We start from the raw sequence: 57,671 nt of genomic DNA, 5'->3' as shown, positions 1-57,671 counted from the left end.
GGATGATTTGCCGTTTAAAAATGCCGTGAAAAGCCAGAACAAAACCCTGGCAACGTTTTTGGTTACAGAACTGGCTGTAAAATACCTGAAAATAATCGCTGAATAAGTTGTTGCCCGCCGGATTTTTTCCCTGATACTCAATATGAAAAGAATATTTCCTTTGTTTTTGTTGCTATTTTCTGTAACTTCATGGTCGCAGAGCCAAACCGTTCTGAAAGGTAAGATCATGGCGAATTCTACCGATCTCGATGGGGTGCATGTGATTAATAAAAATACGGAAAAGGCAGTAGTAACAGAGAATGGAGGATATTTTGCCATTCATGCCCAGCCTAACGATACCCTGATAATTTCTGCCGTTCAGTTTAAAGGGAAAAAGATTAAACTGGAAGAAAAAGATTTTAAGGAAACCGTTTTTTATATCAAACTGGAAGTAATGGTGCGGCAGCTGAGTGAAGTGGTAATTAATCCTTATGGAAAAATTACTTCCGAAAGTCTGGGACTGGTTCCCAGAGGACAAAAAAAATATACTCCGGCAGAAAGAAAGCTAAAAACCGCTTCCGGTGTGGATGCCCAGCTGGGATTAAGCAGTTCGGCTTCCCTGGATCCGCTGCTTAACTGGTTTTCCGGCAGAACAGCAATGCTGAAGAAAGAACTGGAAGTAGAGAAAAAAGAAGTATTCCGGAGCAGGCTGGAAGGCATGTATGAAGAAGATTATTTTGTGAATACCTTGAAAATTCCGGAAGAATATGTACAGGGATTTATTTTTTATGCCGTAGAAAACGAACGATTTACAGCGGCCATAAAAGCAAAGAATAAAACATTGGCCACCTTTTTATTAAACGAATTAGCTGTGCAATACAAAAAAATAATCACCGATGAAAAATAAGCTGCTTCTGATTTTATTGTTCTGCTCCTTTTTAGGATTCTCCCAGAATACCGACAGAGAATTGCTAAGAGGGAAAATTTTTATTGACAGTCTGGATGTGGATAACATCACGGTCTTAAATACAGCAACGAAGAACAAGGCAGTGACCGACAAAGCCGGTGCCTTTCAAATTTATGCCAGGGCAAAAGACACACTGGTTTTTACCAGTCTGTCGTTTAGTCCGCTGCTCATAGTACTGGAAAAGCGGGATTTCGATCTGGAAGAACTGAAACTGAAACTACAGGTGGAAGTTAACCAGCTGAATGAAGTGATTGTAAAACGGCTTTCGGGCGATCTGGAGCGCGATACCCAGAAACTGAAAGACCGGAATGTGAAGGTTGCTGTAACCCAGAAAATGCTGTTTGATACCGATTTTAAACCCGATTATCTTTCCAAGCCGGCAGAAGCTCCGTTAATTACACACCTGAGCCCGCTAACGGGAGTCGACTTTATAAAAGTGGGCGCTTTAATAGGTAAACTGTTTAAGAGTACCCGGAAAGAAGGCAAAAAAGAAACACAGTTTATTACCGATAAGATTTTTGCGGATGCCGTCAGGGAAAAGCTGTCTGATAGTTTTTTTACCAATGTCCTGAAACTTAAAAAAGAGCAGATCGGGCCATTCCTGACCTACTGTGATGCAGGCGACGCGAACAGGGCACTTTTAGCCCCTCAGAAAGAGTTTGAACTTATCGACTTTTTAATCAGTAAGAGTAATGAGTATCGTTTGTTGCAGAAAAAGAATTAATTCTATCTTTGAAGCATGATAAAAATGCTGCGATACGGACTTTTGATAGTACTTTTTACAGGACTCAGCGCTATGGGCCTGCATAAATTCTATGTTTCTATTTTCCAGATGAACTATGTCCCGGAGAAAAAGACCATGCAGATTACGGCAAGGATTTTTACAGATGATTTAGAAAAAGCGCTGGAGAAAAAAAGCAAAAAGAAAATTTACCTGGCAACGCCTAAAGAAGCCCCGGAAACAGAAGAATTACTAAAAAAATACCTGGCTGAAAAGGTGCGCATCAAAATCAACAACACCGAAAAAACAATCCGGTTTTTGGGAAGAGAAACAGAAGACGATGTGGTGATCTGTTACCTTACGGTGCCGGTATCTGAAAAAATAAACACCCTGGAAGTTTACAATACAGTGCTGACGGAAATTTTTCCGGATCAGCAAAATATAATTCATACCAGTGTTAACAGTAACAAAAAGAGTCTTTTGCTTACTAATAGTAAACCAAAAGAATTTATCGAATATTAGAACTTAATAAAGTGATTCAGATTATGAAAAAATCGACCTCTATTTTTTCAATATTGGCATTAGCAATTCCGTTAATTACTATTGCTCAGGAAACAAAAAATACAGACAAGAAACGGGAGCCGGGGCATTATGACACGAATAAGTTCAGTCAGATGTACACACAAATGGCAACCCCTAATATGTTCCGAACGGCATCCGGTGCACCCGGACCGGCTTACTATCAGCAGCAGGCAGATTATAAAATGAACATTGAGCTGGATGATAAGAATACCAGGCTAAGCGGTGAAGAAACCATCACGTATTATAACAATTCTCCCGATCCGTTAACGTATTTATGGGTGCAATTGGATCAGAACGAAAAGAAACCGGATTCCAAATCCCCGTTAGTGGCCGATCAGCGAATGAACGGTGCGCTGACTCCTGACGGTTTTGCCAAGAATTTTTTACAGGAGCCTTTCCAGGGCGGTCATAACATCGAGTTTGTTAAGGATGCCAAAGGAAATCCGATGAAATACATCATCAACCAGACGATGATGCGTATTGATCTGGACAAGCCTCTTAATAAGGGAGAAAAGATCTCATTTTCCATCAAATGGTGGTACAACATTAATAACTACCGTGTTGACGGTGGTCGTTCCGGATATGAACATTTCGAAAAAGACGGGAATAATCTGTATGTAATTGCACAGTTTTACCCGAGAATGGCGGTTTATAATGATGTGGAAGGATGGCAGAACATGCAGTTTTGGGGAGAAGGGGAATTTGCATTGCCTTTCGGGAATTTTGAAGTGAATATTACAGTACCGGCCGATCATGTCATGGAAGGAACCGGTGATCTGATGAACAGAAAAGAGGTTTTAACGGCAGAACAGCTGCGCAGGTATGAACTGGCGGAGAAATCGTATGACAACCCAGTTGTAGTAGTAACCCAGTCGGAGGCCGAACAGCGTTCCAAAACCTTTTCGGATAAAAAGAAAACCTGGAAATTTAAAGCGACGAACGTAAGGGATTTTGCTTTTTCGACTTCGAGAAAGTTTATCTATGATGCGATGGCCGTTAAAATAGGCGGAAAAAATGTAATGGCAATTTCCTTATATCCGCCGGAATCCAATCCGTTGTGGGAACAGTATTCGACCAGAGTGGTAGCCCATACGCTAAAAAGCTATTCCAGTTATACTTTCGATTATCCGTATCCGAAAGCCGTGTCTATCTCGGCAGAAGACCAGGGAATGGAATATCCGATGATTTGCTGGAACTACGGACGTCCGGATGAAAAAGGTTATGTGAGTGAGCGTATCAAATATGGTATGATGGGTGTTATTATCCATGAAGTAGGACACAATTTCTTTCCGATGATTGTCAATTCCGATGAGCGGCAATGGACCTGGATGGACGAAGGGTTAAATACCTTCCTGGAATATTTAACAGAACAAAGCTGGGATAAAAATTTCCCTTCCAGCAGAGGTCCGGCAGCGAAGATTGTACCGTATATGAGCGGCGACCAGAAGTTCCTGGAGCCGATTATGTCTAACTCGGAAACGATCCATCAGTTTGGCGCTAACGCCTATGCCAAACCGGCTACAGGCTTAAACATACTGCGGGAAACGATTATGGGAAGAGAATTGTTTGACCATGCTTTCAGAACGTATGCCAACCGCTGGAAATTCAAACATCCAACGCCGGAAGATTTCTTCAGAACCATGGAAGATGCCTCGGCAGTAGACCTGGATTGGTTCTGGAAAGGATGGTTTTATTCGACCGATTATGTGGATATCGGAATCAAAGAAGTAAAACAATTCTATGTTTCGGATGTGCCAACGAAAGAGATGAAGGATTTTGCAGCAAAAAGAGGACGTTTCCTTCAGGACAACGGACCGTTTGTATATATGGTTTCGGATAAGAGCGAAGACTTTAAAGCCGATATGAAAAAACCTTTTGCAATACAGGATGTGAAACCTTTAAGCGATTATGTTGATGGCTTGTCGGCAGACGAGCGAAAAGCATTAAAAGCCCCGAAATATTTCTATGAGGTAGAATTTGACAAACCGGGCGGAATGATGATGCCAATCATTGTTGAATTACAGTTTGAAGACGGAACAAAGGAGCTGCACCATTTCCCGGTTCAGATCTGGAGAAAAGGAAATCAGACAGCAAAACGTGTTTTTGCAACCGGAAAACCCGTTAAAAAAATACAGCTGGATCCGAAGCTGGAAACAGCAGATATTGACGTTAGCAACAATGTCTGGCCAAAAGAAGAAGTCAAATCGAAGTTTGATGAATTTGAAAAAAAATAAAAAAAGCACTCGTCAGAGTGCTTTTTTGTGTTAATAAAAATCAAAAACAGGGGAGTTAAACTAATCTAACTTTGTAAATTTGCTACTTTATAACTTTCAAACCGGAAAAAAATGTTTGGTATAGGAGGCGGAGAAATTTTCTTCATAATATTAGTGGTCTTGATGTTGTTTGGTTCTGATAAGGTTCCTGAAATTGCGCGTACGCTTGGAAAAGGTATGGCACAGATAAAGAATGCTACCAACGATATTAAAAACGAAATTCAGAAAAGTGCGGAAGAGAACGGTATAACGAAGGATTTGGATTTTACGAAAGACCTGGATTTTACAAGCGGCATTACAAAAGAAATTGAAAAAGCCAAAGAAGATATTGAAGATATTTCCGGACCTATCAAAAGACAAATGTAATCTTGGAGCATATAATTGAGCTGGACAAGCAACTTCTCGTTTTTTTAAATAGCCTTGGCTCCGAAAACTTTGACGGACTCTGGCTGATCATTACCAAACAATTGTACTGGACACCCATCTTCCTGTATGTGTTTTACCTGCTGCAAAAAAAACTGGGATGGAAGCACTTACTATTGGTAATCGTGTTTTTAGCTTTGCTGATCGCTTTTACAGATCAGGTTACCAATCTGGTGAAGAATAGCGTACAGCGTTTGCGTCCTTGCAATGACCCGGAAATTAAAGACATTATCAGAGCGGTAAAACCAAGCTCGTCATTCAGCTACTTTTCAGGGCATGCTGCTAACTCTATAGCGTCGACAACCTTTATTGTGTTAATCCTGAGAAAGTACTATAAATATGCCTTTTTGTTCTTCCTGTTCCCGCTGATATTTGCATACAGCAGAATTTACCTGGGACTGCATTTTCCGGGTGATATCCTTTCCGGATATATTTTCGGAATCTGTACCGGGTATTTGTTTTCAAAAGGGTATGAAGCCTATAGAAAGAAATATTTTCCGGATATTTGATATGAGATACAATATCGTAAATCAAACTTCAAATTTAAGGGGCAATTAGCAAGGGGTAAAAGGCAAGCCTTGTATTGCGGAAGCTGATAGCTGTAAATTATATGTATGATATAAGATATATGAAGTATGGATGTCGTATATCAAACTTCAAACCTCAACTTTAAGGGGCAATTAGCAAGGGGTAAAAGGCAAATCTTGATTGCGGAAGCTGATTGCTGTAAATTAGCTATAACGGCATTATTTTTCCATCTACCATTTCAATAATTCGATCACAGTTGGCAGCAAATTCCTCATCGTGGGTGACGGCTATAATTGTCTGCCCTCGCTCTTTTGCCAATTGTCGGAAGATATCAAAAACAATCGCTGTATTTTTTGAATCCAGATTGCCGGTGGGCTCATCCCCCATAATGATAGCCGGTTCATTGATCAACGCTCTGGCGATAGCCACTCTTTGTTGCTGACCACCGGATATTTTAGAAGCTTTCTTTGTTTCGTGTCCTTTGACATCCAATAAGGTTAAGAGTTCCATTGCCTTTGCTTCTATTTCTTCCTTTGATTTTTTCCCGAGCTTCAATGCCGGTAACATTACATTGTCCAGTACAGAGAACTCCGGTAACAGATAATGAAACTGGAACACAAAACCGATATGTTCGTTTCTGAACCTTGAGAGTTGATTTTGTGTAAGCCCCGTTACTGTTGTTCCATTAATGGCAATGTTGCCCTCATAATCGGTATCCATTGTGGAAAGCAGGTAAAGCAGGGTGGATTTACCAGAACCGGATTTTCCAACAATGGCAACAAACTCACCCCGGTCTATTTCAAAACTCACGTCCTTTAATACCTGAAATGTTTCAGGTTCGTGGAAATATTTGTTTATTCCTTTTGCTGACAAAGCTATATTCATTTCCTTAAGATATTGGTGTTAAGCATTAACCTCTGAGTATTTCCACAGGATCTACTTTCGAAGCTTTTTTGGCAGGGATATATCCTGCGATAAATGTAATGATCATCCCAAAGACCATCGCCATTATATAATCAATCGGACGATAAGAAACCGGTAGTGTATCAAATGACGCTATGCTGAAAGGGATGTGGTCAACAATGAAAGTAATACTAAACCCTAATAACAAACCAACAAAGCCTCCTATAAAACCGATAACAATGGATTGCATCAGGAAAATCCGCACAATGTCTTTGCCATCGAACCCTATGGCTTTTAGTATTGCTATTTCACGCATTTTCTCGTTGACGGTCATACTCATAATATTATAAATTCCAAAACCGGCTACGATTAATATGGTGAGTGAAACAGTAATTGCCATGGTATCCCGCAGAATATTGGCTGATTCCAATTGTTCGTTACCTTCCTGCCAGGCTTCCGTTTTATAACTGATATAAGGACGAAGCGTATTGGCAACAATTTGGGCATCATTGTAATTCTTTATATTGGCTAATACTTCTGTTGCGTAACTTTTATTCTTTGACAACAACTGCCTTGCGGTGTTGATGGATATCATTGCCCGGCTTTTATCTACATTGCCCGAGCCGGTCTGTATCAGGCCAATCACTTTAAGTATTTTGTTAACTCCGTCCGATGTTGAAAGCATAACATTGTCTCCTACCGCTGCATTAAGCTTTTCTGCCAACCCGGTTCCCAATACTACAGCATCAGAACGTCTGTCCAGTTCGTACAAATCCCCCTCAGTCATATACTGTACACTATTGAACATCTGAATTTCATTAGTCACATCTATACCCGAAAGGGTACTGCTTATTTTGGTTACCCCATTTCTGAAAAACACATTCTGGTTCACCTGTTCGGTAACAGCAACAATTTCCGTGTTTTTCTGCAGTAACTGTTTTACCTCATCCGCATTCCTTATTCCTTCAGTATAATTGATGTGTTTTACATTACTTACATTACGGATGGTGTCATCGCTGCTATTCAATAGAAAAGCTTTTGAAGGAGATCCCCCCAGATCATTATACACCTTTATATGGGCCATTGACGTAAACGTAATTTCAGTTTGTGCGCTGTTTACACCGTTCATGAAACTATTCATAAAAATGTACATTGAAATGCCAAATGTGACGCTTAGTACTGCAACAATCAGCTGTCTTACTTTTGAGGTAAGATGCACCCAGGATATTTTTGTATTTACGCTCATCATTTCTTTTCTTTTTAATAAGCTTTCGCTACTGTTAGAAGTATCCGTACCCTTTATTTTGTCTTTTTTCCCTTAGGTAAAAGAATAATATCCTGTTCGGTTAGCCCTGATTTTACCTCTACCCAACTTCCTAAATTTTGTCCGGTTTTAATGGCTCTTTCTGTTCCGTCCTTTAGCTTTACAAAACGGCCTCTCACCAGAGCTGATGATGGAATGACCAAAACATTTCTGATAGTTGCCTGATTAATATTTGCCTGCAACTGTGTTCCCGAGAGCAGCAGTTTCGGTGGATTCACAAATACAGCTTCTGCAATATAGGATTGCTCTGTCTGGTTGAATTCGGGAAGTATTCTGATAATGGAAGCCGTGAACGTGGTGTCCGGGTAATTATTCATTTGCACGATGACCTGTTGCCCGATACTGATCTTGGTAATATCATCTTCTGCAACAAAGAGCTTCAGGATATGTTTACCGCTGCCAATCTTGGCGATCACCTCGCCTTTACCTACCAATTCCCCTTTCTTTTTAAGAACATCTAATACAATACCCGGTTTGTCTGCTTTGACCACATACTCGCTTAACATCGCCTGTTGTGTTTTGACCTGTTGCAAACCTCTGTTAGCATTTAATCGAAGAGCATTCTGTATCTGAATATAATTCTTCTCCAATATCTGAAGGTTAGCTTGCGAAGTTTTGTATTGTAGTTCGGCCTTTTCAAGATCAAGCGGTGACACTGAATTTTTCTTTCTTAAAGCAGCATAGCGCTCGTAATTCAGTTTGTCCTGATTAAGCTGCTTTCTGGCGATATCGATCTGTGACTGAATCTGTAATAACTGTGGTGCATCCGGAGTTGCATTTTGCAGGGCATCATTGTATGCAATCTGTGCATCCCGCAATTGCGCATCCTGTGCGTCGCTTTTTATGCGCACCAGTATCTGGTCTGCCGTCACATTATCCCCTTCATGAATATTCAGCTCCTTAATAATCCCATCCGCCGTACTCGCAATAACGTATTCATTTTCCTGTTCCAGGTGTCCACTCGCAAATACAGCTTGTTGCAGGCTTTTTCTTAAAGGATGCATTTCCTCTTGCTTGTTACATGCCGTAAAGCTGAGGCATATTAACAGCAACGGTATAATGGTTATGATGCTATTTGCTTTCATTGTTTATGGTTAAAATTTAAAGTTAGAACAGCTTTCGGATGTAAAGCGTATAATAATTGATGTAATAATTACTGAGATTCTGCATATACTGGTTTTGCTCCTGAAGTAAATCCTTGAATTTATCCAACCGTTCATCCAGCCCGATAATGCCACTTTCGTATCTGTTTTTTGAATGGTTGTCATTCCTGTATTGGAGTTTCAGAATTTCCTCCTGCTTCTTTAAATCTTCAGTACTCTGCCTGAATTGTATCTTAAGGTTGTCGTCTTCCTTTTGGGCTGTAAGTTTCTTGTTGTCCAGCACTTGCTGCTGCTGACGATATTGTATCCGGGATTGAACAACTTTTTCTCTTGTGGACAGACCATTGAAAACAGGAATATCCAGTTTGACATTCCAGAAATGCTGGGGTAGATTATTAGCGCTGGAAAGGTCAAACATTTTATCCATGGCCCAATTCCGGTTGAATTGATAACCTATTGTAAATGTAGGATATTGCATTGATCTTGCTCCTTCCAGCTGCCGTCTGTTCAGTTCCAATTGGGCTTGCTCTATCTGCACATCCGGAGCGACAGTACTAATAACTTCTTCCTGCTCTAAATCGGGCTGGACAGCAGAAAGCTCATCCGTTAGAATAAGACTATCTGTAGAATTCAACTGGGACTGCAATTGATTATACAATTGCCCTAAAGAGGAAGAAAGACTGCTAACCAGCTGTTCCGTCTGCATTTGCTGGATTTTGCTGCGATTAAGGTTTTCTTCAGTAAAGATTCCCGCCTCATATTTATCTTCTGCAATTTTATAGATACTGTCTGATGCTGTAATATTGCTTTCGCATATTTTTATATACTTCTTGGTAAGCAAAATAGAATAGTAGGTTTGCGCAAGCTGGTTATACGTCTGGTATCTTGCCTTGATGGTATTGGCCTCATTTAGCTTTTGTGTCGCTTCCGTCGTTTTTATAGCAAACCACTTTTGAAAGTTGACGATATCCCAGCTTGCCTGCACGCCTGTGCTGTACATGTATTTTTTGCCGAAAGTGTACTCTTTGAAAGTTCCCGCAGGAGCCCCCGGATTAAACAGGTTCGCAGGAACCAGCGTAGGCTGGAGAATGATGTTGTCATTAAACCCGGCAAAACCATTAACCGACGGTAGTAAAGCTGCTTTCGATGCCCTGCTCTTTGATTCTGCAATTTTTTCCTGGTGCATGGCACTCTGTATGCTGATTGCATTTCGATCAGCATAGTCCAATACTTCCTTTAATGTAGAAAATCGTAATTGTGCCTGGGTGTTAAGGCCGCCGGCACAGATTAAAAGGATTATAATGAGTAATTTGGATTTCATCGCTATTCCGTTACGCTATTTTTGCTTTAAATATAAAAATGAAGAATGGAGGGTAATTTTGGACACGGTAAAAACCGAAAAAGAATGGTAAAGCCTTCGTTTAAAGGTTTTTTTGTTTTCTTCTATTTTATTCTTGTCCATATTTGCGATTTGTTTATGAATCCAACCTTTACCGTCAATTCAATTGAACCATCGTTTTTTATCCTGAGCCTGCAAGGATAGCTTTTGCCCTTTTTAGGGAAATTGACCTTTCCGTTGTATATGCCATTGCTGTAGATAATATCGGTAATCTGATTTTTACCAACGATGCTCTCGTCCGGAGCTTTCCGGATTATGGCATTATAACTGATACCAGTGTTTACAAATTCCACAACGCGGGTTTTGTCTTCATTTGTCCATTTTCCCAAAACAGCATCCCGACTGTTTTGTGTCTGTTTAGGAACAAAAAATGTGGTAATAATAAAGACTACCAGATAGAAAGTTTTCATTGCTTCCTCATTTAAAATATGATGCAATTTGGGTATTCTATTATGTTTCTTAAAGCGGTTATTGGTCAAAGCAGGCAAACAGCTCTTTAAGGCAGGCATTACAGGTAAAAAAAAAATACCATCATACTTACTTTAGAACTGCATTTTCCGGGAAGTGTTAATGGTTATTCTATTTGTAGTAATAGGCAATAAATCAGTGTGTTATTCTTGTGTATGTCAATTCTGGTTGGCTGCATTGATGTCCACGATAGTACTGTAGGGGGGAGCAGTAGTGGTGAAAAGGTTGTCCTCTTTATTTTTTGATAATTTTAAAAATGGACGATGGTTATGTTAAAACGAAAAAGAAAGCCAATTGAACAATTACAAGCATCAGGTGTTTGTTAATTTATCCATTAAAATGAGCAGTCAACATAATGTTTTAAGCTCCCTCCAGCCAATGTAAAAACTCAGCAGCTTTGGCTTTGCTTACGACGATGTCTTCCGTGGTTTTTACCGTTAGCTTGATGACCAGTTTCCGGGCAAAGAACCTTTCAGCATTTGCAACGGCGGCCCTGTTAATCAGAAACTGGCGGTTAGCCCTGAAAAATACAGTCGGGTCCAGCACTTTGTTAAGTTCCTCAAGTTTTCCGGAAAGATAATACCGCTGACCATTTAGGGTTGTAATGTTCACTATTGTTTTATCCAGATAAAAGAACGCAATATCTTTTACCTGTACAGGTATTATTTTTTCCTTTTGATATACTAACAGGGCTGTTTTGTACTGATGCTTAATCTGTTGAAGTAAACCCGTTAGTTTTTGCCTTTCCTGCAGGGTTTCAAAGGCTGATTTCAGTGAATAGAATTTATCCAATGCTCTTTCAACCTGATTGCGGGTAATGGGTTTTAGCAGGTAACTAACCGCATTGGTATCAAAGGCATTTATCAAATACTCATCAAAAGCAGTACAAAAGATAACGGGACTTTTAATTTCAATCTGGTTGTAAATGTCAAAACATAATCCGTCGGCCAGCTGAATATCCGAAAAGATCAGGTCTGGGTGTTCATTTTCGGCAAACCAATTGAGTGCCTGCTCTATGGAATCCAATGTGGCTAAGATTTGTATGTCGCGGTCTATATGGCCTATCATATTGGCAAGTTCTCTTGCTGATTTGGCTTCGTCTTCGATAATTAACACGTTAATCATATAAGTGGTAATTTTATGGTAAACACTGTATCTTTCTTTTCTATTCCGATTTCCTTACCAAAGAGAAGGTGATAGCGTTGCATCACATTGGCCAGCCCGATACCAGTGGTATGTTGTACGGATGTCTTGGGTTGCAGGTTATTGGTTACTTCCAGCAAATCATTACCGGTATTTTTTATAGCAATCCTCAGTTTTCTTGTTGGCGAAGCAATATTGTGTTTAATAGCATTTTCAACCAGAAGCTGGAGCGTGAGCGGTGGTATTTTCTTATTAAAGACCTGTTCATCTACATTAATGACTATCTCAATAGCATCTTCCAGCCGCATTTTAATGATATAAAGATAAGAGTCTATAAAATTAAGCTCCTGTTCTATGGTAGCGGTATCAATATTCTTATACCGGAGTACATAACGGTACACATTTGCCAACTCAGAAACATATTCTTTTACACTTTGTTCCTGTGTGAGGGTACTGAGTGTATTGAGTGTATTGAAAAGGAAGTGCGGACTCAGCTGCTCTTTCAATGAGGATATGTTAGCTGCCAGTTGTGCCTGTTTAAGTGCCGCGATCTCAAGCATATTCCGCTGCTTTTCTGAGAGTATATGGAGGTAGTAAATAATGAAATAAAATAACCCGCTGATTACTATTCCCCGTAACAGCAATATATATAATCGTTTGCCTCCTTCAGCATCGGGTAATAATAAAGGGTTATCACTTACCAGGGAGAAAATCATATCCAGTAAAAAAACAAAACTACTGACGACGACAATGGAAAAGGCAGCAATTACCCCATTATTGATATTAAATTGTTTCGATTTACTTAATATAAACTGGTGCGCTAACCAGCAGAAAATACAAAAAGTAAAATTATAACCAACGCTTATTATAATAGGATGAAATTCAAACTTTTCCATACGAATCACTCTGGGGAGTGCTGCAATGAGCGACACACCCAATGATACGATCAGGCCGGGAATCCAGTTTTGTTTTTTCACAATAACAAATATAAAGCTTAGTATGCTAATGATGCTGCAGACAAACCGTAGAGCAGGCAAAAACGCATATAAAGCAGACATCTCGCTGCTTATATCTTACGTAGCTTCAATTACGGTTACATTCTTTCAGTATTGATGTTGTATGCATAATAAAGCGTCCGTTTAATCCGGGAATATATAACCACCGAAAGCGGGCAGGGACCATTGTTGCCGAGTTGCCCACCTCAAAGCTTTCCATCTAATTTTTACATATAGAGTTGTAGGGGAGATTGTCGGTAAATGCCAATGTACTCCGTTTATATGATTGCATTTTTAAATTAAACAGTTACACCAAAAAGATAGCCTGCAAATGCGGAAAGTCCCATTGCAATTGTTCCCCAAATGGTGATTCTTATCATGGCTTTTAAGGGACTTGAGCCACCTGTTTTTGCAGCGGTAATCCCTAAAATTATAAGAAAAATGATAGTAAATCCATATAGCCAGTATTCCATGCCTTTTACCGGTGCAAAAAGAATTACTAATAAAGGTAATAGACCGCCACCTGTAAAAGCTGCCCCTGATGCTAATGCTGCCTGTATGGGTTTTGCCTTACTGATTTCGTTAATACCCAGTTCGTCTCTGATATGTGTCCCTAACGCATCTGCTTCTGTTAACTCTATTGCGACCTGCATCGCTGTTTCTTTCTTTAAGCCTCTTCTTTCATAAATTTGAGACAATAGCTTCAACTCTTCTTCCGGCATCTCTTTAAGCTCTTTTCTCTCTCTTTCAATGTCACCTTTCTCAATATCAGTTTGAGAACTAACAGAAACATATTCACCTGCCGCCATTGACAATGCACCCGCTACAAGTCCGGCGACTGTTGCCAGAACAATTGGCTCCCTTGCTGTGCTTGCTGCTGCAACACCGATTGCAAGACTGGAAATGGAAATAATTCCGTCATTTGCTCCAAGAACGGCTGCCCGTAACCAGTTACTTTTGTGGATGTAATGGTTGTCTAAATAGTTATCTATAGTGATCATGGTATCAGGTTTAGTATATTAAAAGTACTCATTTTAATGATACACCCTAATTAAAAACGAGAGGTAAAAGGCAAGTTTTGATTGTGGAAACTGATTGCTGTAGATTATATAAGATATATGAATGTCGTATATTGAACTTTAAACCTCGTATATCAACTTTAAGGGGCAATTGGCAAGAGGTAAAAAGCAAGTCTTGATTGCGGAAACTGATTGCTGTAAATTATATATATGATATAAGAAGTATGAGGTGTGAAAGGATATCGTAAATCAAACTTCAAATCTCGTATATTAACTTTAAGAGGCAATTAGCAAGAGGTAAAAGGCAAGTCTTGTATTACGGAAGCTGATTGCTGTAAATTATATAAGATATAAGGAGTATGAGGTGTGAAGGGATATCGTAAATCAAACTTCAAACCTCGTATATTAATTTTAAGGGGCAATTAGCAAGAGGTAAAAGGCAAGTCTTGATTGCGGAAGCTGATTACTGTAAATTATATAAGATATAAGAAGTATGAGGGTGAAGGGATATTGTACATCAAACTTCAAACCTCGTATATTAACTTTAAGAGGCAATTGGCAAGAGGTAAAAGGCAAGCTTTGATTACTGTGAATTATATAAGATATAAGAAGTATGAGGTGTGAAGGGATATCGTACATCAAACTTCAAACTTCGTATATTAACTTTAAGAGGCAATTAGCAAGAGGTAAAAGGCAAGTTTTGTATTGCGGAAGCTGATTACTGTAAATTATATAAGATATAAGAAGTATGAGGTGTGAAGGGATATCGTAAATCAAACTTCAAACCTCGTATATTAACTTTAAGGGGTAATTGGCAAGAGGTGAAAGGCAAGTCTTGTATTACGGAAGCTGATTGTCGTAACTCCTAATATTATATAAGATATAAGAAGTAGGAGGTGTGAAGTAATACATCGTAAATCAAACTTCAAACCTCATATATCAAAGCTTATAATTGCCTTTTGCTATTTGCTATTTGCCAATTGTTTTTTGCCAATTGTTTTTTGCCAATTGTTTTTTGCCAATTGTTTTTTGCCAATTGTTTTTTGCCAATTGTTTTTTGCCAATTGTTTTTTGCCAATTGTTTTTTCGCCTATTGCCAATTGCTTCTTGTTCTTATAAAACGCGGCTCACCGTCAGTCCGTCGCGTATGGGTAATAAAACCGTTTCTACACGCGGATCGTCTTTCAGGAGCTTGTTGTAGTCCAGTAATATCTTCGTACTCTTGTCGTTTGCTTTTAAAGGCTCCAGTACTTTTCCGGACCATAAAACGTTATCCGATAAAATAATACCGCCTTTATGCATTAACGGAACGATCATTTCAAAATAATGAATGTAGTTTTCCTTATCGGCGTCGATAAATACCAGATCAAATTTTTTATTTAAGGTTGGGATGATTTCCAGAGCATTGCCTAAGTGCTGGTGTATCTGGTCATTCCATTCCGACTGGTCAAAGTATTTTCGCTGGAAATCGTAGAGTTCCTCGTTAATGTCAATAGTATCCAGAGTACCGTTTTCCTGTAAACCTTCCGCCAGGCATAATGCCGCATAACCGGTATAGGTTCCGATCTCCAGTATGGCATTGGGACGGATCAGTTTGGAAAGCATGCTCAGGACACGCCCTTGTAAATGACCGCTTAACATGCGGGGCTGTAATATTTTCTGATGGGTTTCTTTATTTAATGCCGCTAATAATGCCGGTTCATTTTCCGAATGCAGGGCTACATAATCTTCTAAAGTTTCCGATATAAAATGCATAAGCTTAAATTTTTTACAAAATTACAAATTACCAAACGCATAAATTACCAAATACATAAATAGTTACTAACTTTGCGCCATGCAAACGGATAAGAAAGACATAAGAGCTTTAAGTAAAGAGCAGTTACGTGATTTTTTTGTTGCCAATGGTGACAAAGCCTTTAGAGGGAATCAGGTATATGAATGGTTGTGGAGTAAAGGCGCTCACAAATTTGATGACATGACGAATGTGGCTAAACCCACAAGACAAATGCTGGAGGAGAATTTTGTGATCAATCATATCAAAGTAGATCAGATGCAGCGCAGTTCGGATGGAACGGTTAAAAATGCCGTGCGTTTGCATGATGGACTAATTGTGGAAAGCGTGTTGATTCCAACCGAAACCAGAACAACGGCCTGCGTGTCCAGTCAGGTTGGCTGTAGTCTGGACTGTAACTTCTGTGCAACAGCACGGTTGAAACGGATGCGTAACCTGAATCCGGATGAAATATACGATCAGGTTGTGGCTATTGATAATGAAAGCAAACTGTATTACAACAGACCGCTGTCTAATATTGTATTCATGGGAATGGGTGAGCCGCTGATGAACTACAACAACGTGATAAAAGCGATTGAAAAAATCACGGCACCGGAAGGTCTGGGAATGTCGCCGAAAAGGATTACCGTTTCGACTTCCGGAATTCCGAAGATGATTAAAAAACTGGCAGACGATGAGGTAAAATTCAAACTGGCCGTTTCGCTGCACTCGGCTATCGATGAGATCCGCTCCGGAATCATGCCGTTTTCGGAAAACTTCCCGTTAAAGGACCTGAGAGAAAGCCTGGAATACTGGTATTCCAAAACCAAAAGCAGGGTGACCTACGAATATGTGGTCTGGAAAGGAATCAACGACGATAAAAAATCGATTGATGCGTTGGTGAAATTCTGTAAATACGTTCCGTGTAAAGTGAACCTGATTGAATATAACCCGATTGATGACGGGGAGTTTCAACAGGCTGCTCCGCAGGCTATAGAAAATTATATCACGGCTCTGGAACGAAATGATATTGTGGCCAAAGTGCGCCGAAGCAGAGGAAAAGACATTGATGCGGCTTGTGGCCAGCTGGCTAATAAAGAAGCTTAAAAAAATAAAAAAAAGCCCCGGATCCGGGGCTTTTTCAATGGTTAAAAACCATCTAGGGTAATAATCGAAGTTTCGCCGTTAATAGTCATGGTGGCCTGGTTGTCGCAAGTTCCGTCACCATAATCAATAGTTGCCGTATTGGCATTTCTGGTAATTGTAATCACTCCCGCCACGATATAGGCACAATCCCTTTTTATTTTCAGAGGTGTTGTTATCGTAGTGCTGTTTACATTTCCGTTAGGGAAAGTAGTGCTCCAGCTTCCTGTGATTAAAAAGACATCATCGCTGATGCCGGGAGTATCATGACCTTCACTCCATTCTTTGGTACGGGTACCGGTTCTGTGGTATACGTCCCCGTTCGGATACGTGATTGTCATGTCTAATGACATGCTTGTTTCCGGATTGCCGTTGGCATTCGCGTGAGTACGCGTCATGGTGCGGTTGCCGGTAATGGCAATATCATTGTAATAAAAATTCTCGAAAGTATACGTTATTGTATGCGACATTGTTTCAAAATCATTTGTAAAACTAATAATGATTTTTCCTTTTAAAGTAGCGCCCATAAAAGAACAGCCCTCTGTTCCAAAATCAATACTCACATTCTAGGTATTGTCAATAATTGCCGAAGTAGTAACAACACATCCGGGTAACATTTGTGCCGTATTGGTCATTTTACCGGAACCATTTTGCGGTAGGATATAACCGTTTTCTACTACTGTAGCAACATCATCCACCATTTTGTCAATCTTTGCATCCGTTCTAAACTCCTCCTTTGTAATTGGAGTTGAAGACGTAGTACCTGAACCATCACTGTCTTTGTCACAGCTTCCTGTAAAAACTAAAGCTAAAAACAGTCCTAGAAAAAACAGACTTTTTTTCATATATAATTGATTTTTAGTTTAGTAGGTAGGCTATTATAAACGGTAAAACAGTTTGGTTTAGTATGTGAATTATGATTTTTTACTTTCCTCTCAAATTGGTATATTTGAAACCAATGAAAATCGTAGAGCAAATAAAGCAGCCCATAGTTAAGGAAATGGAACTTTTTGAAAAGAAGTTCCATGAATCAATGTCATCTAAGGTTGCATTGCTTAACAGGATTACATACTATATCGTTAACCGGAAAGGAAAACAAATGCGTCCGATGTTTGTTTTTCTGACGGCCAAAATGGTTTCCGAAGGAGTGGTAAACGAAAGAACCTACCGCGGAGCGTCGGTTATCGAATTAATCCATACCGCAACTTTGGTACACGATGATGTGGTAGACGACAGTAACCGCCGCAGAGGCTTCTTTTCCATCAATGCCTTATGGAAAAATAAAATTGCCGTTTTGGTAGGCGATTATTTGCTGTCCAAAGGACTTTTGCTGTCAATTGATAATAACGATTTTGATCTGCTGAAAATTATATCGGTTGCCGTTCGTGAAATGAGCGAAGGGGAACTGCTTCAGATTGAAAAGGCAAGACGTCTGGATATTACCGAGGATGTTTACTACGAAATCATCCGCCAGAAAACAGCAACGCTAATCGCAGCCTGCTGCGCATTAGGTGCCTGCGCAGTGAAACCCGAAGATACCGAAGTTGTGGAACGAATGCGGAAATTCGGCGAACTGATCGGAATGGCATTTCAGATTAAAGACGATTTGTTTGACTATACGGATGATGCCATCGGTAAACCTACCGGGATCGATATTAAAGAGCAAAAAATGACATTGCCTTTAATCTATGCCCTGAACAACTGTACTTCCAAAGAAAAAAGCTGGTGTATCAACTCCATTAAAAACCACAACAAGGACAAAAAACGTGTTCGGGAAGTTATTGCATTTGTAAAAGAACGCAACGGACTTGTTTATGCCGAAGGAAAAATGGTCGAATTCCAGCAGGAAGCCCTTCAGCTTCTGGAAAATTTCCCTCCCTCTCCCTATAAAGAGGCACTGATCCTGATGGTTAATTACGTTATTGAAAGAAAAAAATAATTTTTTTTTCGATAATTTTACTGTTGTAATAAATTGTTTTTCAATACTTTAATTTGAAAAGTGATTTTTTTTACTATGGCAATACAACCATTTTCATACAACGCTCGTCTATACTAATAGAAACATCTGAATAACGATTTTGAAAGTAATCAACTTACATCAGGAAGAAAAGGAGCTTATTGCTTTGGCGGTCGAAAACAATCGGCATGCACAGCATAAGATATACTCCCAGCATGCTCCCAAAATGTTAAGTGTGTGCCGTCAGTACTTAAAAGATGTTCATCAGGCTGAAGATGTCATGATAACCGCTTTTATGAAAGTATTTACCGGCTTAAAGAATTTTGAGCACAAAGGCAGTTTTGAAGGATGGATCAGAAGAATCATGGTGAATGAGTGTATCTCACACATCAGGGTTCAGAAGCCAATTAAGTTTAGTGAAGAAGAAACCTTTTTAGAAGGGGGATTTAACAATATTGAAAGCCAGTTATCTGTAGAAGATATTCAGTTTTTAATAGATAATTTACCCGATGGCTACAGAATGGTATTCAACCTGTATGCTATTGAAGGGTATAAACACCAGGAAATAGGAAAAATGCTGGGCATAAGTGAAGGAACATCCAAGTCGCAATTATCCCACGCCAGAAAAATGTTGCAGGAACAAATTAACAGACAAAAAAATTATCAGAATGGAACCGAATAAAAGAGAAGAAGATTTCAGGATAAAACTGAATTCCAGAACGCTTCAGCCTTCTGAGACGGCATGGGACAGGCTGGATGCGATGCTTTCGGTAGCCGAGGAGAAAAAACCGAAGCGCCGTTTTACATGGCTGTATATCGCAGCGGCTTTTATCGGGTTTGTATTTGTGGGACTTTTTTTATTTGATCAGCAAAAAAACAATGTTGAGCTAAACGAAAACACCACCACCATAGTAGAAAGCAATCCGGTTCAGGAACAGCCGGAAGCCTCAGCGCCGGAAGCAGTGCCGGAAAAGTTACCGGTTTCGGTAACACCGGTAAAAATAAAAGAAGCTGTTGCAATGACGAATACCGGAAAAGCGACCGGAAATCCGGAAATCCGTGTGGAAAAAAACATGGCGAAAGAAAAAATAAATGAAGAAATGATCGCTGTCGTACCTCAGAAAAGTATTCAGAAAAACAGAGTTGCTGTAAATGTGGATGAACTTTTGGCAGCTGTCGATGGCAACCAGTCCAAAAGCGAACTTAAAAAGCAGAATGTAACGGTAGATGCCAATTCCCTGCTGTCAACAGTGGAAGGAGAGCTGAACACGACCTATCGTGAAAATACTTTCCAGACCATAAGCAGAAACTTCAAAACCGTAAAATCTGCGGTTGCCAATAGAAATAAAGAGTAAATCAATCAAAAATCGAACAGTTTAAATTTTAAATTATGCAAAAAATTATTTTTTATGTAGTGGCATTGCTATGCCTTGTAGTAACTAAAATACAGGCTCAGGAAACCTTTGAACAGCGTGCTAAAGTGATTGCTGAAAACATTGAGAACATCACAAGAGAAGAAAAGAAAATATTAAAAGACAAGGTGGATGTGATCAATACGCAGCTGGAAAACAAAAGTATCACAAGAGAGGAAGCCGATAAAATGAAAATGGAAGCGGCAACGTTTCATGCGAAAAGAATTGAAGAAAGAGTAGCCTTTGAAGAATCCCGTTTGAATACACTAATCAAGGAAAAAGTAGACGGGAAGATCCAGGAAGCAAGTGCTGATTCTGTGACCAGCAAAAGAGTGAGCATCATAGAAGTGCGTTACAGAAAAGGGAACGGTAACGGAAAAAGAAAAGAAGTAATTGAAAAAAGAACCACGTCACAACTGGTTCTGGCCGGAGGAGTGAATAACCTGGTAACCGGAGGAGCGGTAGCAAATTCAAAATTCAGATACTGGGGTTCACATTTTTACGAATTCGGATTGACATTCAATACCCGTATCATGAAAAATAACAACCTGTTGCATGCAAAATACGGAATGTCTTTAGTGTATAATAACCTACGTGCGGTCGACAACCAATATTTTGTAAAGAATAATGATCAGACGGAACTGGTTACTTCTTCTACCTGGTTAAGCGAATCCCGTTTGCGAAATATCCAGCTGATTTTTCCGGCACATTTGGAATTTGACTTTACCCCTAAAAAAGTAAATGAAAAAGGCGAAACAAGATTCAGAACCCACAGAAGCGGCCGGATCGGAATTGGAGGATATATCGGAGCCAATTTACAAACCCGACAGTTTTTGGAATACCAGCGTGACGGATTTGAAGTGGAAGAAAAACAAAAAAGCAATTTTAACACTAATGGATTTGTGTACGGATTGAGTGCCTATGTGGGATATCGTTCAACAAGTTTGTACCTGAAATACGATTTAAACCCATTATTTAAAAATAATTCTGCCGATCAGAACAATATTTCGCTAGGATTGCGTTTTGATTTAAATTAAAGTTTGGTTAGTTATATACTTTTTTTAGAAGGTGTTCGTTACAGAGCACCTTTTTTATTTCCGGTAATGGATTTTATTTTTGTACAAATCCTATTCCCCTTTGTATCTTTGTCTTCGTATGATTGCACAAAATTCTATAGAAACTGTTTTTGAAACCGCCCGTGTTGAGGAGGTAATCGGTGATTTCGTTCAGCTAAAACGTGCCGGAAGCAACCTGAAGGGGTTGAGCCCGTTTGTTGATGAAAAATCCCCTTCGTTCATGGTGTCGCCGGTAAAACAGATCTGGAAGGATTTTAGCTCCGGAAAAGGAGGGAATGTGGTTACTTTCCTGATGGAACACGAACATTTTTCCTATCCGGAAGCCATTCGCTACCTGGCGAAAAAGTACAATATTGAGCTGGAAGAAACGGAGCAGTCGCAGGAGGACAAACAGGAAGCGAATGAAAAGGAAAGCATGTACCTCGTGTCGGAGTTTGCCCAAAAGTACTTTCATAACGTGCTGCTCAATTCGGAAGAAGGTAAGGCTATCGGTTATTCGTATTTTAAAGAAAGAGGATTCTCCGGTGAAACCATTAAAAAATTCGGACTGGGCTATTCTCCGGAATCCTGGGATGCTTTTACCAAAGAGGCTTTAGGGAAAGGTTATAAGCTCGAATACCTGGATAAAACCGGATTGACCATCGTTAAGGAAGATAAGCAATTTGACCGCTTTAAAGGGCGTGTAATGTTCCCGATCCAGAGTATGTCCGGAAGAGTTTTAGGCTTTGGTGGACGTATACTGACGAATGATAAAAAAGCAGCCAAATATTTAAACTCGCCCGAAAGTGATATTTACCATAAAAGCAAGGTTCTTTACGGAATATACCATGCAAAACAGGCAATTGCCAAATTAGACAATTGCTATTTGGTGGAAGGCTATACGGATGTGATCCAGTTTAACCAATCCGGAATTGAAAACGTTGTAGCGTCATCCGGAACCGCTTTAACGGCAGATCAGATTCGTCTGGTTAACCGGCTGACAAAGAATATTACGGTGCTTTTTGACGGCGATGCAGCCGGTTTGAGGGCTTCAATCCGCGGGGTCGACCTTATCCTTGAAGCCGGGATGAATGTAAAAGTATGCTCTTTTCCTGACGGGGAAGACCCGGATAGTTTTGCAAAGAAAACACCTTATGAAGAACTGGTGCAATATCTGGAAGCCAATGCCAAGGATTTTATACAGTTCAAAGCTTCCCTGTTAATGAAGGAAGCAAACAACGATCCGATTAAAAAAGCCGATCTGATCCGGGATATGGTCAACAGTATTTCCAAAATTCCGGACAGGATTAAACGGGAAATATACATTCAGGAATGTTCCCGTATTATGGATATTTCAGAACAGGTGCTGGTTAACACGCTGGCACAGCTGGTGCAGAAAGATATCACGGATGCCGGTAAAAAACAAAAGCAGGAACAGCAGAAAGCTTCTTTTGAAGTTGTCCGCAATGAAGAAACGGAAGCGGTTTCCAAAATTGATATCCTGTATGAACTGGAACGTAAAATAATTGAAATCCTGTTGCTTTACGGCAGTGCTGTAGAAGAATTTGAAGATGTATTGCTAAAAGCGAATGAAGAAGGAGAAATGCTTGAAGTCAGCGAAAACAATAGCTATAAAGTTTACCAGCGTATTTATATGAGCTTGCAGGAAGATGAGGTCGAGCTGGCCAATGAATCTTTCCGGGCTATTTATAACAACCTGATCAACTATTACCATCAGAATGAGAAATTCGAAATAGAGCAGTATTTGATGCGTCTGGAGCCGGAACTGGCAAGGGAGGTAACGAATATCCTTATGGAGGAGGAGCGCGAGTCGCTGCACAACTGGGAAGTGCAGCAAATCATAGTCAAACAAAAAAACCAAACGATAAGTCAATACGTTTCCGAAACAATACTGACTTTACGTTGGTTTCTTGTTGATCGAATCATTAATGAACTTAAGAACTCAATAAGTCCGGAACCCTCAGTAGACAATTCCGAAATCTTAATGATGGCTGTTGATTATCACAAGCTGATTAATTCTTTTTCAAAAAAATTAGGCCGTGTGATGTCGCGTTACAGCTAAACGATTTCCAGTGTTTTGGCTTTGTTAACCAGGTCAACCAGGTTAGTAACATGAAGTTTTGTCAGCAAACGCAACTTGTAAGTACTAATCGTTTTTTCATTCAGGTTCAGTAATTTGGCAATCTCTTTGTTTTTCTTTCCATCGCTTAAGTAGCGTAGCACTTCAATTTCACGAGAAGACAATTTGCGGTACAGTCTGTCAGTTTTACGTCCTTTATTTAATAAAGCTAAGTTTTTCCTTACAGCCTCGCTAAAAATTATATTTCCGACAAAAACACTTTTTATGGCAAACTCCAGCTCCTCTAATTTTGAGTTTTTATGCATATAAGCGGATACTCCTGCTTTTAATGCATTGGGTGCATAAATTTGTTCAGCTAAGTTTGTGAAAATAACAATCTTCGTGTTTGGATATTCCTTAGTTAAGGTTTTCACAGTACTGATACTGGTTAAACCATCCAGCTCCAAATCCAAAACAACAACATCTACGTTTTTTTTCCGTAGTAATTCTTCCAGGCCGTATAAATTACTAACAACTCCGACAAAATTGATCTCCGAATTATCCTTGAAAAAGGACTTCACCCCATATTGAACGACGGGGTGATTATCTGCTAAACAAACTTTTATCATTTCAATAGGTTTTTAATAGTAATTATCTGTAAAGTTACTAAAAAAATATAAACTATTGATAATCAGTGAAAGAAATTTATTTCAAATCTTTTGGGATCAGACAAACCGGTATTGGGTTCATTTTGTGTTGGTTAGCAGCGTTTAATTTACGGTAAATATTGAAGACTTCCAGTGCTCTGCCCTCAAAATCATTTGCTGTCCGGTCATTTTCGTATGCAAGCATAGCAAATTCCAGTTCGTCATAGCTCGCACCCAGCTGATCTTCATCACTTCTGTCGTCTCCAAACAAACCGTCTGTAGGTTTTGCCGTAATAATGCTTTCGGGAACATCCAGATAAGCGGCAAGCAGGCGGACTTCCGATTTCATTAAATCGGCAATCGGGCTGAGATCGACACCGCCATCACCGTATTTGGTGTAAAAGCCTACGCCGAAGTCTTCTACTTTATTGCCTGTTCCGGCAACAAGGGCGCTGTTTAAGCCGGCAAAATAATACAGGGTAGTCATTCGTAGCCGGGCGCGGGTATTGGCCAGTGTGAGGTTTAAAATCGCTTCATCGTCCGAAGAAGGAACCATCGCCTTAAAAGTTTCAAAAGCCGGAGTTAGATCGGCCAGAGCGCTGCTCACATTGGCAAAGCGGGATTGCAGCTGCGCAATATGCTCTTTTCCTCTGGAAACCTGGCTCGGAGCCTGGTGTATCGGCATTTCCACACATAAAGTAGGCAGTCCGGTTTGCGCGCACAGCGTTGAGGTTACGGCAGAATCAATACCGCCGGAAATCCCCACAACAAAACCTTTTACTTTTGCGTTAGTGGCATAATGCAATAACCAGTTTACAATATGGGCGTTAATTTTTTCGATTTGGATTGTGTTCGAATTAACCATGATAAATTATGAAGATTTTATAAAACCGTAGTGTATATTTGCAAAAATTATTTTGGATAAAAATAGAAAATTTTAGCTAACAAATTTGGAGTCGCTTCTATTTTAAAATAGACCATCGGTTCGCAGGAACAATTGGATGTGCAGCGATTAAAACAAATGAACGATATGAAAAAATATTTACTTGGAATAGCAGCTGTTTTCGTGTTGTTTTCATGCAAAAAAGAAGATAAGGTTGCAGAAGCTGTCGCGGCAATACCGGTGAAAGTGGAAATTGAACGCTTTGATAAAGTATTTTATGAATCGCCGGTAACGGACTTTCCTAAAATTAAAAAAGAGTTCTCATATTTCTTCCCTGCGGGTAATCCGGATACGGTATGGACCAATAAAATGCAGGACCCGCTTTACCGGGAACTGTATGGCGAAGTAAAAAAGAAATACCCGAATAACGATGCTTTTGAAGGTGATCTGGTAGCGCTCTTTAAACACATTCAATACTATTTCCCGGAATATAAAACACCAAAAGTGGTAACGCTGGTTTCGGAAATGGACTATGAGAACAAAGCGATTTTTGCCGATAGCCTGGTGATTATTTCACTGGATATGTATTTGGGAAAAACGAACAGATTATATGAATTTCCGGAATATTACAAGCAGAATTTCGAGCCTTCCCAAATGATGCCGGATATTGTGGCTAGTTTTGCAGCCGGAAAAATAAGTGCTCCGAAAGATCGCACCTTATTGTCGCAGATGATTTATTTCGGAAAAGAATTATACCTGAAAGATTTATTATTGCCGGATGATTCCGATGCTGTTAAAATAGCCTATACCGAAGATCAGTTAAAATGGTGTCAGGAAAACGAATCGGAAATGTGGAAGTTTTTTGTCAATGAGAAAATACTCTATGATACGAACCCGAAGCTGATGCAGCGTTTTATATCGACGGCTCCTTTTTCAAAATTCTATCTTGAAATTGATGCCGAATCGCCGGGTAGAGTAGGTACCTGGATAGGCTGGCAGATTGTCCGGTCGTATATGAAAAACAACCCGAATGTGAATGTACAGCAGTTGCTGGTTACCGATGCCAAAGAAATATTTGATAACTCAAAATACAAACCTAAAAAATAATGTCAAAGACTATTACATCTGAAATAAAATTCCTTGTTGAACTGGATGAAAACAGAGTTCCTGAGAAATTGAGCTGGACAGCGCAGGACGGCGGAGTGAATGCGGAAGAAGCGAAAGCAATGTTGTTGTCAATCTGGGATAGTAAAGCTCAGGAAACCCTGCGTATTGATTTGTGGACCAAGGATATGCCGGTGGATGAGATGAAAGTATTCTTTCATCAGACCTTAGTGGCTATGGCGGATACTTTTTACCGCGCTACGGACGACGAGAAAATGACGGCAACCATGAAAGATTTTTGCGATTATTTTGCAGAGAAACTGGAATTGAAAAAATAAAAAAAGAGCGGTTATAAACCGCTCTTTTTTTATAGATTGTTATTCTTGAAAATACCGTCGTTCACTTCGTCAATAAAAGCTAACAGCTGCTCTCTTCCGGTTGCTTCCAGGGAGGACGTTACAAAATGCTGCGGCATTTCTTCCCAGTTGTTGGCTAATAACTGCTTTCTGTAAGCGGCAATATTCTGCTCTACTTTTCCTTTGCTTATTTTGTCGGCCTTTGTAAAAATAATACAGAACGGCACTTCAATTTCACCTAAGTAATTGATGAATTCCAGGTCGATTTTTTGCGCTTCCAGCCGGATATCGATCAATACAAAAGCACAAACCAGCTGTTCTCTTTTTTCGAAATAATCGGTAATGAACTTCTGGAAAATTTCTTTGGTTTTCTTGGATACACGTGCATAACCATAACCCGGTAAATCCACTAAAAACCAATTGCTGTTAATCTTAAAGTGATTGATTAATTGCGTTTTTCCAGGTCTTCCCGATGTTTTTGCTAAATTCTTGTGATTGGTCAGCATGTTAATCAGGGAAGATTTGCCCACATTGGAACGGCCGATGAAGGCATATTCCGGTAAAGGATCTTTAGGGCATTTGCTCACCTCGGAATTACTGATTATAAATTCGGCGGTATTGATTTTCATTGTATCCGGGATTTCAGTGTTTGTAAAAATAGAATTCGGTACTGTTTTTTACAAAAGTACCGAATATATAAGTTATAAATTTGCTTTTTTCAGCCATTCCAGCATCAGGCGGTTAAACTCATCGGGATGCTCCATCATGGCGGCGTGTCCGCATTCGTTTATCCAGTAAAGATCGGAATTGGGTAAAAGCTTGTTGAACTCTTCTGCAACATCGGGCGGTGTAACTTTATCGTTTTTTCCCCAGATAATACAGGTTGGTGTTGTCATTTTTGGTAAATCCTTTGCCATGTTGTGACGAATGGCACTTTTGGCAATAGCTAACGTTTTTAACAGTTTCATGCGGTCGTTTACCGTGGCATAAACATCGTCAACAATTTCTTTAGTAGCTACTTTAGGATCAAAGAAAACGTCTTCTGCTTTTTTTCGGATATATTCGTAGTCGCCTCTTTTCGGGTAACTTTCACCCATGGCGCTTTCATAAAGACCGGAACTTCCGGTAATGACCAGACCGGCCATTTTTTCCGGATACATTTTAGTGTGGTACAAGGCAATATGACCGCCAAGAGAATTTCCAAGCAGTATTACCTTGTCGTAACCTTTATACGTGATAAAGTCTTTTACAAACTTTGAAAAAGCCTTTACATTGGTTTTTAAAATGTTGTTGGTGTAAAGCGGCAATTCAGGGATTACAACTTTGTACCCGTATTGCGGGAAAAAATTTGCAACTCCGTCGAAATTGCTCAAGCCTCCCATAAGTCCGTGTAAAATAATGATAGGCGTTCCTTCTCCTGCTTCAAAATAAGAGTATTTGCCTTCTTTTTTTAACGTGTGCTCCATGTATTATGATACGGTTTCAAATTCTCACAAAGATAGGACTTTCTCCATAAATACGAAGTTTTGAAATGTAAAATCGAAAATACTTTCCGTTTAATTTTAAGTAAATTCCTATTTCGGTTATAAAGTGCTAATTATCAGTTGTTTTAAAGTGAAAATAATCGTACCGGGACGGCTTTTTATTTTTTTGGTATTTATTGAAAATAAATTGCGAAAAGCCTCTTTTTTTGAGGATATTATTGTGTTTGATTGAAAACAGTGAAATATTGCTAATTGTTCGAAATGAGAAGATTAGATAGTTTTCCTACATTTTGACTTTTGAGTGGAAAAACTTATCAACAAAGTGGGTATTTGTGGTAAAAAGTGGTAAAAAAATCTGTACTTTTGCTATAAATCAAATCAAAATCACCGGATCTTGACAAACATTATCGGGACATATGAGTGTAAAATAGATTCAAAAGGAAGGCTTATGGTGCCTGCGCCTTTAAAGAAGCAATTGCCTTCTTTAGAGGCTGGATTTGTTCTAAAACGCTCTGTTTTTGATCAGTGTGTCGAGTTGTGGCCAAAATCGGAATGGGATTTAATGATGGTGAAAATCAACAAGCTAAACCGCTTTGTGAAAAAGAATAACGACTTTATCCGAAAGTTTATGGCTGGTGTGAAAATGGTGGAAATTGATGATGCCGGGAGATTATTGATTACAAAAGATTTGATTGAATATGCTGGGATTTCGAAAGATTTGGTTTTGACCTCAAAGGTAAATATCATTGAGATTTGGGACAAGGATTTGTATGAAAAATCAATTTCAGGAGATGATATGGATTTTGCAGATTTAGCAGAGGAAGTAATGGGTAATTTAAATGACGACGACAATGGAATATCATAATCCGGTATTATTAAAAGAAACAGTTGATGGTTTGAATATAAAACCGGACGGGATTTATGTGGATGTAACGTTTGGCGGCGGCGGACATTCGAGAGAGATCATGAGCCGTTTGGGACCTGGCGGAAAGCTGTTTGCTTTCGATCAGGATCAGGATGCGCTGGCAAATGCAATCGATGACGCGCGTTTTACCTTAATAAATGAAAACTTCCGGTTCATTAAAAGATTCCTGCGCTTTCACAATGTAAAACAGGTGGACGGGATTCTGGGAGATCTTGGTGTTTCTTCACACCAGTTTGATGTGGCAGAAAGAGGATTTTCGACCCGTTTTGATGCAGAGCTGGATATGCGAATGGATCAAAAAGGATCGGTAAGTGCCTATAATGTGGTAAACGAATATGATGAAGCAGACCTGAGAAGAGTGTTCTTTGATTATGGAGAACTTAAAAATGCAGGAGCACTGGCGAATACTATTGTTACGGCAAGAAAAGAAAAACCGATAAAAAATACCGAGCAGCTTAAACAGGTGTTGAGCCGTTTTTTGCCGGCTCATAAAAGTAATAAGATACTGGCACAGATTTACCAGGCAATCCGGATTGAGGTAAATCAGGAAATGGATGTGCTGAAAGAATTTTTAGAGCAGTCATTGGAGATTCTGAACCCGGAAGGACGTTTGAGTGTGATTTCATACCACTCTTTGGAAGACAGACTGGTAAAACGTTTTATGAAAAACGGCATGTTTGAAGGAGAGCCGGAACGTGATTTTTTCGGACGTTTTGAAGTGCCTTTTAAACTAATAGGAAAACTGATTGTTCCAACGGATGCGGAAATCGCAATTAATAACAGAGCCAGAAGTGCGAAGTTGCGCATCGCAGAAAAACGATAATATAAAGAAGTAGCCATGGCAATGATGAAAGAAGGGGTGTATAGTCTGTTAAAAGCAAAGTTCCTGATCAGTGACGATGCTTTAAAAAACTGGCGGTTTATTGTTTTCCTGATTTTACTGGCGATGATAATGATTGCAAATTCACACCGGTACGAACAGAAAACATTCCGGATCACAGAGCTTACCAGTGAAGTGAAAGAGTTGCGGTCGGAATTTGTAGACAGGAGATCGGAGCTGATGGAGCTGAAAATGGAATCTACGATATCGGCAAAAATGGAAGAAAAGGAAATCTTTCCCTCGTCGGTTCCGCCAAAGAAGATAAAGGTTAAAGAAGAAGAAAAGAATATTCTGAAAAAAATATGGCAGTAGAAGATAAAAATATCTCTTACAGAATTTACATTGTAGCCTTCGCGATTTTCGTGATGGCTATTTTCGTTGCTATAAAACTCACCAATATTCAATGGGTGGAAGGAGAATATTACCGCAAACTGGCGAAAGAACGTACGGTAAGAAACTTTGTAATCCCGGCTAATAAAGGAAATGTATATTCTGCAGACGGAAGCTTGCTGGCTACCTCCATCCCGAATTATACCGTTCGTTTTGATGCTGTAGCTTCTAAAAAAGAAGACTTTGAAAAAAATGTAAAACCGCTTGCCGATTCGCTTTCCGAACTGCTGGGAAAATCATCCGGTTATTTCCAGACGGAGCTGAGAAGAGCAAGAGCCAATAAAAACCGCTACTACCTGCTTGCCCGTAAGCTGAGCTATACGCAATACATGAGAATGAAAAGTTTTCCGCTTTTCAATCTGGGAGCTTACAAAGGCGGGATGATCACCGAACAAAAAACCGTTCGCGAGCACCCTATCGGGAAAATTGCAGAACGAACAATCGGATACGAACGTCAGAGTGAAGGCGGACAAGAGACCAGAGTAGGGATCGAAGGTGCTTTCGGGGCGTATCTGAACGGAAAAGACGGACAGCGATTGATGCAGAAAATTGCCAAAAATCAATGGAAACCGATTAGTGACAACAACGAGGTGGAGCCAAGAGACGGTTACGACATTATCTCAACGATAGATGTTTACATCCAGGATATTGCCCACCACGCACTGCTGAAACAACTGGAGCTTTATGAAGCCGATCACGGTTGTGTAGTGGTAATGGAAACGACTACCGGCGAAATAAAAGCGATTTCCAATTTGGGACGCACCGGCGATGGCGGCTATTATGAAACCATCAATTATGCCGTTGCCGAATCGCATGAACCGGGTTCGACCTTTAAGCTGGTTGACTTAATTGCCTTACTGGACGATAGAAAAATTGATACCAGTAAAGTATTTGATTCAAAAGGTGGTGATATAACCTATTATAACCGTCATGTCCGCGATTCTAAAAAAGGCGGATACGGAAAAATATCACTGGCAAGAGGATTTGAAGTTTCGTCGAATACCGTGATGGTACAGGCAGTATATGATAACTATAAAGACAACCCGAGACAGTTTGTAAACAGGCTGAATAATCTGGGGCTGGACAGACCGTTAGGCCTGCCGTTTAAAGGAGAGGGAAGACCGTTTATTCCGCAGCCGGGAGAAAAAGGATGGTCGGGTGTTGCCTTGCCGTGGATGGCTTTTGGTTATGGCGTTTCGATCACACCATTGCAAACCTTAACCCTGTATAATGCCGTTGCCAATAACGGTGTCATGGTAAAACCACAATTTGTAAGAGAAATAAAAGAATGGAATAAAACCATTAAAAAATTTGATACACAGGTTTTAAACCCGAAAATATGTTCCGATGATGCTTTGAGAAAAGTACAGGCTGTTTTGGCCAATGTGGTTAAAAGAGGAACCGGTTCGAAACTGTATTCCAAAGACTTTTCGATGGCAGGAAAAACCGGAACCGCCCAGGTGGATTATCACAAAGGCGACGGAAAAATGTATTATGCTTCTTCGTTTGCAGGATATTTCCCGGCAGACAATCCGAAATACTCCTGTATCGTGGTGGTACACAAACCAAATACTTCCAAAGGCTTGTATTATGGTGCGGATGTAGCCGGCCCGGTTTTTAAACGAATTGCCCAAAAGATATTTACCGATGTGCCTTCGACCAATGAAGTGAAAAAACTGAACCGTAAAATACTAAACCAGGAGCAGAGTTATGCGGCATATTATGATAAAGTTCAGAACAAACAAACCATCGTTCCGAATGTAAAAGGAATGGCGGGAATGGATGCCGTTGCGCTGTTGGAAAATTTTGGAATGAAAGTGAGAGTAAAAGGAATAGGAAAAGTAAAACAACAGTCCATTTTGCCCGGACAGGCATTTACTAAAAATCAAATTATAACATTAGAATTATCGTGATCGCTTTAAAAGACATATTATACAAAGTAGCCATCGAAGCTGTAAAAGGTACAACCGATATCGCTGTGCATAAAATCGAATTTGATTCCAGAAAAATCGAATCCGGTGATGTTTTTGTCGCGATAAAAGGAACACTTTCTGACGGTCATGATTATATTGAAAAAGCCTTAAGTCTTGGTGCTAAAGCAGTGATCTGCGAGCATTTTCCGGAAACGGTTACCGAAGACATAACCTATGTTCAGGTTCAGGATACCAGTTTAGCCTTAGCTTTTATGAGTGCTAATTTTTATGGCAATCCTTCAGAAAACCTGAAACTCGTTGGCGTAACAGGAACAAACGGTAAAACAACCATTGCTTCCCTGCTATACCAATTGTTTAAAAAAGCAGGTTTTAAAGTAGGATTATTATCCACAGTTAAAATCCTGGTAGATACTAAAGAATACAAAGCAACCCATACAACACCGGATTCCCTGACCATCAATCATTATTTGAATGAAATGGTAAATGAAGGCTGTGATTATTGTTTTATGGAAGTGAGTTCACACGGAATTCACCAGAAAAGAACGGAAGGACTGCATTTTGTTGGCGGTGTTTTTACGAACCTGTCACACGATCACCTGGACTATCACCCAACGTTTGCGGAATACCGCGATGTGAAAAAATCGTTTTTTGACAACCTGCCCAAAACCGCCTTTGCCTTAGTGAACAGTGATGACAAAAACGGCACGGTAATGCTGCAAAACACCAAAGCAAAGAAACTGACCTATGCTTTAAAATCGTATGCCAATTACAGAGCACAGATATTGGAAAACCAATTATCCGGATTGCTGTTAAAAATCAACGAACAGGAAGTGTGGGTACGATTGATCGGCTCTTTCAATGCCTATAACCTGTTGGCGATTTACGGCGTAGCAGTAGAATTAGGATTGGAAAATCAGGAAGTATTGCGTCTGCTGAGTGAATTGGAAAGCGTTTCAGGACGTTTCCAGTTTATTGTTTCCGAAACCAATATCACGGCTATTGTGGATTATGCCCATACGCCGGATGCTTTGGACAATGTATTAAAAACGATAGCCGATATCCGCACCAAAAACGAACAGCTCATTACGGTTGTGGGATGTGGCGGCGACAGAGATACAACAAAAAGACCAATCATGGCCAATATCGCTTCAACCATGAGTGATAAAGCCATTTTTACTTCCGATAATCCAAGAAGCGAAAAACCGGAAGCCATTATTGAAGCAATGGAAAAAGGAGTGGAGCCGCAAAACTTCAAAAAAACACTTTCCATCGTCGATAGAAAACAGGCCATAAAAACCGCCTGTCAGTTAGCGCAGCCAAATGACATCATTTTGATTGCCGGAAAAGGACACGAAACATATCAGGAAATCCAGGGCGTACGTCATGATTTTGATGATATGAAAATTGTAAAAGAATTATTAGAACAACTCAATAAATAATAAGATATGCTGTATTATTTCTTTCAATATTTAGATAAAACCTTAGATATTCCAGGAACTGGAGTTTTCCAGTATATCACATTCCGTTCAGGGTTGGCTATAATTCTTTCACTGATGATCTCGACTATTTTCGGAAAAAGAATCATCAACTTTTTAAGAAAACAACAAATCGGGGAAACCGTTCGTGAACTGGGATTAGAAGGACAAAAAGAAAAAGCAGGAACACCAACAATGGGTGGTCTGATCATTATCATGGCTACGCTCATTCCGGTATTATTGCTGGCAAAACTGGATAATATTTATGTGATGTTGTTAATCGTAACCACTTTATGGATGGGAACCATCGGTTTTGTGGATGATTATATCAAAATATTTAAAAAAGACAAAGAAGGATTAAAAGGGAAATTTAAAGTTATCGGACAGGTTGGATTGGGAATCATTGTAGGTTCTGTATTGTATTTCCACCCGGCAGTTACCGTTAGAACCGATACGGCTACTAAAAATATTTTCAATGTAGGAAGCACTACGGCAACTATAGCGCCGGCTTTGGCAGAAGAAAAATCGACGGCTACAACGATCCCGTTCTTTAAAAATAACGAATTTGATTATGCCGAATTATTGGCATGGACCGGTGATAACTATGAAAGCTATGCCTGGTTGATTTTTATCCCGGTTGTGATCTTTATCATTACGGCAGTATCAAACGGGGCAAACCTGACCGATGGAATCGACGGTTTGGCCGCCGGAACCTCCGCAATATCGGTGCTCACACTCGGTATTTTTGCATTCGTTTCCGGTAATATCATTTTTTCCAATTACCTGAACATTATGTATATCCCCAATTCGGGAGAAATGACGGTCTATATCTCCGCGTTTGTTGGGGCACTGATCGGATTCTTGTGGTACAATACCTATCCCGCAACCGTGTTTATGGGAGATACCGGAAGTTTGACCATTGGAGGGATTATCGCAGTATTGGCAATTGCCGTTCGTAAAGAACTGTTGATTCCGGTATTGTGCGGTATATTCTTAGCAGAAAATTTATCAGTAATGCTACAGGTAGCTTACTTTAAATATACAAAAAAGAGATTTGGCGAAGGAAGAAGAATATTCCTCATGTCGCCGTTGCACCATCACTATCAGAAAAAGGGCTATCACGAAAGTAAAATCGTAACCCGTTTCTGGATTGTCGCAATCTTGTTGGCTATTTTCTCATTGGTTTCATTAAAATTAAGATAGGTATGAGGCTGGTAGTATTAGGAGGAGGAGAAAGCGGTGTTGGAACTGCGATCTTAGGAAAGAAAAAAGGATATGAGGTATTCTTATCCGATTTCGGAAAAATCAGGAACAATTATAAAGAAGTACTGATTCTGAATCAGATTCCCTGGGAAGAGCAGATGCACACGGAAGATTTGATCTTAAATGCCGATGTGGTAATGAAAAGTCCCGGTATTCCGGATAAATCGCCCATCGTAAAAGAAATAATGAAAAGAAATATTCCGATTATTTCGGAAATAGAATTTGCCAATCAGTTTACCGATGTCGTAACGGTGGGCATTACCGGAAGCAACGGTAAGACCACGACCACGATGCTCACCCATCATCTGCTGAAACAAGGCGGTTTGAATGTAGGTCTGGCGGGGAACATCGGAAAAAGTTATGCCTGGCAGATCGCCGAAAACAAATTTGAAGCCTACGTACTGGAGTTAAGTAGTTTTCAGCTGGACGGAATTGTGAATTACAGACCGCATATAGCCGTGATTACGAATATAAGCCCGGATCATTTGGACCGGTATAATTATGATTACAACCTGTATATCGAAGCGAAATTCAGAATAACCAAAAACCAGACAGAAGACGATTATCTTATTTATGATGCCGATGATGAAGCAATAACGGACTGGCTTTCCAAAAATGAGATAAGAGCAAAAAAAGTCCCTTTTTCACTGACAAAAACACTGGAAGAAGGCGCCTTTATAAAAGACAATACTATTAACACGAACATTAACAACCAAACATTTATCATGCCTATAAACGAACTATCACTTGAAGGAAAACATAACGTAAAAAACGCAATGGCAGCAACAACAGTAGCGCAATTAATGCGTATCAGAAAGGCAACGATCAGAGAAAGTTTATCCGATTTTCAGGGAGTGGAGCACCGTTTGGAAAAAGTGTTGAAAATTCAGAATGTACAATACATCAACGATTCCAAAGCAACAAATGTAAACGCTACATTTTTTGCTTTAGACAGCATGAATACACCAACGGTTTGGATTGTAGGTGGTGTTGATAAAGGAAACGACTATGCGGAATTAATGCCGCTGGTTCGTGAAAAAGTTAAGGCAATTGTTTGTTTGGGTGTTGACAATTCCAAAATTATTGAAGCATTCAGTAATGTGGTGGATGTGATGGTAGAAACAACAAGCATGACCGAAGCAGTTAAAATAGCACAAAAAATGGCCGAAAAAGGAGATACGGTTTTACTTTCTCCGGCTTGTGCCAGTTTTGACCTGTTTGAAAGCTATGAAGACAGAGGAAAGCAATTTAAAAATGCCGTTCAAAGTCTGTAAGGAATTTAAAATAAAAAACAGATGGACTGCCATCGTTTAAACATAAAAAATGAAAGCATTATTAACCAATTTAAGAGGCGATAAAGGGATCTGGGCATTCGTGTCCTTATTGGCTTTGTTTTCTTTTATGCCCGTTTTCAGTGCCAGTACGAATCTTGTTTACGTTGTAGGTAAAGGCTCTACTATTGGCTATCTGATGAAACATTTGGTTCATATTTTCATTGGATTTTGCCTGATCTATTTTGTACATAAAACACCCTATCACTATTTTAAAGCCATCTCAAAAGTAGCCTTGCCCATAGTGGTACTGCTGCTGGGCTATACAATGGTGCAGGGAACGACAATCGGGGGTGCAAATGCCAGCCGCTGGATCCAGGTTCCGTTTATCGGGGTGAGTTTTCAAACCTCTGCATTAGCGCTGATTGTACTGATGATTTATGTAGCGCGGTACCTTTCAAAAATTGAAGAAAAAGAATATACATTCCAGTCGTCACTTTTTGAGCTTTGGTTGCCTGTTTTCTCAGTAATAATCTTAATTTTGCCGGCCAATTTTTCCACAGCGGCCTTGATATTTTCAATGGTCTGCATGCTGGTTTTTGTCGGGAAATACCCAATGAAATATTTAGGGGTTATTATAGGAGCAGGATTGGCAGGCTTAATCATGTTCGTACTGGTTGCAAAAGCTTTCCCGGATGCCATGCCCAATCGTGTGGATACCTGGATGAGCCGTATCGAACGCTTTAGCTCGGACGAGCCGAATGAAGACGATTACCAGATAGAAAAAGCCAAAATTGCAATTGCTTCGGGTAAAATTTACGGTGTTGGTCCCGGTAAAAGTGTTCAGAAAAACTTTTTACCGCAATCCTCTTCCGATTTTATCTTCGCGATCATCGTGGAAGAATACGGTTTGTTAGGCGGATTGGCGATCTTGTTTTTATACCTGATGCTGTTTTTCAGATTCCTGATTACGGCACACAAAGCGCCCACACTGTTTGGAAAACTGCTTATCGTTGGCTTAGGATTTCCAATTGTCTTTCAGGCATTGGTAAATATGGGTGTTGCGGTTGAGCTGTTGCCTACAACAGGACAAACGCTGCCGCTGATCAGTAGCGGGGGTAGTTCCATCTGGATGACCTGTATTGCGATCGGGATTATTCTTAGTGTGACCAAAAAAGAAGAAGAAATTGCGCTGGAAGAAGAAGAAAAGAAACAAAGGGAAGAAGCGTTACAACGCATTATTGACAGACAATTAGAAGAAGAAAATAAAGAACCGGCAGCAGTGGAAGACTATTCGATTGAAGATGTAGGAGATAATCCGATGAATGCTGTTCTGAATAAAAAATAATAAAATGAAAGAGAACCCTAAATTCATAATTAGTGGCGGCGGAACCGGAGGACATATCTATCCGGCTATTGCTATTGCCAACGAATTAAAAGTTCGCTTTCCAAAAGCAGAAATCCTTTTTGTTGGCGCTCAGGATAAAATGGAAATGCAAAAGGTGCCGCAGGCCGGTTACCCGATAAAAGGACTTTGGATTGCCGGAATTCAGCGAAAACTGACCTTGCAGAATGCCATGTTTCCATTCAAGCTGATCTCAAGCCTGGCAAAATCCTATGGGATTCTGAAACAATTCAAACCCGATGTTGTCATCGGGACTGGTGGATTTGCCAGCGGAGCCGTTTTGAAAGTGGCTTCCGGTATGGGGATTCCAACCGTTATTCAGGAGCAGAATTCCTATCCGGGAATTACAAACAAGCTGCTGGGTAAAAAAGCAAATGCCATTTGTGTGGCCTATGAAAACCTGGAAGCCTTTTTTCCGAAAGATAAAATGAAGCTAACCGGAAATCCGGTGCGTCAGGATCTGATTTCGGTGGCCTCCAAAAAAGAAGAAGCGATCGCGCACTTTGCGCTGGATGCTCATAAAAAAACACTGCTGGTTCTAGGTGGAAGCTTAGGTGCCCGGAGAATTAACCAGTTAATTGCAAAAGAGCTGGAATGGCTTTTAGCGCAAAACATCCAGATAATCTGGCAATGCGGGAAACTGTATTTTGAAGAATACAAGCATTTTTCCGAAAAAGAGAATGTGCAGGTAGTGGCCTTTATTGACCGTATGGATCTGGTATATGCTGCGGCAGATATCGTGATTTCCCGTTCGGGAGCCTCGTCGGTATCGGAATTGTGTATCGTTGGGAAACCGGTTGTTTTTATTCCGTCGCCCAATGTAGCCGAAGACCATCAGACTAAAAATGCCAAGGCCATTGTGGATAAAAACGGAGCTTTACTATTGAAAGAATCCGAATTGGAGGAACAGTTTGAAACGGTTTTTAAAAACCTGTTGGACAACGAAGGAATGCGAAACCAGTTGAGTGAAAATATCAAACAACTGGCCTTGCCGGATGCGACGAAGCAAATCGCGGATGAAATTGTAAAATTGATAAAATAAGCCGGGGCTGGCAACGGCCGGGCAAACAATATAAAATGAACTTAAACCAGATACATAACGTCTATTTCATCGGAATCGGAGGCATCGGAATGAGTGCCTTGGCACGCTATTTCAAATACATTGGTAAAAATGTAGCGGGTTATGACAAAACGCCGACGCATTTAACCGGGGAATTACAGGAAAGTGGTATTGCGATCCATTTTGAAGACAATGTAGCGCAAATTGGGGAAGCATTTTTAAATAAAGAAAATACATTGGTGGTTATCACGCCGGCAGTGCCCAAACAGCATGCCGAGTGGAACTACTTTCTGGATAACGGATTTGTGGTGAAAAAACGGGCAGAAGTTTTAGGCATCATTACCAAAGATACCTTTTGTTTTGCAGTTGCCGGAACGCACGGAAAAACAACAACATCCAGTATTTTAGGCCACGTTTTATACGAAAGCGGTGTGGATGTAACGGCATTCCTGGGCGGAATTGTAGAGAATTACAACTCCAATTTAATTGGCAGCGGAAAAACGGTAACGGTGGTGGAAGCCGATGAATTTGACCGTTCTTTTTTACACCTGCATCCCAATATTGCCTGTGTGACCTCAATGGACGCCGATCATTTGGATATTTATGGCGATAAAGCTTCCATTGAAGCCTCGTTTATTGAATTTGCGAATAAAGTAGAAGATAAAAAGCATTTGTTTGTCACAAACGGATTACCATTGGAAGCCATCACGGTTGGTGTAAATGATGATTCCCTGTTTGTAGCGAAAAATATCAGAATTATTGACGGATGGTATGTGTTTGATGTAAGCACGCCAACCGAAGAAATTAAAGATTTGAAATTTGGTTTACCAGGGAAACATAATTTGACTAATGCATTGCTGGCTTTGGCGATGGCAAAAACATACGGTACCCCAACGGCTGACATTGCCAAAGCTTTTTTAACATTCAAAGGAGTGAGAAGACGCTTCTCGTTTCAGATCAGAAAACCGGAATTTGTGTATATCGATGATTATGCACACCATCCGACAGAAATAAATGCCGTGCACCAGGCAGTAAGGGAGTTGTATCCCGGACAGAAAGTGCTTGCTGTGTTTCAGCCGCATCTTTTTAGCAGAACCCGCGATTTTGCAGATGATTTTGCCAAGAGCCTGTCACAGTTTGATGAGATCTTTTTAATGGATATTTATCCGGCAAGAGAACTGCCAATGGAAGGAATTACCTCGCAATGGCTGCTGGATAAAATCGAGAATCCGAATAAGAAATTAGTATCAAAAGAAGCATTGCTTGCATTAATGCAGGAATCGGATGCTCCGGTGATGGTAACAATAGGAGCCGGTGATGTGGGAGAGATGGTTCCGGAGATAAAAACAGCATTGAAAACCGCTAAAAAAATAGATTAAAAAGGATAAAAACGATGAAAAAAATTAAATGGACAGATGTAAGATTGGTACTCATGATCGGGGTAGTGATTTTCCTGTATTCCTTTTCATCGAAACGGAATGAAAGCCGCCATTTGGTTAAATCGGAAGTCCGGTTTTTAGGGGATAATAATCTTTTCATAACGCCGGAAACGGTTGATAACTTGTTAATACAAAATTTTAACAAGGTTACGGACATAAGGAAAGATAAGCTAGATTTGAATAGATTGGAGCATATTCTCGATAGTAACGAAATGATTGCAAAAGCAGAGGTGTTTGCTACTATTGACGGGACTCTAAAGGCTGTCGTAACACAAAAGACCCCTATTGCGAGAGTAGATAGTGAAGGAAGTTCTTATTATATTGACTATGAGGGTAATCAAATGCCTTTGTCGGATAATTTTACAGCAAGAGTTCCTTTGATTTCAGGTGAAATAACCACTGAAAACAAGAAACAGCTGACCGATGTTTTCAGGAAAATACATGACGATGAATTTCTGAAAAAAAACATCATCGGGATAGAAATTTCACCAACCGGTGGCCTTATCATGACGAACAGAAATTATAATTATCAGATTCTTTTCGGAAGAACAATCAATGTTGACAAGAAGTTTGATAACTATAAAGCCTTTTTTCAACACGCGATAAAGGATACCCTGATTGGAAATTATAAAACAATAAATCTGAAGTTTACACAACAAGTAGTGTGCACCAAAAATTAGAATATGGAAAAAGAGAGTATTGCAGTAGGTTTAGACATTGGAACAACCAAGATTGTTGCAATGATTGGCAAGAAAAATGAGTACGGAAAATTAGAGATTTTAGGAGTAGGAAAATCCAAAAGCCTTGGTGTGGCTCGTGGAGTTGTGAATAATATTACACAAACGATTCAGTCTATTCAGCAGGCAATTATTGAAGCTGAAGCAGATTCGGGATATAAAATTAATGATGTGGTGGTAGGTATTGCGGGACAACATATCCGTAGTATTCAGCACAGTGATTATATCAGCAGAAATAATCCGGAAGAAGTAATTGGTGATGCCGATATTGATTTACTGATCAATCAGGTACACAAATTGGCGATGTTGCCGGGTGAAGAAATTATCCATGTATTACCGCAGGAATTTAAAATCGATGGACAGTCGGAAATTAAAGAACCTATCGGGATGTACGGAGGAAGACTGGAAGCAAGTTTTCACGTTGTGGTAGGGCAGGCTTCTTCCATTAGAAATGTGGGCAGATGTATCAAGAGTTCCGGACTGGATTTATCCGGTTTAACTCTGGAGCCGCTGGCTTCTGCCGATGCGGTTTTAAGTCAGGAAGAAAAAGAAGCAGGTGTTGCACTAATCGATATTGGAGGCGGAACAACTGATCTGGCTATTTTTAAAGACGGCATTATCAGACATACTGCTGTCATTCCTTTTGGAGGAAATGTGATTACAGACGATATTAAAGAAGGCTGTTCGATTATTGAAAAACAAGCCGAATTGCTGAAAATAAAATTTGGCTCTGCCTGGCCGGGAGAAAATAAAGACAACGAAATTGTGTCTATCCCGGGATTAAGAGGAAGAGAGCCGAAAGAAATTTCACTAAAAAATCTGTCCAAAATTATCCATGCGAGAGTAGTGGAAATTGTAGAGCAGGTTTTTGCCGAAATCAAAGCGTACGGTCATGAAGATCCAAGAAAAAAACTGATTGCAGGAATAGTATTGACCGGAGGCGGAGCCCAATTGAATCATATCAAACAATTGGTCGAATACATCACCGGAATGGATACCCGGATCGGATACCCGAATGAGCATTTGGCCGGAAATTCGGATGAAGAGATCTCCAGTCCGTTATATGCAACAGCAGTGGGATTGGTAATGAACAGTATCCGAAACAACACCAGAAGTGCAACACCACTGGCAGAAATAAGAGTGGAAACGCCAAAGGTTGAAGTAAGACAGCCGGTAATACGAGAGCCGGAAATTGAAGAAGAAGAGATAGTACAGGAACAGGAGCCAGTTAAGCCGGTTTATAACGCCAAAGATGTTGATGCCGAATCAACGAAGGACAAAATAAAAAGAGGCTTTTTTGATAAGTATATAGATAAGATTAAAGAATTTTTAGATAACGCAGAATAAAACCGATACGATATGAATAGCAACTCAGAATTTGGAAGCATTTCATTTGATTTACCAAAAAATCAATCAAATGTAATTAAAGTTATTGGTGTAGGTGGAGGTGGTAGTAATGCCATCAATCACATGTTTAAACAAGGGATTAAAGGAGTGGACTTCGTGGTTTGTAATACAGATTCACAAGCTTTGCAAAGCAGTTCGGTGCCTAATAAAATTCAACTTGGCGTTAGTTTGACAGAAGGTCTTGGAGCCGGGGCAAATCCGGAAGTAGGACAGCAATCGGCTTTAGAAAGTATAGAGGAAATTGAGAAAATGCTGGATACGAATACTAAAATGGTATTCATTACAGCCGGAATGGGTGGTGGAACAGGAACAGGTGCTGCACCGGTTATTGCCCAGTTATCCAAAGAAAGAGATATCCTGACAGTTGGCATCGTGACGATTCCTTTTCAGTTTGAAGGGAAAGTACGTCAGGAGCAGGCGTTGTTAGGAGTGGAAAGACTTAGAAAGCAAGTTGACTCTTTAATCGTTATCAACAACAATAAATTAAGAGAAGTATACGGAAACCTTGGCTTTAAAGCAGGATTCTCGAAAGCGGATGAAGTATTGGCAACCGCTTCAAGAGGAATTGCAGAAGTTATTACGCATCACTATACACAGAATATTGACTTAAAAGACGCGAAGACAGTATTGTCAAACAGCGGAACAGCTATAATGGGATCGGCAATGGCGAGCGGTGAAACCCGCGCTAAAGACGCTATCGTGGATGCTTTGGATTCGCCTTTATTGAATGACAATAAAATTACAGGCGCTAAAAATGTATTGTTGCTGATTGTATCCGGAACAAACGAGATTACGATTGACGAGATCGGAGAAATCAACGACCACATCCAGATGGAAGCCGGTCACAATGCGAATATCATTATGGGGGTTGGTGAAGACGAATCTTTAGGTGATGCAATTGCAGTGACTATTATTGCTACCGGATTTAATGTAGAGCAACAGGCGGATATCGTGAATACAGAACCTAAAAAGATCATCCATACTTTAGAGGGTGAGCAAAAAATGGTTCAGGATTTAACAAGCAAACCGTTTTTACCGTCATTTGATTTTTCATCACCAATTGAAAGAGAAAATGCTCAGACAATACTTGCGGAAGCAACGTCGCAATTGCCGGTAGAAGAAAAAATCGTTTTCTCTTTAGAAGAAGAAACAACAGAGGTTTTTGAAAAAAAAGAACCGATAGCAGCGGTTATTGAAGAAGAATTGCCAACGGCAGACTTTATCAATAATTTAGATGTGTTTTTTGAAATCGTTTCTCCGGTAAAAGAAGAAGCTCCAGTAGTAGCTGCTCCGGTAATGAGAGATGTGCGTGAAATTGAAGTTTTTGAACCGCAGTTTGTGGTGCCGAAAACAGAAGAGCAGATCACGTTCTCTTTTGATTTGCCTATCAGCAACACGGCTGCCTTTCATCAGGAAAGAGTATCGTATGAGCTGAGCAACGAAACAAAAGAAATTAAAGTGAATCAGCCGGTACAGGTTGTTCCGGTTACCGAAGTGAATAAGTCGGGAGTAGTAAAATACTCTCTGGAAGACTATATGGAGAAAGAGAATGAACTGATCACGTCCAAACCGGTTGCTGAAATCAAGGAAGAGCCCATCGCGGAAGAACTGAACTTCACAATGAAAAAAGTGGAGCCGGTAGCGCCAAATACCTCTTTTGATGAAATTTCTCCTGTGGAAATGACAATTGAAGAAACACTTCGCATGCGGGCTGAAGAGCGTAAAAGAAAAATGAAAGAGTTCAATTATAAATTCAACAACAGTGCTTCACGTGTTAATGAATTGGAAAAAGAACCGGCTTATAAAAGAATGGGCGTTGATTTAAATTCGGCACCTGTAGATAACAGCAAATCACGGATGTCTTTAGGGATGGATAGTAACGATGACTTACAGTTGCGTTCCAATAATTCCTTCCTGCACGACAACGTAGATTAACTAACCTAATTTTGAGAAACCTTTAACCCGAAATCAAATTTGATTTTGGGTTATTTTTTTTATCTTCGCAAAGCCAATTCAAATCGGGAGCAAATGCTGTCCGATGCTGAGGATGCTTAAAGAGTCTTTAGGCTGTTTAAGAGGCTTTTCCGGATCATCCGGAGAACAAAACAATTAATATTCAAAAAAGATGAGCTTACAAACACAAATCATGGACGAGATGAAAAACGCCATGAAAGCAAAAGATACTGTTGCTTTAGAAGCTTTACGAGCGATTAAATCAGAAATATTACTGGCGCAGACTTCTTCAGGTGCTAAAGAAGATATCTCGGCAGAAGATGAAATAAAATTATTGCAGAAACTGGTTAAGCAGCGAAAAGACAGTGCTGCGATATTTTCGGAGCAGGGCCGTGCAGACCTGGCAGAGCCGGAATTGGCTCAGGTGGCGGTAATTGAAAAGTTTTTACCGGCACAATTATCGGAAGCAGAAGTAGAAGCAGTAGTGTCTAAAATTATTGCCGACGGTGGTTTTTCAGGGATGGGAAGCATGGGTCAGGTAATGGGAATGGTATCAAAAGAGTTGGCTGGAAAAGCTGACGGGAAAACTATTTCAACAATTGTTAAAAAGCTTTTGGCATAATAGTATAAAAATTCAATTCAGATTGTTTACTTTGCAACCTGAAATGAAATGACCGCGTAGTTCAATTGGATAGAATATCAGATTTCGGCTCTGAGGGTTGGGGGTTCGAACCCCTCCGCGGTCACAATTAAAGTTTAAATACTTGATCTTTATTGTTTTGTAATTAATTACACGTTAATTGCTCCTGCTGTTTTTCTGAAAGTACAATGGGAAACAGTCCTGAAACGGGTGTTTTTAGTAATTTTTAGCTGGTATAAATGGGTGTACTCTTTCTTTTGCTTGTTCAAGATCATAAGAATGACACCCCGGAAGGAAAGATGATTCTGGTCTTTTTTTTCCTGATGATCCTCCTGATGGTCCTTGTCCGCTTTACGGAACCCCTTTATGCTTATATCTTCAAGAAACCGTTTTATGTTCATTTTTACCCTTTTCCAAGGCGGTTAAACTATGAGCGGTTGTTTATCCTTCAAACGAAATTTTCTTTTTACCAGAGATTACCCGAAAAGCAAAAAAGCTATTTTGAACATCGCGTTGCTGTTTTTATAGCAAAATACCGGTTTATCGGGAAAGAAGGACTCGTGGTAAGCGAAGAGATGAAAGTGCTCATTGCAGCGACTTCCACAATGCTCACTTTCGGAATGCGGCAGTACCTGTACCGCTTTTTTGATAAAATTATTATTTTTCCAACACGGTATTATTCGACGTCTAAAGGCGAATATCACAAAGGCGAATTCAATCCGGCCGTAAAAGCAATCGTGTTTTCATGGGAAGACTTTGTAGAAGGATACCTGTACGAAAACGATAACCTGAATCTCGGGCTTCACGAATTTACACATGCCCTGCATTTTCAGGGATTGAGAAGCAACGACATCAGTGCTGTTATTTTTGCCGATATGTGCGCGAAAATCATAGAAGAAGTGAAACACGAACCCAACCGGAACAGACTGCTGGCATCCGGTTATTTCCGGAATTATGCCTTTACCAACGAATTCGAATTCCTGGCTGTAATTCTGGAATATTTTTTTGAAACCCCCGAAACGTTTAAGCAGTATTTCCCGGAATTATACAGCAATGTAAAAAGGATGATCAATTTTAAGGAGCATTATTGATTGCTTGAAAAAACAACAAATTTGCCGGTAAATGTTGCAGCTTGATTATGATAAATTTAAATTTCTAAAAATATTGTTAAATAAAATTTAATGATTGAAGAAATACAGTTTTTAAAAATTAGCTTTGTTTCGTATAGCAAAAACTTACTATAACACTACATTATAAAAAATAACTATGAAAGTTAAGAATATTGTATATCTCGTTCTGATAGTAGCTTTAGGAGGATTGATAGCATATCGTATATCTGCCAACAAAGAAAAAAATAGTGAAGGAAAAGGAAAAGGCGATGGTAAAAAAGCCGCTATGGTTGCCGGAATAGTCCTGAAACCAGAGGTTTTCTCCGATAATTTATCCCTTTCCGGTTCCATTGAAGCCAACGAACAGGTTGAAATCAGAAGTGAAGTTTCCGGAATAGTGGAAAGCATTAACTTTAATGAAGGCACACACGTTACTCAGGGACAGGTACTTTTTAAGATTAACGACCTTGAATTAAGAGCACAGCTTTCACAGGCAAAAACCAAACAGGCTCTTGCTTCGGAAAACGAAAGAAGAGCAAAATTACTACTACAAAAAGAGGCCATCAGCCAGGAAGAATACGATATTGCCAGCGCCGATTTCCGTTCGGCTCAGGCACAAACCCAGCTTATTCAGGCACAGCTTGCCAAAACGAGCGTTAAGGCTCCGTTTTCAGGGAAAATAGGATTGCGTTCCATTTCAAAAGGAACCTATGTGACGCCCACTACAGTAGTGGCAAAACTGGTAAACATGAACCAGGTGAAGATCACTTTTTCAATTCCGGAAAAATATGCCACACAAATGAAAGTAAATGCTACCCTTAGCTTTACGGTAGCCGGTTCCAAAGAACAGTTTAAAGCAAAAGTTTACGCGGTCGAGCCGGAAGTGGATGTGACTACCCGTACCCTTCAGATGAGAGCGGTTGCAGAAAATCCGGACGGAAAACTGTTGCCGGGAACGTATGCAAACGTAGCGTTGCCATTGGAAAACATCAACGATGCCCTTCTGGTACCTACAGAAGCGCTGATTCCAATTCAGAACGGTAAGAAAATATTTATTTCCGAAAACGGAAAAGCAAAAGAAATTGTTGTGACAACAGGGGCCAGAACCGATAAGAATATTCTGGTTACTTCTGGTTTGAAAGCAGGAGATACTGTCCTGACAAGCGGAGTGATGACCCTGAAAAATGATGCTCCGGTAAAAGTGACCCTAAAATAATATTTAAGACCTGTCCGCAGGCCTTAAAGTAATGCATACAACATCAAAATGAGTTTATCTACTATAAGTATCAAAAGACCGGTTCTGACGATAGTAATCAACTTAATGTTGATACTTTTCGGAGTAATTGGTTATACCTATCTGGGAGTCCGCGAATTCCCGTCTATTGACCCGGCGCAGATTTCGGTACGAACAAGCTATGCCGGCGCGAATGCCGATATTATCGAATCGCAGATCACCGAACCGCTTGAAAAAGCAATCAACTCGATTGACGGTATCCGGAATATAACTTCCTCAAGTAACCAGGGAAGCAGTAATATTACCATTGAGTTTAACCTGGATAAAAATCTGGAAGAAGCGGCGAATGACGTGCGTGATAAAGTTGCTCAGGCTGTAAGAAGCCTGCCGCAGGATATTGATGCGCCGCCGGTAGTTTCGAAAGCAGATGCCGATTCGGAGCCCATCATCACGATGACGGTGCAGAGTGACAATAAAAACGTACTGGAATTAAGCGACTATGCCGATAATGTTATCGCACAGCGTTTGCAAACCATTCCCGGAGTAAGTAGCGTACAGATCTGGGGACAGCGCAAATATGCAATGCGGCTTTGGATCGATCCGGTAAAACTGGCTTCATACGGCTGTACCGTTTCGGACGTGCGGGATGCACTGAACAAGCAGAATGTCGAATTGCCATCGGGTAAACTGACAGGTGAAAATACAGAGCTGACGGTAAAAACAATTGGAAACTTATCGACGGAAGAAGAATTCAACAATATTATTGTCCGTGCAGCTGGTGATAAAATTGTCCGTTTAAGCGATGTTGGAAAAGCATCCCTGGAAGCGGAAAACCTGGAAACAAAATTAAGCGACTCCGGTCAGCCAATGGTTGGTATGGCTATTATCCCGCAACCGGGAACCAACTATCTGGATATAGCCGAAAAATTTTATGTGCAGTACGACCAGTTAAAAAAAGACCTTCCGAAAGACTTTAAACTGAATATTGCCATTGACAATACGGTTTTCGTAAAAAAAGCGGTATTGGAAGTAGCGGAAACCCTGCTGATCTCGGTTATCCTGGTAGTATTGATCATTTACCTTTTCTTTAGAGACTGGGCCATTGCCTTCCGTCCGTTAATTGATATTCCGGTTTCGTTAATTGCGACCTTCTTTATCATGTATATCTTCGGATTCTCGGTAAATGTACTGACCTTGCTGGCAATTGTACTGGCAACGGGATTAGTGGTCGATGACGGGATTGTGGTAACGGAAAATATCTTTAAGAAAGTCGAAGAGGGAATGAGCCCTATTGAAGCTGCCGTAAAAGGATCGAATGAGATTTTCTTTGCCGTAATTTCAATTTCAGTTACACTGGCTGCGGTATTCTTACCGGTGATTTTCCTGGAAGGATTCGTAGGACGACTGTTCCGGGAATTTGGAGTGGTTATCGGGGCTGCCGTATTGATCTCGGCCTTCGTGTCCCTGACGTTAACCCCTATGCTGAATGCCTATCTGATGAAAGGCGGCGAACAGAAAAAATCGAAGTTTTACAACCTTACCGAACCCTATTTTGAAAAACTGAATAAAGGCTATGCCAATTCATTAGTAGGTTTCTTAAAAAGAAAATGGCTGAGTTTCCCGATCCTGATAGGCTGTATCGGTTTAATTGCTTTGTTCTTTACGATCATCCAGAAAGAAACGGCACCTTATGACGACAGAAGCTTTCTGAGTCTTAGGGTAACGGCTCCGGAAGGGGCAACTTACGATTATATGGACCGTTTTATGACGGAACTAACGGAGCTGATCAACGATTCGGTACCGGAAAAGAAAGTGAGTTTGATTATCACTTCTCCGGGATTTGGTTCGTCATCGGTGAACAGTGGTGTGGCGAGATTGTCACTGGTAGAGCCTAATGAAAGAAAGAAAACCCAGAAGCAAATCGCAGATGATTTGTCAAAATGGACAAAACAATATTCGGAAGCAAAAGTTGCTGTTTCGGAATCGCCTACTATTGCGGTAAACAGAAGAGGCGGATTGCCGATTCAATACATCATTCAGGCGCCGAACTTTAAAAAATTGCAGGAAAAGATTCCGGAATTTATGGATGAAATATCGAAAGATCCTACCTTCTCCATTACCGATGTGAATCTGAAATTCAATAAACCCGAAATTTATGTGAGCATTGACCGGGAAAAAGCCCAAAGCCTGGGTGTTTCGGTAATTGATGTGGCACAGACCTTACAGTTGTCTTTGAGCGGCCAGCGTTTCGGATACTTTATGATGAACGGAAAACAGTACCAGGTAATGGGACAGTTTGATAAAAAAGACAGAAGTGCTCCGATGAATTTAACATCAATGTTTGTGCGTAATAAAGACGGACAGTTGATTCAGCTGGACAACCTGGTAACGATTGAAGAGCAAAGCAGTCCGCCGCAATTGTACCACAACAACCGTTATATGTCGGCTACCGTTTCGGCTGGTCTGGCACCGGGGAAAAGTCTGGGGGAGGGTATTGAAGCCATGGAGCGAGTGCGTGCGAAAGTACTGGACGATAGTTTTACAACCGATCTGGGAGGAGAATCCCGCGACTTTGTGGAAAGTAGCTCGAATACTTCCTTTGCTTTCGGTTTGGCCCTGCTTCTGATCTTCCTGATCTTAGCGGCACAGTTTGAAAGTTTTATAGATCCTTTTATCATTATCCTGACCGTTCCAATGGCGGTTGCCGGAGCCTTATTGTCGCTTTGGCTGTTTGGTCAGACCTGGAACATCTTTAGCCAGATTGGGACCATTATGTTAATTGGTCTGGTAACGAAGAACGGTATCTTAATCGTGGAGTTTGCCAATCAGCTGAGGGAGGAAGGAAAAGATAAATATGAAGCAATAGTGGAAGCTGCCGAATCGCGTTTGAGACCGATCCTGATGACGAGTTTGGCGATTGCTTTGGGTGCACTGCCAATTGCGATGTCGCTTGGAGCTGCTTCACAAAGTAGAATGGGTATGGGAATCGTTATCGTTGGAGGTACGATATTCTCATTGGTGTTGACATTATTTGTTATTCCGGCTATTTATTTAATGTGGTCCAGAGCCCGTAAACATCGCCCGGAGTTTGATAATATTAAGGATTAATTATGAAGAGTTATCTATTTATTTTTATAGCGGTATTATTTGTCGGAACGGCTGATGCGCAGGAAGTTTTAACAGCGCAGGGAGCTGTTGAAATTGCGCTGAAAAACAATTACGATATTTTAATAGCAGCGAATCAGGCTAAAATAAGTGAAAAAAATGTGGGCATTGCCAATGCCGGAATGCTGCCCAAACTGGACGCCACATTAACCCAGAACAACAATATCCAGAATTCGACGCAAACACAGGCAGACGGAACGGAAAGAAAACTGGATAATGCCAAAAACAACAGCTTGAATTATGGCGTTACGTTAGGCTGGACCGTTTTTGACGGATTTAAAATGTTTGCCCGTTACGATCAGTTGAAAGAACTGGAAAAGCAGGGTGAAGCACAATTAAAATCGGCTATAGTAACCAAAATTGCCGATGTATTATCCATGTATTATGATCTGGTACAGCAACAGCAACAGTTGGCAACGCTGGATACCACTATCGTTATTTCAAAACAAAGACTGCAAACGGCAGATAACCGTTTTAAAATTGGGAAAGCATCCAAACTGGAAGTGCTGAATGCACAGGTGGATCTGAATACGGATGCGTCAAATTTACTGCGCCAGAAAGAACTTTTTGCCAATACAAAATCGGCTTTAAACGAATTGCTGGCAAGAGCGGTTACCACCGATTTTAGTGTGGTGGAAACCGTGAAAATTGATGACAAACTGGTATTGGTCGATTTGATCGCTTTAGCCGACAAACAAAACCCGGATGTACAAATAGCCATTATTAATAAAAGAGTGGCGGAACTCGACTTAAAACAGGTAAAGTCGAGCCGTTACCCGGTGGTGCGGGTCAATACCGGTTATAATTTTTCGGAAACGGAATCCAGTTTAGGTTTCGTGACCCAATCCTCTACAAAAGGACTGAATTACGGATTGAGTGCCACGTTGAATATTTTCAATGGTTTTTTACAGCACCGTAATGAGAAAATAGCCAATTTGCAGGTTGAGAACTCAAGCTTTCTGCTGGATAAACAAAAGCAGAATCTGAACGTTCAGCTGGCAACGGTTTACCAGTCGTATTTAACCAATCTGGAACTGTCCAAACTGGAAGAAAAGAACGAAGAAATTGCCCGGCAGAATCTGGAAATTACTTTGGAAAAATTCAAAATCGGTACCATCACTACTATAGAATTCCGTAATGCACAATTGAACTATATTACGGCACGTACGCGTCATAGTGCGGCAAAATTCCAGGCAAAAATTTCAGAAGTGGCTTTAAAAGAATTAACCGGATCGGTGGAATTTTAAGCAAGAACTTTCTATTTAAACATGATTTTTGTCAATGTTTTTGTAACTTTATTAGGCTAAATTAGCTCATAATCAAAAACATAAAGTTATGAAACATCGTGTTCCGGTATCGTCCATTATGACTAAAAATGTGGTTAAACTCAACGTGTCTGATGATTTAACCAAGGCGGAGTTACTCTTTAAAAAAAATAACATCAGGCATATTCCTGTAGTTCGCGGGAGCGTTATTGTAGGGATGTTAAGTTATACCGATCTGCTCCGCATTTCTTTCGTGGATGCAGTAGACGACGATGATGAAATTGTCGATACTACCGTGTATAATATGTTTACTATTGAACAGGTAATGGCTAAGAAATTAGTAACGATTTCGCCGGATAGTACCATAAAAGAAGCAGCCGAAATTTTAGCGAACAAAGAGTTCCATGCCTTACCGGTAGTGGAAGGCGACCTGCTTGTAGGTATTGTAACGACTACAGATCTTATTAAATATTTGGTTAGCCAGTATTAATATTGTTATCATAGTGAGTAATATTCAAATTAATTGTTAATTTTAATGCTGAAAAACAATTAATTTGAATATTATGAAGAAAACTACTCAAAAGAATGTGTTGGCCGCATTATCTTTGGCCTTATTAGGGGTGACTGCTTCCGCGCAGAATTTCTACAACAATGGTGCTGTGAGCACCGGTACCACTACTTCAAACGGTACTTCAACATCGCCGGCAGGCTACACCTGGAGTGAATTACAGAGTGTGGGCGGAGTTACCAATACCACTTTGGGATCCGGAGGTATTTTCAACACGGCTGGTACCAGTAACTTCCGGTTAGCGGATAATTTCACAATTACCTCGGCGTTAAATGTCACTTCTGTTGACTTTTTCTGTTACCAGACAAGTTATACGGGAACAACACCGCCAATTGACCAGTTAAGAGTTCAGATATGGAACGGCGACCCGTCTGTAGGAACTTCAAGTATTGTTGCGGGAGATTTGATTACAAACGTTTACAGCGCTGCAAACAGCGGAGATGCGTTAATGTATCGGATTGGGAATAACAATGCCGGTACAACCCGTAAAGTTTGGCGTGTAAGCGGTAACATCACGGCTAACCTTGCTCCGGGAACCTATTGGGTAGATTACCAGGTTCATGCTACCAATGATTCGTCTATTTTCTTTCCTGCTGTAACGATTCCGGGAACAGTGAATTTACCGGCATGGAATGCAAAACAGCACAGTGGAACGGCATGGGCAGCATTGGCAGACGGAGGTTCGGGCTTGTCGGTGGATATGCCATTTATCATTAACTACCAGGCATTCTTGGGAACAGAGAGTTTTATTTCAAATAATAAAGTTTCCCTTTACCCGAATCCGGCTTTGGAGTCTTTTAACTTAAGAGTAAATTACAATGCCACGCAGGCTGTGCCGGGACGTGTTGAAATTTATGATTTAAAAGGTGCTAAAGTAATGGATCAGAAACTGGTTGTTGCAGATGCAGACAATTATCCGGTTAATATTTCCGGATTAAATAAAGGAGTGTATCTGGTAAAAACGTTTGATGTTGACAATAATGAAATTGTTAAAACCAAATTGATCAAAGAATAAGGAACACCTATATAAAACAAAAAAGCAGTCCATCCGGACTGCTTTTTTTATGTTCAAACTATAAGGTTGTGATCTTTTTTAAATCGGCAATGGTAGCGATCGGGTCTGTAGCTTTAAATACAAAACTTCCTGCAACCAGTACATCGGCACCGGCTTCCACCAGCTGTCGTGCATTTTTATCGGTTACACCACCGTCAATTTCAATAATGGTCGCCGCATTGTTACGGGTGATGATCTCTTTTAACTGTTTTACCTTTTTATAGGTATTCTCAATAAAAGACTGACCTCCAAATCCCGGATTTACGCTCATGATGCATACTAAATCGATATCGTTAATCACATCTTCCAGTAAAGCGACATTGGTGTGCGGGTTTAAGGCTACACCGGCTTTCATGCCTTCTGCTTTTATTGCCTGAAGGGTTCTGTGCAGGTGCGTGCACGCTTCGTAATGTACGGTAAGGATATCCGTACCCAGATCTTTAAAGGTTTTGATATAACGATCCGGATCTACGATCATCAAATGTACATCGATTGTTTTTTTAGCGTGTTTGTTGATTGCTTCAAGAACCGGCATTCCGAAAGAGATGTTCGGAACGAAAACGCCGTCCATAATATCAATATGAAACCAGTCGGCCTGACTGTTGTTAATCATTTCTATATCGCGTTGCAGATTAGCAAAATCAGCAGCCAGTACAGAAGGAGCTATAATACTATTTTTCATTATGTTGTGTTGTGTTTGTGCAAAGATAGTTATAATGTTAAAATTATCAGGAACAGAAGTGCATAAGAATTGTTAAATCCGGCAGCCGGCTTCTGTTGACAGGATTATAAAAGCTGCTATAAAAATAAAACTCCGGTAATCAGCCGGAGTTTCAATCATCAATCAAAAAACGAACAGTTATTGAAACTGTTGTTACTTTAAATATTTTTAGCTTAAATGTTCAAGTTATAAAGATATAATAAACATTTAATTTTCATATAAAATTTATCCTAAATAAGTTTTTAGAATCTTACTTCTGGAGGTATGTTTTAATCTTCTGATCGCTTTTTCTTTAATCTGGCGTACACGCTCACGGGTTAAATCAAAAGTTTCTCCGATTTCTTCCAATGTCATCGGGTGCTGATCACCTAATCCGAAATACAATCTTACTACGTCAGCCTCACGAGGTGTTAAGGTTTCCAGAGCTCTTTCGATTTCTGTACGTAAAGATTCGTGAATCAGTTCCCTGTCAGGATTTGGTGATTCACCGGAACGTAATACGTCATAAAGATTAGAGTCTTCACCTTCCACTAACGGAGCATCCATGGATAAATGACGACCGGAGTTTTTCATACTCTCCTTAACATCATTAACAGTCATGTCCAGTTCTTTTGCAATTTCCTCAGCAGAAGGAGCACGTTCATTAGATTGCTCTAATAAAGCATACATCTTGTTGATTTTATTGATAGAGCCAATTTTGTTTAATGGTAATCTAACAATACGAGATTGTTCTGCCAAAGCCTGTAAAATAGACTGACGAATCCACCAAACCGCATACGAAATGAATTTGAAACCACGTGTTTCGTCAAAACGTTGTGCAGCTTTAATTAACCCCAAGTTACCTTCATTAATCAAATCGGGTAAAGTTAAACCTTGATTCTGATACTGTTTAGCAACCGATACCACAAAACGCAGGTTGGCCTTTGTTAATTTCTCTAAGGCTCTCTGGTCTCCGGCTTTAATTCTTTGTGCTAATTCTACCTCTTCATCGGCGGTAATCAAGTCAACTTTTCCAATTTCTTGTAGGTACTTGTCTAAGGAAGCAGTTTCACGGTTAGTTACCTGCTTGGTAATTTTAAGTTGTCTCATTTAAGAATCTCCTCTTTTTAAGTATTCAGTAATTATACGTAACAGGTTATAAAAAAGTTACATTAATTTAAAAAATATTTTAAAAATCTATTTTGACCTCGTTTTTAAGACGCTCGATATAAAAATCTATTTTGTGTAAGGATTTGTTAAAGAATTGCTTACGATCCTTAGTGCCGGACTGTTTGAGTGATTTTGAATTCTGGATCTGGTGTGAAAAAAAGCGTTGCGTGCCGGAACAGGTTTCGGCATCGTCCGTAATAAAATAGCCCAGCATGGTATATGGGATAAAAAGTGCCTGCCGGTTACCGTCGGTTAACAATACATTATTGTTTAAGATAAGCAGTTCGTTATAATAAAGGTTATATAAGGGGTTTTTAGCACATTTTTCTTCTGCTTTATTCAGTATGGCTTTTAAATCGTCATATAATACGATCGCATTCTGAAAGGTGACCAAACCGGCTTCAAAAAAATATAAGATTTGCTGCAGGCTGCTGTTTATGGTCGTGTCGTTCCATATTTCATGTACTTCAACCGATTCGTACACTTTTTTCAGGATTTGGGTATATTCAGACAACTGTCCGTCAATCGAAAATTTCTCAAAGGATTCCTGGTTTTTATTGCCGTTTAGAAGGTTCATCCACACATATAGTTTGAATTTAGACAGCAACGTACCATCGGCAGTATAGAAAAGCGGGATGTCTTTTGCCGAATAAAACATTTTTGTTTCGGAAAGTGCCGTGAACAGCTGTAATTTTTCGGAAGAATGTTTGAAATATTCAATCATGTCATCCATCGAATTGATTTCCTTCGTTTTTTCTACGATTACTTTCCGGTTTTGGAAAAATAAGGTATCCATAGAGATTTTATAATGCCGGCAAAGGGTTACGGTTTCTTCTATGGTGAATTTGCTTTTTTGGGAAATGCGGCGATGAGCGGCATCATAACTTATGTTTAAGACTGCGGAGAGCTCGTTAATCAGCGAAGTATTGTCCGGAAGCTGTTTCCGGATAGCTTTTAAAAGGATTTCCTGTTCTTTCATAATTTGCGATAATCACAAATTTAAAACTTTTAAATATTATTATACACAATTTTACGTGTGAAAATTGCAATAGGTTTGGATGGTAATTTTAAACAGGAACATTATGAAACTAAAATTCGTTGCTTTTTTTATGCTGCTGCTTTCAAACGCTGTTTTGTCGCAGGAAACGGCAAAGTTTACAACTGATGAGCAGTTAGCTGTAGCGGTTGGTGACGGGCATAGCACGGTGTATGCTGAAGAACTGTCTGAAAAGGGCAGTCGGGCAGACAGTGTCCGGATATTCAGTTTGTCGCCAATTCACAGTCGGGTCAATAAGGTAAACGGATTGACTTTAGGTGTGGGACATTATAGAAACAGTAAAATAAAATTTCAGGAAGTGAACGGTTTAAATATCGAAGCCAGCCCAATAGCGGTCGGGTTATTTACTTTTGGACTGGGTATTGCATTTGAAAGTCTTATTGTTGGAGCGAGAAAAGAACCTTATGACAGTTTTTCTTTAAACAGGACCTTTTTGAAGCGGGATGATGCCATAATACATATCCGGATTAACGGATTGAATGTGAGTTCGGGGGGCTTTTTGACAGGAGCACAGGTTAACGGACTGAATATTTGTGTTGTTTCTGTGATGAATAAAATGAACGGTGTTTCTGTTACTGCAGCGATCTTGAGTACCGAAAATATGAATGGTATTTCGGTTTGTGGGATTGCCAACATGATCAATACCGGGAGCGGTTTGCAGCTGGCTGTTTCAAATGTATCCCGGGAGTATCGCGGCGTACAGATCGGTTTGTTTAATAATGCTAAAAACCTGAGAGGGGTTCAGCTGGGATTGTGGAATACGAACGGCAAAAGAAGGCTTCCTTTTGTGAACTGGCAATTTAAAAGTTAGATGATGAAAAGAATCCCTATTGTACTCATCATATTCAGGCTTCTTTTAGGGCCTGTTATGATCGCGCTGACCTATCGTTTTGGAGCAGCAATACGTTTTGAGTTGGTTGCCCTGATGGTTTTAGGGCTGCTGTCGGATATTTTTGACGGCATTGCAGCACGAAAAGCTGGCGTGTCGTCGCCGCAATTACGGCGGATGGACAGTCAGACGGATCTGGTTTTCTGGCTGTGTGTGGGCTGGTGCTCCTGGCTGTTAAATCAGGAAGTTATCCTGGCCTATAAAATTCCGATAACGGTTGTTTTTGTAATGGAAGCGATGACTTATGTGGTCAGTATTGCAAAGTTTGGAAAAGAAACCTGTACGCATGCCTTGCTGTCCAAACTATGGGGACTGACTTTGCTTGCGGTTTTTGTTGCGATAATCGGTTTCAGTTATGGCGGCTGGGCGATGAAAACAGCGGTGTTTTTTGGACTGATATCCCATCTGGATGTTTTTCTGATCATACTATTATTGCCCAAATGGACGTATGATGTTCCCAGTTTTTACCATGCCTACCTGATCCGGAAAGGGATACCATTTAAAAGGAATACTCTTTTTCATGAATCGGAATAAGCGAAAAAAAGGCTATTACCATGGTAATAGCCTTTTAAAGTTTGTTGTGCATTTCAGAATCAAATATTCAGGATAATGCAGCGGTTAAAAATTATTGCACTTCTATATAATCTCTCAGGGAAACCGGTTTGCCGTTTTCTGTAAAACCTTCCAGGATTACTTCAAAAGTTCCTTTAACATCGGAAGTGTAAAAAGAAACGTTGGCAGGTTCGTTGGCAACAGCCAGCTCCGGCAGCCATAATAACTGGTATCTGTAGTCCGGAATTCGTTCCAGGTTGTGGCTACCGTCATATTTAGGGCTGTGGTATTTTTTGTTTTTTACAGGTCTTGAAATCTCCGTTTTTTTGATAAAATCACCCGAAGCTTTGGTCTGGTAATCATAACTTTTGGTAATGATACTGATGATACCGCTAAAAGACATCGAACCA

The 57,671-nt window shown here is 40.1% G+C and carries 58 protein-coding genes and 1 tRNA gene (2 of these 59 cut by a window edge); 38 read left to right on the top strand and 21 right to left on the bottom strand.

Annotated features, from left to right (window positions below; genetic code table 11):
* The 7 genes from BGO42_RS00940 to BGO42_RS00910 all read left to right on the top strand — a co-directional run.
* Positions 1 to 106, top strand: the 3' end of a protein-coding gene (locus BGO42_RS00940; protein WP_177730050.1) for a carboxypeptidase-like regulatory domain-containing protein. Its footprint begins 641 nt before the window's first position; 106 of the gene's 747 nt are visible here — the last part of the coding sequence; the start codon falls outside the window, past its left edge; it ends in the stop codon at positions 104 to 106.
* A 36-nt stretch (positions 107 to 142) separates the two neighbouring features.
* A complete protein-coding gene (locus BGO42_RS00935; RefSeq protein ID WP_273245063.1) occupies positions 143 to 886 on the top strand; it encodes a carboxypeptidase-like regulatory domain-containing protein in 744 nt (247 codons plus the stop codon).
* Positions 876 to 1,670 carry a BamP family beta-assembly machinery protein gene (locus BGO42_RS00930; protein ID WP_177730048.1) on the top strand — a complete coding sequence of 265 codons (795 nt, stop codon included), beginning with the start codon at positions 876 to 878 and terminating at the stop codon, positions 1,668 to 1,670. Before BGO42_RS00935 ends, BGO42_RS00930 begins: the two co-directional genes overlap by 11 nt.
* A gap of 15 nt (positions 1,671 to 1,685) precedes the next feature.
* Positions 1,686 to 2,189 (top strand): DUF6702 family protein, encoded by a 504-nt coding sequence (locus tag BGO42_RS00925; RefSeq protein ID WP_273245066.1) that lies wholly within the window; start codon positions 1,686 to 1,688, stop codon positions 2,187 to 2,189.
* Between the two features lie 23 nt (positions 2,190 to 2,212).
* Complete coding sequence (locus tag BGO42_RS00920) at positions 2,213 to 4,483, top strand: M1 family metallopeptidase (protein WP_273245067.1); 2,271 nt, start codon at positions 2,213 to 2,215, stop codon at positions 4,481 to 4,483.
* A gap of 111 nt (positions 4,484 to 4,594) precedes the next feature.
* Complete coding sequence (locus tag BGO42_RS00915) at positions 4,595 to 4,888, top strand: Sec-independent protein translocase subunit TatA/TatB (RefSeq protein ID WP_177730045.1); 294 nt, start codon at positions 4,595 to 4,597, stop codon at positions 4,886 to 4,888.
* Complete coding sequence (locus BGO42_RS00910; RefSeq protein WP_177736113.1) at positions 4,888 to 5,454, top strand: phosphatase PAP2 family protein; 567 nt, start codon at positions 4,888 to 4,890, stop codon at positions 5,452 to 5,454. The genes BGO42_RS00915 and BGO42_RS00910 overlap by 1 nt, the downstream gene beginning before the upstream one ends.
* 226 nt (positions 5,455 to 5,680) lie before the next feature.
* Here the strand turns inward: BGO42_RS00910 and BGO42_RS00905 are convergent, their stop codons facing one another.
* The 10 genes from BGO42_RS00905 to BGO42_RS00860 form a co-directional block, all read right to left on the bottom strand.
* On the bottom strand, positions 5,681 to 6,358 hold the full coding sequence (locus BGO42_RS00905) for an ABC transporter ATP-binding protein (RefSeq protein ID WP_273245069.1): 678 nt from the start codon (positions 6,356 to 6,358) through the stop codon (positions 5,681 to 5,683).
* A gap of 25 nt (positions 6,359 to 6,383) precedes the next feature.
* Complete coding sequence (locus tag BGO42_RS00900; RefSeq protein WP_273245071.1) at positions 6,384 to 7,625, bottom strand: ABC transporter permease; 1,242 nt, start codon at positions 7,623 to 7,625, stop codon at positions 6,384 to 6,386.
* 50 nt (positions 7,626 to 7,675) lie between these two features.
* On the bottom strand, positions 7,676 to 8,785 hold the full coding sequence (locus BGO42_RS00895; protein WP_273245072.1) for an efflux RND transporter periplasmic adaptor subunit: 1,110 nt from the start codon (positions 8,783 to 8,785) through the stop codon (positions 7,676 to 7,678).
* Between the two features lie 22 nt (positions 8,786 to 8,807).
* Complete coding sequence (locus BGO42_RS00890) at positions 8,808 to 10,124, bottom strand: TolC family protein (RefSeq protein ID WP_273245074.1); 1,317 nt, start codon at positions 10,122 to 10,124, stop codon at positions 8,808 to 8,810.
* Positions 10,125 to 10,246: 122 nt separating this feature from the next.
* Positions 10,247 to 10,612: a DUF2147 domain-containing protein gene (locus tag BGO42_RS00885; protein ID WP_273245076.1), complete on the bottom strand. Its 366-nt coding sequence runs from the start codon at positions 10,610 to 10,612 to the stop codon at positions 10,247 to 10,249.
* Positions 10,613 to 11,030: 418 nt separating this feature from the next.
* Positions 11,031 to 11,795, bottom strand: a complete 765-nt coding sequence (locus BGO42_RS00880; RefSeq protein WP_273245077.1) for a LytR/AlgR family response regulator transcription factor — start codon at positions 11,793 to 11,795, stop codon at positions 11,031 to 11,033.
* Complete coding sequence (locus BGO42_RS00875; RefSeq protein WP_273245079.1) at positions 11,792 to 12,790, bottom strand: sensor histidine kinase; 999 nt, start codon at positions 12,788 to 12,790, stop codon at positions 11,792 to 11,794. Before BGO42_RS00875 ends, BGO42_RS00880 begins: the two co-directional genes overlap by 4 nt.
* A 317-nt stretch (positions 12,791 to 13,107) precedes the next feature.
* Positions 13,108 to 13,809, bottom strand: coding sequence for a VIT1/CCC1 transporter family protein (locus BGO42_RS00870; RefSeq protein WP_273245081.1), 702 nt, complete (start codon positions 13,807 to 13,809; stop codon positions 13,108 to 13,110).
* 980 nt (positions 13,810 to 14,789) lie between these two features.
* Positions 14,790 to 14,927 carry a hypothetical protein gene (locus tag BGO42_RS00865; RefSeq protein ID WP_273245082.1) on the bottom strand — a complete coding sequence of 46 codons (138 nt, stop codon included), beginning with the start codon at positions 14,925 to 14,927 and terminating at the stop codon, positions 14,790 to 14,792.
* A 13-nt stretch (positions 14,928 to 14,940) separates the two neighbouring features.
* A complete protein-coding gene (locus tag BGO42_RS00860; protein WP_273245084.1) occupies positions 14,941 to 15,582 on the bottom strand; it encodes an O-methyltransferase in 642 nt (213 codons plus the stop codon).
* Between the two features lie 79 nt (positions 15,583 to 15,661).
* On the opposite strand from BGO42_RS00860, the gene rlmN reads away from it, so the two are divergent.
* Positions 15,662 to 16,705 (top strand): dual-specificity RNA methyltransferase RlmN, encoded by a 1,044-nt coding sequence (gene rlmN, locus BGO42_RS00855; protein ID WP_273245086.1) that lies wholly within the window; start codon positions 15,662 to 15,664, stop codon positions 16,703 to 16,705.
* Between the two features lie 41 nt (positions 16,706 to 16,746).
* Here rlmN and BGO42_RS00850 read toward each other — a convergent pair whose 3' ends face one another.
* On the bottom strand, positions 16,747 to 17,304 hold the full coding sequence (locus tag BGO42_RS00850; RefSeq protein ID WP_273245088.1) for a hypothetical protein: 558 nt from the start codon (positions 17,302 to 17,304) through the stop codon (positions 16,747 to 16,749).
* 3 nt (positions 17,305 to 17,307) lie between these two features.
* Positions 17,308 to 17,586: a hypothetical protein gene (locus BGO42_RS00845; protein ID WP_273245090.1), complete on the bottom strand. Its 279-nt coding sequence runs from the start codon at positions 17,584 to 17,586 to the stop codon at positions 17,308 to 17,310.
* Positions 17,587 to 17,699: 113 nt separating this feature from the next.
* On the opposite strand from BGO42_RS00845, the gene BGO42_RS00840 reads away from it, so the two are divergent.
* The 5 genes from BGO42_RS00840 to dnaG all read left to right on the top strand — a co-directional run bounded on the left by BGO42_RS00840 (position 17,700) and on the right by dnaG (position 23,248).
* Positions 17,700 to 18,680, top strand: a complete 981-nt coding sequence (locus BGO42_RS00840; protein WP_177730034.1) for a polyprenyl synthetase family protein — start codon at positions 17,700 to 17,702, stop codon at positions 18,678 to 18,680.
* Positions 18,681 to 18,819: 139 nt separating this feature from the next.
* Positions 18,820 to 19,380: an RNA polymerase sigma factor gene (locus tag BGO42_RS00835; RefSeq protein ID WP_273245092.1), complete on the top strand. Its 561-nt coding sequence runs from the start codon at positions 18,820 to 18,822 to the stop codon at positions 19,378 to 19,380.
* Positions 19,367 to 20,053, top strand: coding sequence for a hypothetical protein (locus BGO42_RS00830; protein ID WP_273245094.1), 687 nt, complete (start codon positions 19,367 to 19,369; stop codon positions 20,051 to 20,053). The genes BGO42_RS00835 and BGO42_RS00830 overlap by 14 nt, the downstream gene beginning before the upstream one ends.
* Positions 20,054 to 20,088: 35 nt before the next feature.
* Positions 20,089 to 21,147, top strand: coding sequence for a hypothetical protein (locus BGO42_RS00825; protein ID WP_273245096.1), 1,059 nt, complete (start codon positions 20,089 to 20,091; stop codon positions 21,145 to 21,147).
* 118 nt (positions 21,148 to 21,265) lie between these two features.
* Positions 21,266 to 23,248 carry a DNA primase gene (dnaG, locus tag BGO42_RS00820; RefSeq protein ID WP_273245098.1) on the top strand — a complete coding sequence of 661 codons (1,983 nt, stop codon included), beginning with the start codon at positions 21,266 to 21,268 and terminating at the stop codon, positions 23,246 to 23,248.
* Here dnaG and BGO42_RS00815 read toward each other — a convergent pair.
* Positions 23,245 to 23,874: a LuxR C-terminal-related transcriptional regulator gene (locus BGO42_RS00815; RefSeq protein ID WP_136402182.1), complete on the bottom strand. Its 630-nt coding sequence runs from the start codon at positions 23,872 to 23,874 to the stop codon at positions 23,245 to 23,247. The two genes, dnaG and BGO42_RS00815, sit on opposite strands and share 4 nt — an antisense overlap.
* A gap of 76 nt (positions 23,875 to 23,950) precedes the next feature.
* A complete protein-coding gene (gene nadE, locus BGO42_RS00810; RefSeq protein WP_273245101.1) occupies positions 23,951 to 24,757 on the bottom strand; it encodes an NAD(+) synthase in 807 nt (268 codons plus the stop codon).
* Positions 24,758 to 24,922: 165 nt separating this feature from the next.
* On the opposite strand from nadE, the gene gldB reads away from it, so the two are divergent.
* Together gldB and gldC are read left to right on the top strand one after the other, a co-directional pair.
* On the top strand, positions 24,923 to 25,882 hold the full coding sequence (gene gldB, locus BGO42_RS00805; protein WP_273245102.1) for a gliding motility lipoprotein GldB: 960 nt from the start codon (positions 24,923 to 24,925) through the stop codon (positions 25,880 to 25,882).
* On the top strand, positions 25,882 to 26,217 hold the full coding sequence (gene gldC, locus BGO42_RS00800; protein ID WP_177730027.1) for a gliding motility protein GldC: 336 nt from the start codon (positions 25,882 to 25,884) through the stop codon (positions 26,215 to 26,217). Before gldB ends, gldC begins: the two co-directional genes overlap by 1 nt.
* Before the next feature lie 29 nt (positions 26,218 to 26,246).
* Here gldC and yihA read toward each other — a convergent pair whose 3' ends face one another.
* Together yihA and BGO42_RS00790 are read right to left on the bottom strand one after the other, a co-directional pair.
* Positions 26,247 to 26,864, bottom strand: a complete 618-nt coding sequence (yihA, locus tag BGO42_RS00795; protein WP_177730026.1) for a ribosome biogenesis GTP-binding protein YihA/YsxC — start codon at positions 26,862 to 26,864, stop codon at positions 26,247 to 26,249.
* 72 nt (positions 26,865 to 26,936) lie between these two features.
* Positions 26,937 to 27,701, bottom strand: coding sequence for an alpha/beta fold hydrolase (locus tag BGO42_RS00790; RefSeq protein ID WP_177730025.1), 765 nt, complete (start codon positions 27,699 to 27,701; stop codon positions 26,937 to 26,939).
* A gap of 412 nt (positions 27,702 to 28,113) precedes the next feature.
* Between BGO42_RS00790 and mraZ the strand changes: the two genes are divergently transcribed.
* The 15 genes from mraZ (at position 28,114) to BGO42_RS00715 (ending at position 44,604) form a co-directional block, all read left to right on the top strand.
* Complete coding sequence (gene mraZ / locus BGO42_RS00785; protein ID WP_177730024.1) at positions 28,114 to 28,584, top strand: division/cell wall cluster transcriptional repressor MraZ; 471 nt, start codon at positions 28,114 to 28,116, stop codon at positions 28,582 to 28,584.
* Positions 28,559 to 29,467: a 16S rRNA (cytosine(1402)-N(4))-methyltransferase RsmH gene (rsmH, locus tag BGO42_RS00780; protein WP_273245105.1), complete on the top strand. Its 909-nt coding sequence runs from the start codon at positions 28,559 to 28,561 to the stop codon at positions 29,465 to 29,467. The genes mraZ and rsmH overlap by 26 nt, the downstream gene beginning before the upstream one ends.
* Before the next feature lie 24 nt (positions 29,468 to 29,491).
* Positions 29,492 to 29,836 (top strand): FtsL-like putative cell division protein, encoded by a 345-nt coding sequence (locus BGO42_RS00775; RefSeq protein ID WP_273245174.1) that lies wholly within the window; start codon positions 29,492 to 29,494, stop codon positions 29,834 to 29,836.
* A complete protein-coding gene (locus BGO42_RS00770) occupies positions 29,827 to 31,827 on the top strand; it encodes a PASTA domain-containing penicillin-binding protein (protein WP_273245106.1) in 2,001 nt (666 codons plus the stop codon). Before BGO42_RS00775 ends, BGO42_RS00770 begins: the two co-directional genes overlap by 10 nt.
* Positions 31,824 to 33,287 carry a UDP-N-acetylmuramoyl-L-alanyl-D-glutamate--2,6-diaminopimelate ligase gene (locus BGO42_RS00765; RefSeq protein ID WP_273245107.1) on the top strand — a complete coding sequence of 488 codons (1,464 nt, stop codon included), beginning with the start codon at positions 31,824 to 31,826 and terminating at the stop codon, positions 33,285 to 33,287. The genes BGO42_RS00770 and BGO42_RS00765 overlap by 4 nt, the downstream gene beginning before the upstream one ends.
* Before the next feature lie 6 nt (positions 33,288 to 33,293).
* A complete protein-coding gene (gene mraY, locus BGO42_RS00760) occupies positions 33,294 to 34,526 on the top strand; it encodes a phospho-N-acetylmuramoyl-pentapeptide-transferase (RefSeq protein ID WP_273245108.1) in 1,233 nt (410 codons plus the stop codon).
* A gap of 2 nt (positions 34,527 to 34,528) precedes the next feature.
* Positions 34,529 to 35,860: a UDP-N-acetylmuramoyl-L-alanine--D-glutamate ligase gene (murD, locus tag BGO42_RS00755; RefSeq protein ID WP_177730019.1), complete on the top strand. Its 1,332-nt coding sequence runs from the start codon at positions 34,529 to 34,531 to the stop codon at positions 35,858 to 35,860.
* 49 nt (positions 35,861 to 35,909) lie between these two features.
* Positions 35,910 to 37,205 carry an FtsW/RodA/SpoVE family cell cycle protein gene (locus tag BGO42_RS00750; protein ID WP_273245109.1) on the top strand — a complete coding sequence of 432 codons (1,296 nt, stop codon included), beginning with the start codon at positions 35,910 to 35,912 and terminating at the stop codon, positions 37,203 to 37,205.
* Positions 37,206 to 37,209: 4 nt separating this feature from the next.
* Complete coding sequence (murG, locus tag BGO42_RS00745; RefSeq protein ID WP_177730017.1) at positions 37,210 to 38,304, top strand: undecaprenyldiphospho-muramoylpentapeptide beta-N-acetylglucosaminyltransferase; 1,095 nt, start codon at positions 37,210 to 37,212, stop codon at positions 38,302 to 38,304.
* A 35-nt stretch (positions 38,305 to 38,339) separates the two neighbouring features.
* Positions 38,340 to 39,701 carry a UDP-N-acetylmuramate--L-alanine ligase gene (murC, locus tag BGO42_RS00740; protein ID WP_177730016.1) on the top strand — a complete coding sequence of 454 codons (1,362 nt, stop codon included), beginning with the start codon at positions 38,340 to 38,342 and terminating at the stop codon, positions 39,699 to 39,701.
* Between the two features lie 14 nt (positions 39,702 to 39,715).
* On the top strand, positions 39,716 to 40,441 hold the full coding sequence (locus tag BGO42_RS00735; protein ID WP_177730015.1) for a cell division protein FtsQ/DivIB: 726 nt from the start codon (positions 39,716 to 39,718) through the stop codon (positions 40,439 to 40,441).
* A 3-nt stretch (positions 40,442 to 40,444) separates the two neighbouring features.
* The gene (gene ftsA, locus BGO42_RS00730; protein ID WP_177730014.1) at positions 40,445 to 41,845 is read left to right on the top strand and encodes a cell division protein FtsA; all 1,401 of its coding nucleotides are present in this window, start codon (positions 40,445 to 40,447) and stop codon (positions 41,843 to 41,845) included.
* A gap of 12 nt (positions 41,846 to 41,857) precedes the next feature.
* Positions 41,858 to 43,840, top strand: coding sequence for a cell division protein FtsZ (ftsZ, locus tag BGO42_RS00725; RefSeq protein ID WP_273245110.1), 1,983 nt, complete (start codon positions 41,858 to 41,860; stop codon positions 43,838 to 43,840).
* 190 nt (positions 43,841 to 44,030) lie between these two features.
* Positions 44,031 to 44,480 (top strand): GatB/YqeY domain-containing protein, encoded by a 450-nt coding sequence (locus tag BGO42_RS00720; protein WP_177730012.1) that lies wholly within the window; start codon positions 44,031 to 44,033, stop codon positions 44,478 to 44,480.
* Positions 44,481 to 44,530: 50 nt separating this feature from the next.
* A tRNA-Arg gene (locus BGO42_RS00715) sits at positions 44,531 to 44,604 on the top strand.
* A 43-nt stretch (positions 44,605 to 44,647) separates the two neighbouring features.
* Here BGO42_RS00715 and BGO42_RS00710 read toward each other — a convergent pair.
* Positions 44,648 to 44,899, bottom strand: coding sequence for a hypothetical protein (locus BGO42_RS00710; RefSeq protein WP_273245111.1), 252 nt, complete (start codon positions 44,897 to 44,899; stop codon positions 44,648 to 44,650).
* Between the two features lie 36 nt (positions 44,900 to 44,935).
* On the opposite strand from BGO42_RS00710, the gene BGO42_RS00705 reads away from it, so the two are divergent.
* The 6 genes from BGO42_RS00705 to BGO42_RS00680 all read left to right on the top strand — a co-directional run bounded on the left by BGO42_RS00705 (position 44,936) and on the right by BGO42_RS00680 (position 52,854).
* Positions 44,936 to 45,589: a zinc-dependent peptidase gene (locus BGO42_RS00705; protein ID WP_246297017.1), complete on the top strand. Its 654-nt coding sequence runs from the start codon at positions 44,936 to 44,938 to the stop codon at positions 45,587 to 45,589.
* A gap of 175 nt (positions 45,590 to 45,764) precedes the next feature.
* Entirely contained in the window at positions 45,765 to 46,823 is a 1,059-nt protein-coding gene (locus BGO42_RS00700; RefSeq protein WP_273245112.1) for an efflux RND transporter periplasmic adaptor subunit, read from the top strand.
* 48 nt (positions 46,824 to 46,871) lie between these two features.
* Positions 46,872 to 49,949: an efflux RND transporter permease subunit gene (locus BGO42_RS00695; protein WP_177730010.1), complete on the top strand. Its 3,078-nt coding sequence runs from the start codon at positions 46,872 to 46,874 to the stop codon at positions 49,947 to 49,949.
* A gap of 2 nt (positions 49,950 to 49,951) precedes the next feature.
* Positions 49,952 to 51,253 (top strand): TolC family protein, encoded by a 1,302-nt coding sequence (locus BGO42_RS00690; RefSeq protein ID WP_273245113.1) that lies wholly within the window; start codon positions 49,952 to 49,954, stop codon positions 51,251 to 51,253.
* A gap of 88 nt (positions 51,254 to 51,341) precedes the next feature.
* Positions 51,342 to 51,761, top strand: coding sequence for a CBS domain-containing protein (locus BGO42_RS00685; RefSeq protein ID WP_177730008.1), 420 nt, complete (start codon positions 51,342 to 51,344; stop codon positions 51,759 to 51,761).
* 73 nt (positions 51,762 to 51,834) lie between these two features.
* On the top strand, positions 51,835 to 52,854 hold the full coding sequence (locus BGO42_RS00680) for a T9SS type A sorting domain-containing protein (protein ID WP_177730007.1): 1,020 nt from the start codon (positions 51,835 to 51,837) through the stop codon (positions 52,852 to 52,854).
* Between the two features lie 58 nt (positions 52,855 to 52,912).
* Here BGO42_RS00680 and rpe read toward each other — a convergent pair whose 3' ends face one another.
* The 3 genes from rpe to BGO42_RS00665 all read right to left on the bottom strand — a co-directional run bounded on the left by rpe (position 52,913) and on the right by BGO42_RS00665 (position 55,742).
* Entirely contained in the window at positions 52,913 to 53,575 is a 663-nt protein-coding gene (gene rpe, locus BGO42_RS00675; RefSeq protein WP_177730006.1) for a ribulose-phosphate 3-epimerase, read from the bottom strand.
* 264 nt (positions 53,576 to 53,839) lie between these two features.
* Positions 53,840 to 54,703 carry a sigma-70 family RNA polymerase sigma factor gene (locus BGO42_RS00670; protein WP_020212501.1) on the bottom strand — a complete coding sequence of 288 codons (864 nt, stop codon included), beginning with the start codon at positions 54,701 to 54,703 and terminating at the stop codon, positions 53,840 to 53,842.
* A gap of 79 nt (positions 54,704 to 54,782) precedes the next feature.
* Positions 54,783 to 55,742 carry a hypothetical protein gene (locus tag BGO42_RS00665; protein ID WP_273245121.1) on the bottom strand — a complete coding sequence of 320 codons (960 nt, stop codon included), beginning with the start codon at positions 55,740 to 55,742 and terminating at the stop codon, positions 54,783 to 54,785.
* A 103-nt stretch (positions 55,743 to 55,845) separates the two neighbouring features.
* Between BGO42_RS00665 and BGO42_RS00660 the strand changes: the two genes are divergently transcribed.
* Together BGO42_RS00660 and BGO42_RS00655 are read left to right on the top strand one after the other, a co-directional pair.
* On the top strand, positions 55,846 to 56,631 hold the full coding sequence (locus tag BGO42_RS00660; protein WP_273245122.1) for an LA_2272 family surface repeat-containing protein: 786 nt from the start codon (positions 55,846 to 55,848) through the stop codon (positions 56,629 to 56,631).
* 3 nt (positions 56,632 to 56,634) lie between these two features.
* Positions 56,635 to 57,243 carry a CDP-alcohol phosphatidyltransferase family protein gene (locus BGO42_RS00655; RefSeq protein WP_273245123.1) on the top strand — a complete coding sequence of 203 codons (609 nt, stop codon included), beginning with the start codon at positions 56,635 to 56,637 and terminating at the stop codon, positions 57,241 to 57,243.
* Between the two features lie 91 nt (positions 57,244 to 57,334).
* Here BGO42_RS00655 and BGO42_RS00650 read toward each other — a convergent pair whose 3' ends face one another.
* Positions 57,335 to 57,671, bottom strand: partial view of a hypothetical protein gene (locus BGO42_RS00650; RefSeq protein WP_177730003.1) — the end only. 1,394 nt of this gene lie beyond the right edge of the window; the window shows 337 of its 1,731 coding nt (coding positions 1,395-1,731); its start codon lies off the right edge, out of view — the gene reads right to left on this strand; the stop codon is at positions 57,335 to 57,337.

The sequence above is a fragment of the Flavobacterium sp. 40-81 genome (genome assembly GCF_001898245.1).
Classification (GTDB): domain Bacteria; phylum Bacteroidota; class Bacteroidia; order Flavobacteriales; family Flavobacteriaceae; genus Flavobacterium; species Flavobacterium inviolabile.
The sequence above is the reverse complement of the archived record's forward strand: the minus strand, read 5'-3'. Positions and strand labels throughout refer to the sequence as shown.

Bases quoted from the DNA above. Each gene is read 5' to 3' on its own strand.
- BGO42_RS00935 (WP_273245063.1), top strand. From the start codon at position 143: ATGAAAAGAATATTTCCTTTGTTTTTGTTGCTATTTTCTGTAACTTCA.
- BGO42_RS00930 (WP_177730048.1), top strand. From the start codon at position 876: ATGAAAAATAAGCTGCTTCTGATTTTATTGTTCTGCTCCTTTTTAGGA.
- BGO42_RS00925 (WP_273245066.1), top strand. From the start codon at position 1,686: ATGATAAAAATGCTGCGATACGGACTTTTGATAGTACTTTTTACAGGA.
- BGO42_RS00920 (WP_273245067.1), top strand. From the start codon at position 2,213: ATGAAAAAATCGACCTCTATTTTTTCAATATTGGCATTAGCAATTCCG.
- BGO42_RS00915 (WP_177730045.1), top strand. From the start codon at position 4,595: ATGTTTGGTATAGGAGGCGGAGAAATTTTCTTCATAATATTAGTGGTC.
- BGO42_RS00905 (WP_273245069.1), bottom strand. From the start codon at position 6,358: ATGAATATAGCTTTGTCAGCAAAAGGAATAAACAAATATTTCCACGAA.
- BGO42_RS00900 (WP_273245071.1), bottom strand. From the start codon at position 7,625: ATGATGAGCGTAAATACAAAAATATCCTGGGTGCATCTTACCTCAAAA.
- BGO42_RS00895 (WP_273245072.1), bottom strand. From the start codon at position 8,785: ATGAAAGCAAATAGCATCATAACCATTATACCGTTGCTGTTAATATGC.
- BGO42_RS00890 (WP_273245074.1), bottom strand. From the start codon at position 10,124: ATGAAATCCAAATTACTCATTATAATCCTTTTAATCTGTGCCGGCGGC.
- BGO42_RS00885 (WP_273245076.1), bottom strand. From the start codon at position 10,612: ATGAAAACTTTCTATCTGGTAGTCTTTATTATTACCACATTTTTTGTT.
- BGO42_RS00880 (WP_273245077.1), bottom strand. From the start codon at position 11,795: ATGATTAACGTGTTAATTATCGAAGACGAAGCCAAATCAGCAAGAGAA.
- BGO42_RS00870 (WP_273245081.1), bottom strand. From the start codon at position 13,809: ATGATCACTATAGATAACTATTTAGACAACCATTACATCCACAAAAGT.
- BGO42_RS00860 (WP_273245084.1), bottom strand. From the start codon at position 15,582: ATGCATTTTATATCGGAAACTTTAGAAGATTATGTAGCCCTGCATTCG.
- rlmN (WP_273245086.1), top strand. From the start codon at position 15,662: ATGCAAACGGATAAGAAAGACATAAGAGCTTTAAGTAAAGAGCAGTTA.
- BGO42_RS00845 (WP_273245090.1), bottom strand. From the start codon at position 17,586: ATGAAAAAAAGTCTGTTTTTTCTAGGACTGTTTTTAGCTTTAGTTTTT.
- BGO42_RS00840 (WP_177730034.1), top strand. From the start codon at position 17,700: ATGAAAATCGTAGAGCAAATAAAGCAGCCCATAGTTAAGGAAATGGAA.
- BGO42_RS00830 (WP_273245094.1), top strand. From the start codon at position 19,367: ATGGAACCGAATAAAAGAGAAGAAGATTTCAGGATAAAACTGAATTCC.
- BGO42_RS00825 (WP_273245096.1), top strand. From the start codon at position 20,089: ATGCAAAAAATTATTTTTTATGTAGTGGCATTGCTATGCCTTGTAGTA.
- dnaG (WP_273245098.1), top strand. From the start codon at position 21,266: ATGATTGCACAAAATTCTATAGAAACTGTTTTTGAAACCGCCCGTGTT.
- BGO42_RS00815 (WP_136402182.1), bottom strand. From the start codon at position 23,874: ATGATAAAAGTTTGTTTAGCAGATAATCACCCCGTCGTTCAATATGGG.
- nadE (WP_273245101.1), bottom strand. From the start codon at position 24,757: ATGGTTAATTCGAACACAATCCAAATCGAAAAAATTAACGCCCATATT.
- gldB (WP_273245102.1), top strand. From the start codon at position 24,923: ATGAAAAAATATTTACTTGGAATAGCAGCTGTTTTCGTGTTGTTTTCA.
- gldC (WP_177730027.1), top strand. From the start codon at position 25,882: ATGTCAAAGACTATTACATCTGAAATAAAATTCCTTGTTGAACTGGAT.
- yihA (WP_177730026.1), bottom strand. From the start codon at position 26,864: ATGAAAATCAATACCGCCGAATTTATAATCAGTAATTCCGAGGTGAGC.
- BGO42_RS00790 (WP_177730025.1), bottom strand. From the start codon at position 27,701: ATGGAGCACACGTTAAAAAAAGAAGGCAAATACTCTTATTTTGAAGCA.
- rsmH (WP_273245105.1), top strand. From the start codon at position 28,559: ATGACGACGACAATGGAATATCATAATCCGGTATTATTAAAAGAAACA.
- BGO42_RS00775 (WP_273245174.1), top strand. From the start codon at position 29,492: ATGAAAGAAGGGGTGTATAGTCTGTTAAAAGCAAAGTTCCTGATCAGT.
- BGO42_RS00770 (WP_273245106.1), top strand. From the start codon at position 29,827: ATGGCAGTAGAAGATAAAAATATCTCTTACAGAATTTACATTGTAGCC.
- mraY (WP_273245108.1), top strand. From the start codon at position 33,294: ATGCTGTATTATTTCTTTCAATATTTAGATAAAACCTTAGATATTCCA.
- murD (WP_177730019.1), top strand. From the start codon at position 34,529: ATGAGGCTGGTAGTATTAGGAGGAGGAGAAAGCGGTGTTGGAACTGCG.
- BGO42_RS00750 (WP_273245109.1), top strand. From the start codon at position 35,910: ATGAAAGCATTATTAACCAATTTAAGAGGCGATAAAGGGATCTGGGCA.
- murG (WP_177730017.1), top strand. From the start codon at position 37,210: ATGAAAGAGAACCCTAAATTCATAATTAGTGGCGGCGGAACCGGAGGA.
- murC (WP_177730016.1), top strand. From the start codon at position 38,340: ATGAACTTAAACCAGATACATAACGTCTATTTCATCGGAATCGGAGGC.
- BGO42_RS00735 (WP_177730015.1), top strand. From the start codon at position 39,716: ATGAAAAAAATTAAATGGACAGATGTAAGATTGGTACTCATGATCGGG.
- ftsA (WP_177730014.1), top strand. From the start codon at position 40,445: ATGGAAAAAGAGAGTATTGCAGTAGGTTTAGACATTGGAACAACCAAG.
- ftsZ (WP_273245110.1), top strand. From the start codon at position 41,858: ATGAATAGCAACTCAGAATTTGGAAGCATTTCATTTGATTTACCAAAA.
- BGO42_RS00720 (WP_177730012.1), top strand. From the start codon at position 44,031: ATGAGCTTACAAACACAAATCATGGACGAGATGAAAAACGCCATGAAA.
- BGO42_RS00710 (WP_273245111.1), bottom strand. From the start codon at position 44,899: ATGAACATAAAACGGTTTCTTGAAGATATAAGCATAAAGGGGTTCCGT.
- BGO42_RS00700 (WP_273245112.1), top strand. From the start codon at position 45,765: ATGAAAGTTAAGAATATTGTATATCTCGTTCTGATAGTAGCTTTAGGA.
- BGO42_RS00695 (WP_177730010.1), top strand. From the start codon at position 46,872: ATGAGTTTATCTACTATAAGTATCAAAAGACCGGTTCTGACGATAGTA.
- BGO42_RS00690 (WP_273245113.1), top strand. From the start codon at position 49,952: ATGAAGAGTTATCTATTTATTTTTATAGCGGTATTATTTGTCGGAACG.
- BGO42_RS00685 (WP_177730008.1), top strand. From the start codon at position 51,342: ATGAAACATCGTGTTCCGGTATCGTCCATTATGACTAAAAATGTGGTT.
- BGO42_RS00680 (WP_177730007.1), top strand. From the start codon at position 51,835: ATGAAGAAAACTACTCAAAAGAATGTGTTGGCCGCATTATCTTTGGCC.
- rpe (WP_177730006.1), bottom strand. From the start codon at position 53,575: ATGAAAAATAGTATTATAGCTCCTTCTGTACTGGCTGCTGATTTTGCT.
- BGO42_RS00670 (WP_020212501.1), bottom strand. From the start codon at position 54,703: ATGAGACAACTTAAAATTACCAAGCAGGTAACTAACCGTGAAACTGCT.
- BGO42_RS00665 (WP_273245121.1), bottom strand. From the start codon at position 55,742: ATGAAAGAACAGGAAATCCTTTTAAAAGCTATCCGGAAACAGCTTCCG.
- BGO42_RS00660 (WP_273245122.1), top strand. From the start codon at position 55,846: ATGAAACTAAAATTCGTTGCTTTTTTTATGCTGCTGCTTTCAAACGCT.
- BGO42_RS00655 (WP_273245123.1), top strand. From the start codon at position 56,635: ATGAAAAGAATCCCTATTGTACTCATCATATTCAGGCTTCTTTTAGGG.